Below are 57203 nucleotides of genomic sequence, written 5' to 3'. Positions count from 1 at the left end.
TCGCTATCAGCAGCATTTCCGGGCCAAGACCGGCATGCATGGCATGGGCCGCAATATGACCGGGGGCAAGGGCGACGACGTTATTCTCAAGGTGCCGGTCGGCACGCAGATCTTCGAGGAAGACGACGAAACGCTGATCTGCGACATCACCGAAATCGGCCAGCGCTACCGGCTGGCCAAGGGCGGCAATGGCGGCTTCGGCAATCTCCATTTCACGACCTCGACCAATCGCGCGCCGCGCCGCGCCAATCCCGGACAGGAAGGCATCGAGCGCACCATCTGGCTGCGCCTGAAACTGATCGCCGATGCTGGTCTGGTCGGTCTGCCCAATGCCGGAAAATCCACCTTCCTTGCAAGTGTGACAGCTGCCAAGCCGAAGATTGCCGACTATCCATTCACCACGCTGCATCCCAATCTGGGCGTCGCCCGCGTGGATGGCCGCGAATTCGTCATCGCCGATATTCCGGGCTTGATCGAAGGTGCGAGTGAAGGCGTCGGTCTAGGCGACCGTTTCCTCGGCCATGTCGAGCGCACGCGCGTTCTGCTGCATCTGGTTTCGGCGCAGGAAGAAGATGTCGCCAAGGCCTATCAGGTCATTCGTGGTGAGCTTGAGGCCTATGAACACGGGCTTGCCGACAAGCCGGAAATTGTTGCGCTGTCGCAGATTGATACGCTTGATCCTGAAGCGCGCAAGGCCAAGGTCAAGGCGCTGAAAAAGGCATGTGGGCGCGACCCGCTGCTGCTTTCAGCCGTCAGCCATGAAGGTCTGAACGATGCTCTGCGCCAGCTCGCAAGCGTCATCGACCAGAGCCGCGCCGCAGAGGCCGGTACGGCGGAAGCCGAAGAATAAGCGTCGGATTTTATTTGGGCGCGCATCTTGTCCGAAAACCGTTTCACACTTTTCGGGATGCGCTTTGGATGCGGCGAGGGGAATGAAGGCATGCTGAAGCAACTGAAAAACTATCGCCGCATCGTTGTTAAAATCGGGTCCGCCCTTCTTGTGGATCGAGCAGCCGGTCTCAAGCGGGACTGGCTGGAAAGCCTCGGGCAGGACATTGCCGCTCTGCATCATGCAGGCGTCGAGGTGCTGGTGGTTTCTTCCGGTGCTATTGCACTTGGACGCACCGTTCTGGGGCTGCCGAAGAAGGCGCTGAAACTTGAGGAAAGTCAGGCCGCAGCCGCCGCAGGCCAGATTGCGCTCGCCAAGGCCTATGCCGATGTACTTGGCGGTCATTCCATCCGTTCAGGCCAGATTCTCGTCACGCTGTCCGACACCGAGGAGCGCCGCCGCTATCTCAACGCGCGCGCGACCATCGAGACGCTGTTGAAGCTGAAGGCCGTGCCGGTCATCAACGAGAACGATACGGTGGCAACCACCGAAATTCGTTATGGTGACAATGATCGTCTGGCCGCACGTGTAGCGACCATGATGGGCGCGGACCTGCTTGTCCTGCTGTCGGATATTGACGGGCTTTATACGGCCCCGCCACACAAGAACCCGGACGCCGAGTTTCTGCCGCTGGTCGAAACCATCACCCCGCAGATCGAGGCCATGGCGGGAGCGGCGGCGTCGGAACTGTCGCGCGGCGGCATGAAGACGAAGCTCGACGCGGGCAAGATCGCCAATGCGGCAGGGACCGCGATGATTATTACCTCGGGCACGCGTTTCGGCCCGCTTTCGGCAATTGATCGCGGGGAGCGCGCAACGTTGTTTGAACCGGCGCGTGCGCCGGTCAATGCCTGGAAAACCTGGATTTCCGGCAATCTTGAACCGGCTGGCCGTTTGACGGTGGATGCCGGTGCGGCCAGGGCGCTGAAATCCGGCAAGTCGCTTTTGCCCGCAGGCGTCAGGGAAATCGACGGCCAGTTCGAGCGCGGCGATACGGTTGCGGTGATCAACGAGGACGGACGCGAAATCGCGCGCGGACTGATCGCTTATGATGCCGAGGATGCGCGCAAGATCGCAGGGCATAAAAGCGATGAGATCAGTGAAATTCTTGGCTATGATGCTCGCGCGGCGATGATCCATCGCAACGATCTGGTTGTGCGTGCTGCCAGCAATGCAGAAGTCGCATAGGGGAGATGGGATGCTGACCAAGGCAGAAACGGCAAACGATATTGCTGCAGTCATGGCGGAAGTGGGTCGCAAGGCGCGCGCTGCCGCAGCACCCCTTTCCATCGCCACCACTGAACAGAAGAACAAGGCGTTGATTGCTGCCGCCGATGCGATGCTTGAAGCGCGTGGCGATATTCTTGAAGCCAACAGGCTTGATCTGGCCAATGCAGAAAAGAGCGGCATGGCAGCATCTTTCGTTGACCGGCTGACGCTCGATGACGGCCGGATCAGTGCCATCGCTGACGGTATTCGCGCTATCGCAGCCCTGCCTGATCCGGTGGGCGAAGTGATTGCCGAATGGGACCGTCCGAACGGGCTCCATATCGAGCGCGTGCGCACGCCGCTCGGTGTGATCGGCGTCATTTATGAAAGCCGCCCCAATGTAACCGCCGATGCCGGTGCGCTGTGCCTCAAGGCAGGCAATGCCGTTATCCTGCGTGGCGGTTCGGATTCGGCGCATTCGTCGGCTGCCATTCATAAAGCACTGGTCAGGGGGCTTGAAGCTGCCAACCTGCCAGCCGATGCGATCCAGATCGTGCCAGTGACCGACCGTGCGGCTGTTGGCGAAATGCTGAAAGGTCTGGACGGTGCGATTGATGTGATCGTGCCGCGTGGTGGAAAAAGCCTTGTTGCGCGCGTTCAGTCGGAAGCGCGGGTGCCGGTCTTCGCGCATCTGGAAGGCATTTGCCATCTTTATATCGACAAGTCCGCCGATCTCGACATGGCCCGCAAGATTGCGGTCGATGCCAAGATGCGGCGCACCGGCATTTGCGGTGCGGCGGAAACGCTTCTGGTCGATCGTGCCGCAGCTGCGATGCATCTGGCGCCGATCCTTGAAGATTTGGCTGCCAAGGGTTGTGAAATTCGCGGGAGTGCGGACGTGCTGGCGCTCTATCCGGCAGCAAAAGCTGCAACTGAAGAGGACTGGTCGACCGAATATCTCGACGCGATCATTTCCGTTGCGCTGGTTGACGGTATTTCGGGCGCGATTGAGCACATCAACCGCTATTCCTCGCACCATACGGAAGCTGTCGTGGCTGAGGATGCGGCAGCGGTTGCGCGCTTCTTCAACGAGATCGACTCCGCCATTCTCCTGCACAATGCCTCGACGCAATTTGCCGATGGCGGCGAGTTCGGCATGGGCGCGGAAATCGGCATTGCCACCGGCAAGATGCATGCGCGTGGACCGGTCGGCGTGGAGCAGCTGACCTCGTTCAAATATCGCGTTCGCGGTGACGGTCAGATCCGTGGTTAGGTTCGAATGAAATTCGGCTTCGGGCTTTCCGCATTGAAGGCGCAATATCCTGGTGTCGATGCGCATTATCTGCGCATGCCTTATGTCGAGAAGGGCATGGCGGTCGGGCTGTTCGGCGGCTCGTTCAACCCGCCGCATGGCGGGCACGCGCTGGTGGCGGAAATCGCAATCCGGCGGCTCAAGCTCGACCAGCTCTGGTGGATGGTGACGCCCGGCAATCCGCTGAAGGACAGTCGCGAACTGGCGCCGCTTGCCGATCGATTGAAACTGAGCGAGGAAATTGCATCCGATCCGCGCATCAAGGTGACGGCGCTCGAGGCAGCCTTCAACGTGCGTTATACGGCGGATACACTGGCGCTCATCCGCGATGCCAATCCCGGCGTCCATTTTGTCTGGGTGATGGGGGCGGATAATCTCGCCTCCTTCCATCGCTGGCAGCGCTGGCGCGAGATTGCGCAGAATTTTCCGATTGCGGTTATCGACCGGCCGGGTTCGACGCTGGCCTATCTGTCGTCACGCATGGCGCAGACATTCTCCGACAGTCGCGTCGATGAACAATATGCGCCGATGCTGGCGCGTCGCACACCTCCGGCCTGGACCTTCATCCATGGACCGCGTTCGTCGCTCTCATCCAGCGCGATCCGCAAGTCCCGTACATGATCTTGATGCTTTCATGACGATTTCGACAAGATATATGCAAAACGGGCGAATAAACTGAAAAAGTGAACGGTTTGGAAAAGCCGATAGTCTTGAAACAAAACAGGGACTCTGCCTATTTTAGGGAGTGTGGTGCTTATAACTGCCACACGGCGTTGTTCTGCTGAGAAAGGGAATACACTGAGAACAGCAATTGAGAAGAAGGCTCATCACGCGCCTTCAACGGTCAGGATGGACGAGTCCAATCTCGTGTCCCAGACCTTCGACGCGGCCTTGGCCAGTCTCGAAAACTCCAAGGCAGAATCCATCATCCCCATCGACATTCGCGGAAGATCAACGATCGGCGATTATATGATCGTCGCGTCGGGCCGTTCGCATCGTCATGTGACGGCGGTTGCCGACCATCTCCTGCAGGCCCTGCGTGAAGCAGGCTGCAAGGATATACGGGTCGAAGGTCTCGAGAGTGGCGACTGGGTTCTCATCGACACCGGCGACATCATCGTCCATGTCTTCCGACCGGAAGTCCGTGACTTCTACAATCTCGAGAAGATCTGGCTCGACGAGGGTTTCGACGCGTTCGACACCGAACGTGCGCCGGGATTGGTGCATTAGAGCATTTTCGAGCCAAAACTGCGAAGCGGTTTTGCGTTGGATAATGCGCGAAAAAAGAAGATTAAAGCGTGAAACGCTTTAGTTCGATGAATTGAGAGCGTCATGCGTGTGAGTGTTTTTGCCGTGGGCCGGATGAAAGCCGGCCCCGAACGGGAGCTGGTCGAGCGTTATTTCGACCGATTTTCGAAAGCTGGACCGCCATTGGGGCTTGAATTCGCCGGTGTGAGCGAAATTCCCGAAAGCCGGGGCCAGACGGCAGAGCTGCGCAAGGCCGAAGAAGCTCAGCGCATTCATGAAGCTCTCGATAATGGAGCTGCCTTGATCCTTCTCGACGAGCGCGGCAAGGCGCTCGGATCGGAAGCTTTTGCGGATCGCATCGGGCGGATGCGGGACGACGGCAAGCGCCAGCTCATCGTCGCCATTGGCGGGCCGGACGGCCACGATCCGGCATTGCGAACACGCGCCGACCTCGTTCTGGCGCTGGGCGAATTGACGTGGCCGCACCAGATCGCCCGCATCCTGATTGCCGAGCAGCTTTATCGCGCCGCCACCATTCTGGCCGGGCATCCGTATCACAGGTCCTGATATGGGGGCTGGTTGTAGACTGCGCCCCTCAGCGTGAAACTCTTACCGCTTTCGGGAATGAGAACGGTAAGGCCATCTGCTGCTTGCCGTGTGATCTCCAGACCGGCCTTAGCAAGAGTTTCAACGATGAAGGCGCGGTCGGAACGCTTTGCCGCCACGATATGCTCGCAAATATAGGTATGGACATAGCCGCGCCCTTCGCGCCAATCCTCCGTCATCGTTTTCAGTGCTTTTGCATTCATGACGACCGGTTTATCGTGCGAAGGCCGGTTTAACCAGCGATCCGTTATCGGCGGTATTTATGGTTGATGGTTCGTTAACGGGTTCAGTCTAGTTTCGGCTCTGAATTTGGCCTTGTTTCGTCCTGATAGAACACGCATGAGTCCTGAACGCCTTTTCAAAAGACCACGATTGCTTGCTTTCACGCAGGCTGGCCTCGTTTTGGCTGGCTTGTTCGTCTGCGCGCCGTCGGTTCTTGCGCAGGAAGCCTTGCAGCAGCAGCGTGATCAGGCGGCGAGCGAATATGAAAAGCTCAGCGGCGAACTCACCGTCACCGGCGACAAGCTGAAACAGCTTGAAGACGAGGTGGCCGGGCTCAAGAAGGACCAGACCACCATTACCGCAGCACTGATCCAGTCGGCCAAGACCGACAAGAAGCTGCAGCAGGATATTGCCGATATTGCCGACAAGCTTACCGCGCTGCGCGAGCAGGAAGATGGCATTCGCTCGTCGCTGCGCGCACGGCGCGGCGTTCTGGCGGAGGTGCTGGCCGCATTGCAGCGCATGGGGCTGAACCCGCCGCCTGCCATTCTGGTGCGGCCCGACGATGCTCTGGCTTCAGTGCGCAGCGCCGTGCTTCTTGGTGCTGTCGTGCCTGAAATGCGTGAGCAGGTGGAAGAGCTGACGGGCGACCTGAAGGATATGCAGCGGGTCACTGCCTCCATCCGGCAAGAGCAGGAAAAGCTGAAGGCGACGCGCACGGTTCAGGCCGAAGAGCAGAAACGGCAATCACTTCTTCTTGAGGAGAAGAAGAAATTGCAGTCGCAATCGGAACAGGAAATCGATGCGCAGCGCCAGCGTTCGGAAGAATTGGCGGCCAAGGCAGGCAGCCTGAAAGACCTTATCGACGGGCTCGACAAGCAGATGGCGGGCGTGCGCGATGCAGCCGAATCCGCTCGCAAGGCCGAGGCGGATCGCCTTGCCGCAGCAAGGGAAAAGGCCGGAGAAGCAACGCCGAACGACAATCATCTGCGAGCCCAGATTGATTTTGCTTCGCTACAAGGCAAGCTCGCTTTGCCTGCAGCTGGCAAGACGATGCGTCGCTTCGGCGAGAAGGACGGTGTCGGCGGCAGCATGATGGGGCAGGTCGTTGAAACCTTGCCTTCTGCCACGATTACGTCACCTTCCGATGGCGTGATACTTTACGCAGGCACATTCCGTTCTTACGGGCAGCTCTTGATACTCGACGCGGGCAATGGATATCATGTCGTCATGGCTGGCATGGGTCGAATCGACGTATCGCAAGGCCAGTTTGTACTTGCGGGAGAGCCGGTCGGCGCGATGGGAGAAAAACTTCTGGCAAGTGTTGCACCGATAGAGGTGGGCAATGGTGCGCCATTGCTTTACATTGAATTTCGAAAGGATGGAAAACCCGTCGATCCCGCCCCTTGGTGGACCGAACGGCTTTCTGGAAGGACGTGAAAATGATACGTAAACTATCGCTGCTGTTCGCCGGGGCCCTTCTGGGGGCGTCAGCCATGGTGATGGTCCAGGGCGCGCCGGCTTCCACTGCTTTTGCGGCAGGGAAAGATAGCGATGTCTACAAGGAACTGGCCCTTTTTGGTGATATTTTCGAACGGGTGCGCGCGCAATATGTGACGCCGCCGGACGACAAGAAGCTGACCGAAAGCGCGATCAACGGCATGTTGACCTCGCTCGATCCCCATTCCTCCTATCTCAACCCGGAAGCCGCGCAGGACATGCGCGTGCAGACCAAGGGTGAGTTTGGCGGTCTTGGCATCGAAGTGACGATGGACAACGATCTCGTGAAGGTCATCGCGCCGATTGACGATACGCCCGCTTCCAAGGCCGGTGTGCTGGCAGGCGATCTCATCACCAAGATTGACGGGCAGGAAGTTCGCGGTCTTTCGCTGACCGATGCGGTCGACAAGATGCGCGGTGAAATCGGTTCATCGATCGAGCTGACGATCCAGCGCCAGGGCGTCGACAAGCCGATCACGCTGAAGATCGCACGCGCTGTCATCAAGGTGAAGGCCGTTCGCTATCGCGTCGAGAACGATATCGGCTATCTGCGCGTCATCTCGTTCACCGAACAGACATCCGAAGACCTCAAGAAGGCGATCAAGGATATTCAGGACAAGATTCCGGCCGAAAAGCTCAAGGGCTTTGTGCTGGATCTTCGCCTCAATCCGGGTGGTCTGCTCGATCAGGCCGTCGCCGTCTCTGATGCCTTCCTCGACAAGGGGGAAGTCGTCTCGACCCGTGGCCGCGATCCGCAGGATGTGACCCGCTTCGATGCACGCAAGGGCGACCTGACCGATGGTAAGCCGGTTATCGTTCTGATCAATGGCGGTTCGGCCAGTGCGTCGGAAATCGTTGCCGGTGCATTGCAGGATCATCGCCGCGCCACGGTGCTCGGCACGCAGTCCTTCGGCAAGGGTTCGGTGCAGACCATCATCCCGCTTGGCGAAAACGGTTCTCTGCGTCTGACGACGGCGCTTTATTATACGCCGTCGGGCAAGTCGATCCAGGGCAAGGGCATCACACCCGACATCAAGGTCGACCAGCCTTTGCCGCCGGAACTGAAGGGTGAGGACGTCGTTCGCGGCGAATCCGAACTCAAGGGCCACATCAAGGGCAATGCCGAGGATGACAATGGCTCTGGTTCGTCGGCTTATGTCCCGGCTGATCCGAAGGACGACATCCAGCTCAACGAAGCCTTCAAGCTCCTGCGTGGTGAGGTGGCCAATGCCGCATTCCCGCCGGATCCGAAGAAGGGTGTGTTGAACTGATCGCTCCATGCTGGATCTGAACAGCCCGTTAGGACTGGATAAGAAACCGCAAAAGCGCGGGGGCTCACGCTCCCGCGCTTTTCGTTCGTTCGTGACAGGCCTTGTCATTTTAGGCGGGCTTTGCCTTGCCGGGGGCGCGGTGTTCGCCATCTGGCAGAGCAATCAGGCAGCTTTTCGCAAAACCGAAACTGCCGCCGTGGACACGACGCAAGTCGAAGTGCCAGTCGCCAACAAGACTGAAGCCAAGCCCGTAACCGGCAATACACCGCCGCCCGGCAGTGCGCTGCGCGGGGCAAGTGGTCAGCCGGGGCCTGCCATCATCAAGGTCACACCGGACATGCCGCCCGGTATGCCAGGTGCCGCCACCGGTATGGCGGAGGGTAATGTGGTCGTGGTGCAGAACACGCATCAATCCGGACAGGATAAGCGTGTCGCCCATCTGCCGGAACAGGCGTTGGTCGAGCAAAGCCCCACCGGCCCGCTGCCGGTACGTGGGGCGGATGGTCTGCGCCCCATGGATGCCTATGCAGCCGGATGGTCCGGCGCGCGGGGCGCGCGGATTGCCATCGTCATCGGCGGTCTTGGGCTGTCGCAGACCGGCAGCATGGAGGCGGTCGACAAGCTTCCGCCGGAAGTCACGCTCGGATTTGCGCCGCAGGGCAACAGTTTGCAGCGCTGGATGCAGGCAGCCCGGCAAAACGGTCATGAACTTGTGCTGCAATTGCCGATGGAGCCTTTCGACTATCCGCGCATTAATCCCGGTCGCAATACGCTGACGGTGGATGATGGTGCCAGCAAGAACCAGGCTTTCTTGCTGTGGGCGCTGTCGCGGATGACCAATTATGCCGGTGTGATGAATTATATGGGCGCGCGTTTTACATCCGAGACCGAAGCCTTTTCGCCGGTGCTGGGCGAGATTGGAAAGCGCGGCCTGTATTATCTCGATGACGGCACCTCGGCGCGCAGTCAGGCTGACCGGATTGCAGGAAGCGATGCGGTGCCTTTCGCGGCGGCGGATATTCTGATCGATGCGGCGCAGGAGCGCGGCGCGATCCTTGATCGTCTCGATGAACTGGAGCGGACTGCGCGTGCCAATGGCAGCGCCATCGGCACCGGCTCGGCCTTTGCGGTGACCGTCGATGCAGTTGCCGAATGGGCCAATGAGGTCAAGAAGCGCGGCATTGAAATCGTGCCGGTCTCGGCGCTGGTCCGCGACCCCGAACGGCAGTAGAGTATTTCCGGTTTGAACTGAATCGTTGGAAATACTCTATCTCTTTGTTTTTACGCATTATCCTGCACAAAACCGCTTCGCACTTTTGCTGGAAATGCTATAAGTTTGCATATCATGGAGAATGTCATGTCGAAGCACAAAGGTCCCGTCGATCCCGAAAGCTTGCCTTACCGTCCCTGTGTCGGGCTCATGGTGCTGAACAAGGCCGGTCTGGTCTGGGCTGGCCGTCGTATCGTCATTCCGGGCGATGAGATGGATGGCGCGACCCAGCTCTGGCAGATGCCGCAGGGCGGGATCGACAAGGGCGAGGAGCCGCTCGAGGCAGCTATCCGCGAACTTTACGAGGAAACCGGCATGAAGTCGGTATCGCTGCTCGAAGAAGCGTCGGACTGGATCAATTACGATCTGCCGCCGCATCTGGTCGGCCAGGCGCTCAAGGGCAAGTATCGCGGCCAGACGCAGAAGTGGTTTGCCTATCGTTTTGAAGGCGACGAGAGTGAAATCGCCATCAACCCGCCGCCCGGCGGACACACTGCCGAGTTCGACCGCTGGGAATGGAAGCCGATGGTCAAGCTGCCGGAACTGATCGTTCCCTTCAAGCGCAAGGTTTACGAGGAAGTCGTCGCGGCTTTCAGGCATCTGGTAGCCTGATTTAACAGGGGGAGGAGCTTCCGCCCCCTTGTGCCGCCGCCCAACATATAGTCAACTCGCTTCAGGCGCACCGAACGGTTGCGTTTTGAGAGGGAGAAAAACGCATGGATGTTGGAAGTCTTCTCGTATTTCTTTTCGTAGGTCTGATCGCCGGCTGGCTGGCTGGCAAGGTCGTGCAGGGTGGTGGTTTCGGCCTGATCGGCAATATCATCGTCGGCGTGATCGGCGCATTCTTTGCAGGCTGGTTGCTGCCGCGTCTCGGATTTTCCGTTGGCGGAGGGATTGTCGCCTCAATCATCAACGCCTTTATCGGCGCGGCTATCCTCCTGATTATCCTGCGCATCGTCAAACGCGCCTGACTTGTAAATATTCTTCTGAACAGGCCCGGCTTCCCGCAAGCCGGGTTTCTTCATTCCGAAGTTCAATCCCATGACACCGAATTCCAAACTTTCGCTCGGTCTGGTTCTGACTGCATCGGCTGGTTTCGTCGATGCGATTGCTTTCCTGCAACTGGGCGGCTTCTTCGCATCCTTCATGAGCGGCAACACCACGCAGCTTGGCGTCGCACTCGCGGGACAGCCCGGCGTGCAGGGCACTGTGCTGGTCTGGTTTCCCGCGATCCTGATCGTGCTGTTCTTTTCCGGCGCCTTCTTCGGCACGCTTGCGGTGCGCGCTTACGGGCGATGGGGCAGTCTTTATGTGATGGCCAGCGTGGTGGCGATCCTGCTGCTGGTCGGCGTGCTGCGGCGCGAGGGTGCATTGCTGGTCCAGCCGGTGCTGCTGCTTGCCGCAGCCATGGGTGCGCAGAATGCAGCGGTGCAGCCTATCGGGGCTGCGCGTCTTGGCGTGACCTATGTGACCGGTACGCTTTTCAACGCTGCCGCCGATCTTGCCTGTTCGCTACGCGGTGAAACGCCGAAATGGCGCTGGCTGCAGCATGTGGCGGTCTGGCTGTCCCTGATGCTGGGCGCTGTCGGCGGCGGTCTTGGCCACTATTTCATCGGCCTCGACGCTTTGTTCGTTCCGGCTGCGATGATTGTCGGCGTCATGGTCGCCTATATGCGGCTCAATTGAAGAGCGATTTTTCGCTTTCCACGAGTTCCGAAATCAATGCGGAAACCGCCGTCACCCTTCGCAGGGTACGTGCTGATTCATGATAAGCGAGCCAGTAGGCGCGCCGGATCACCCGATCCGGCAGAATGGGCACGAGATCGGGATCGGCGCGGGCGATGAAGGCGTGCAATATGCCGATGCCTGCACCGGCGCGCACGGCCTCAACCTGTCCAAGCGCGCTCGACACTTCGAAGGCCGGTTTCCAGTCACGGCTGATTTCCGGCGCATAGGCCAGCGACGGGTTGATGACGAGATCCTCCACATAGCCGATGAGCCGGTGCCGGGCGAGATCGTCGGTGTTTTCCGGCGTGCCGTTCGCCTCCAGATAGCTGCGATGCGCATAGAGACCGAGCGTATAATCGACGAGCCTGCGCGCGATCAGCCTGCCTTGTTCCGGACGTTCGACGGTAATGGCGATATCGGCTTCACGGCGCGACAGTGAGAACGAGCGCGGCACCGGCACCAACTGGATGGTCAGGTCCGGATATTTCTGTGTCAGCCGCGCCAACCGGGGCGCCAGAAAGTTGACCCCGAACCCGTCCGGCGCGCCGATGCGCACCGTGCCCGACACGGCAATATCCGCATTGCCGACATGCGAGCGGGCGGAAAGCATTTCGGCTTCCATGCGTTCGGCGGCGAGCAGAAACTCCTCGCCCGCCTGTGTCAGCGTCGAACCGTTGGTGCGGCGGGTCAGGAGCGTGGTGGACAGCGCCGTTTCAAGCGCAGTGAGCCGTCGGGCAACCGTGGTGTGGTTGAGGCCGAGCCTTTTGGCCGCACCCAGAATCTGGCCAGAGCGCGCAACAGCGAGGAATATGCGAATATCGTCCCAGTTCATGATGCTCTCTGCATAAGGATGTATTCTGATTACTATAAAATTTGCACAACGGATACGCTTTTCATCGCCTTGCAATCATGAATTTGCAGAGTCAAGATGATGTCAACGATGGGAGCTTTGCAGGCTCCTCAAAGCGATCATCAGGGAGGTTCTTCGATGCGCAATATCGGACATTTCATCGGCGGCAAGCATGTGGCAGGCAAGAGCGGTCGCACGGCAGACGTCTTCCAGCCGCTCGACGGCTCGGTGCAGGGCAAGGTAGCACTCGCCACCAAGGAAGAAGTGCGCGCGGCTGTCGAAAACGCCAAGGCCGCGCAGCCAGCCTGGGCTGCGACCAACCCGCAGCGTCGCGTTCGCATCCTGCGCAAGTTCGTCGAACTGGTCGAAGCCGAATATGACAGCCTGGCCGAATTGCTGGCCCGCGAACATGGCAAGACCATTGCCGACGCCAAGGGCGACATCCAGCGCGGCCTCGAAGTGGTGGAAGTCTGCCTCGGTGCGGCGCACATGCTCAAGGGCGAGTTCACCGACAATGCCGGTACGGGCATCGACACTTACTCCATGCGCCAGCCGCTCGGCGTTGTTGCTGGCATCACGCCATTCAACTTTCCGGCCATGATCCCGCTCTGGAAGGCCGGTCCGGCGATTGCTTGCGGAAATGCCTTCATCCTGAAACCATCCGAACGTGATCCGGGCGTACCGATGCGCCTTGCCGAACTGTTCATGGAAGCCGGTCTTCCGGCAGGCATTTTCAACGTCGTCAACGGCGACAAGGAATCGGTCGATGCGCTGCTCGACGATCCGGACGTCCAGGCCATCGGCTTTGTCGGCTCCACGCCGATTGCCCAGTACATCTATGGCCGCGGCTGCTCGAACGGCAAGCGCGTGCAGTGCTTCGGCGGTGCGAAGAACCATCTCCTCATCATGCCGGATGCCGACATGGACCAGACCGTCGATGCGCTGATCGGCGCTGGCTACGGTTCGGCTGGCGAACGCTGCATGGCGATCTCGGTTGCCGTTCCGGTCGGTGAAGACACCGCCAACCGTCTGATGGAAAAGCTCATTCCCCGTGTTGAATCGCTGAAGATCGGCACCTCCACCGACAATTCCGCCGATTACGGCCCGCTGGTCACCAAGGCTGCGCTCGACCGCGTGCGCGGTTATGTGGACCTTGGTGTTGAAGAAGGCGCGAAGCTGGTCGTCGATGGCCGTAACTTCAAGATGCAGGGCTATGAAGATGGCTTCTACATGGGTGGTTGCCTGTTCGACAACGTGACCAAGGACATGCGTATCTACAAAGAAGAAATCTTCGGTCCGGTTCTCTCGGTCGTGCGCGCCAAGAACTACGAGGAAGCGCTGGCTCTGCCGAACGATCATGAATATGGCAACGGCGTTGCGATCTTCACCCGTGATGGTGATGCTGCCCGCGATTTCGCCAGCCGCGTGCAGGTCGGCATGGTCGGTATCAATGTGCCGATCCCGGTTCCGATCGCCTATTACACCTTCGGCGGCTGGAAGGCTTCCGGCTTCGGCGATCTCAACCAGCATGGCCCGGATGCATTTCGCTTCTACACCAAGACCAAGACCGTCACCTCGCGTTGGCCGTCTGGTGTGAAAGACGGTGCGGAATTCGTCATCCCGACGATGAAGTAAGCATTGCGCTTGTCATCTCGTCCTTCGATCCTTCGATGAACTCAGGATGAGGCTGCGCTTCGCGCCTCCTCAGGATGAGGTGACAGGCAACCTTACTGTCCCCCAAGCGAAACCCCGCCCTTGTGGCGGGGTTTTTGTTTGCGTTTTGAGCGGAGGGAGGCTCTGTACCATCGGTCGTTTGGCGCGAAAGATGGTGCAAATATCCGTCAATCTGACGATGAGCAGGCGCGACGTCTGGCACCTCATCCTGAGGAGGCGCGAAGCGCCGTCTCGAAGGACGAGGTGATGGCAATTCGCTATTGCCCAACCTTATCCTGAGCTTGTCGAAGGGGCAGGTTTTCAGGGATGCGGCAGCGGAAAGCCGTGCCGCTCTGCAAGGACGGCCAGTATCTTGTGCGGGTCGCCGATCAGCGAACGCCCTTCGTGCCTCCCGGTCTCGAACGGGGACCGGTCGCCATCCTTCAGTATGAGCAAGGGCAGGTTTTGGTTGTCTTCGCCTGCCAGCTCTATGACGGCCTTGCGCGGGCGCTGCCAGTCGACGCGCTCTATATCCAGCCTGTCTCCCAGTGCCGGAAAAGAAGCCAGAACACCCTCAATGAGGGCGCAATGCCAGCAATAGAAAAGCTGGCCGGGATAAGCCGGATCTTCAAACCCCGGTTTCAAGAGAAAAAGCTTGTCCTCATTCATGTCGTTTGTCCTAAGAGCCTGAACCAAAAATCGCCATGCCGGTCTGCAAATGGCAATTTCCTGCGTTCCGGTGCTCATGTAGCTTTCTCTGGTGCATAGTCTTATCCGAAAAGTCTGCAACTTTTCAGGACCATGCTCAAAAGTACATTGCGCTCCGGTACTCGAAAATCACCATTTTCGCCACGGCCTGCCGACTTTTGGTTCAGGCTCTAAGGCGCAAGGCCGCTGCAAAGAGGGTGATGCACAGCGCAAATTCGCTAGCTTTGGAACAGCTTTCCAAGCCAAGCGTTCACAACGGATGTATAGCTTGATTTTGATTGCAAAAGCTCAACTTTTCCGATCATCGCCCTAAACTAATAATATGTAGCTCGAAGCCCGATCATTACTGTCAGGAGTTCCGTTCATGAGCGAAAAGATCAATCGCCGTATCGTGCTGGCATCGCGCCCGGAAGGTCGGCCAACCGCAGAAAACTTCCGGCTGGAGGAAGCGGCGATCCCGAGCCCCGGTGACGGTGAGGTTCTCCTGAGACTGCATTATCTGTCGCTCGATCCTTATATGCGTGGGCGTATGAGCGCGGCCAAATCCTATGCCGCGCCGGTGGCAATTGGCGATGTGATGGAGGGTGGCACGGTAGGCGAAGTCGTTGAAAGCAAGAGCGCAGGCTTTGCTCCGGGTGATTTCGTGCTTTCCCATTCCGGCTGGCAGGATTATGCGGTTGCCGATGCCTCGACCTTGCGCAAGCTCCACCCGAAGGAAGCGCCTGTGACGGCTGCGCTTGGCGTTCTTGGCATGCCGGGCTTTACCGCCTATTCTGGCCTGCTTACCATCGGCCAGCCGAAACCGGGCGAGACCGTCGCGGTTGCGGCCGCAACCGGTCCGGTCGGTTCTGCCGTCGGGCAGATTGCCCGGATGAAGGGCGCACGCGCTGTCGGCATTGCGGGCGGAGCGGATAAATGCAAGGCGTTGATCGATGAATTCGGTTTCGATGTGGCTATCGATCACCACAGCAAGAATTTCGCACAGGAGCTGGCTGAGGCCTGCCCGAAGGGCATCGACGTTTATTTCGAAAATGTCGGCGGCAAGGTCTTCGAGGCGGTGTTTCCGCTGCTGAACCAGTTTGCGCGGGTTCCGGTCTGTGGTCTGATTGCGCAGTACAATCAGAGCGGCCCGTTCGATGGACCTGACCGGCTGCCGCTGGTGATGCGGGATATTCTGTCGAAAAGCCTGACCATTCGCGGTTTTATCCAGCGTGATTTTGCCGATCAGAGGCCAGCCTTTTACCATGACATGGTGAAGTGGATTGCCGACGGTCAGGTGCGTTATCGCGAAGACATTGTCGATGGGCTGGAGAATGCGCCGAAAGCTTTCATTTCCCTGCTGGAAGGAGGTAATTTCGGAAAGCTCATCGTGAAGCTCGCATGAGACTGCAATATTCTGCTTGCAGAACTGCGACTTGAGCGTGATGCTGTGCCTGTTTCTTCTGTTGGAAACTAGTGTGGTTTACGGATTTGAAGTTCCTGGACGATGATGCCATGCAAATGACAGGAACTTCAAATCCACCGCACTAGGTCATTACAAGGGGCAGGCAGAGCATGGGCGAGCGCCAGCAGGCGGGCATAGGGGAAGGCGGCGGGCCAGGACGCGAGCGTCAGGAAGAGGCCCGGCGTATTCTCGACAGACTCGAACGCGAGCAGACCGGTGCCGAAGGCATCGTGCGGCGCGGATTTTCCCGCACTGCGCATCATCTGGCTGCCACTGACGCCCCCGAAAATGATCCTATCGAGCTTTGGGCCACGCGGATCGGGCGCGGGCTCGGCTTCCTCATCACGCTGGCGATTATCGTCTGGCTCATTCTCTATCTCATGCAAAGCTAGGTACTCAATGACGCTTTCTGCGCCTTCGGATGCGACAACCGTTATTGTCATCTCAAGCCATGTCGTGCGCGGTTCAGTTGGCAATAGAGCCGCCGTTTTCGCGTTGGAAACGCTGGGTTTTCCCGTATGGGCCGTGCCGACGGTGGTGCTGCCCTGGCATCCGGGTCATGGGGTTCCAGGCGCTCCGGCTGGACGCATCGTGCCACCGGCGGAAGAGTTTTCGCGCCTGATGCAGGATCTTCAGCGTGCACCGTGGCTTGGCGAGGTGGGCGCTGTTCTGACCGGCTATCTCGGTCATCCCGAGCAGGCGGCAGCCGTTGCCGAACTGGTCAAAGCCGTGAAGGTGAAAAATCCGGGGGCGGTCTATCTGTGCGATCCGGTCATCGGCGATGAAAAGGGGCTTTATGTGCCCGAAGCAACCGCCATGGGCATTCGCGACAAGCTTCTGCCGCTTGCCGATATCGCAACACCCAATCGTTTCGAGCTTTCATGGCTGACCGGCGTTCCGCTGGAAGATAATACTGCCTTGATGGAGGCCGCTTTGGAAGCCGGTCCGGCAACCATGCTGGTCACCTCGGCCTTTCCGTTGATGACGGGCAGCATCGGCAATATTCTGCTCACGCCAACCATGGCGCTGATGGCCGAACATCGCCGTGTCGATGGGCCGACCAACGGTCTCGGCGATCTGACCTCTGCCGTGTTTCTGGCGCGTCGCCTGTCTGGCATGGCGGAGGAAAAGATGTTGCAGAGCACTACTGCGGCAGTGTTCGAAATCATGGCGCGTTCGGCAAAGCGCGGGGCGGACGAGCTGATGCTGGAAGCCGATGCGTCGAGCCTCGCCACGCCGATGGCCATGGTGCAGACGCGGCGGCTGATGCATCCGACCAAGGGGTTCCGCGCTTGACACATGTGGCTCCAGTGCTTGCTGGTGTTGACGGCTGCCCGCGCGGCTGGATCGCCGTGATCGGGGATGGCGGCGGTTTGCGAGCGGAAGTGTTCGGCAGTTTCTCCGCCCTGGTGGCGTCGCTTCCGGACAAAGCGATCATTGCGGTCGATATGCCGATCGGCCTGCCGGAAAAGGGCGGGCGTTCGGCGGAGCGGGCCGCACGAGCACATCTTGCCGGAAGGCAATCGAGTGTTTTTTCCATTCCGCCGCGTGCTGCTGTCTATGCCGAAGATTATCGCGAGAGCTGTTCTTTGTCGCTGGAACGCACCGACCCGCCACGCAAGGTTTCCCGGCAGGCTTTCGGGCTTTTCCCGAAGATCTGCGAGATCGATGAATTGTTGCGCTGCGATCTACGGCTTGCCGAGCGTATCATCGAATCGCATCCCGAACTGGCTTTTGCGGTTTTGAATGGCATGAAGGCCATGTCCCTGCCGAAGAAGATCAAAAGCCGGGTAAATCCTGAAGGAATGGCCGAGCGCCGGGCCTTGTTGCAGCACTGCGGATTGCCGGAGGATTTTTTGAAAGGTCGCGTCCCGCGCGGTGCCAAGGAGGATGACTTTCTTGACGCCTGCGCCATGTATCTCGTGGCTGGTCGTCACGCGCGCGGTCAAGCGCACCCGCATCCCGACCATGAAGAACGCGACGCTTTCGGTCTTCGTATGGCGATATGGGCTTGAGAAGCTTGCATGAAAGCGAAAGGGATCATGCGTCCAATTGGACGCAGTCCGTTCAGTGCATTTCGATTGATCTCGGTTTTCGATAGGGATATTGGAAAAATATGGTTGATCTTCCAGACTCACTTCTCGCCGGTTATCGAACCTTCATGCGCGAGCATTTTGCCCACGAAACTTCGCGATATCGCCATTTGGCCGACAAGGGACAATCACCGGAAACGCTGGTTATCGCTTGCTGTGACTCCCGTGCGGCTCCCGAAACCATCTTCAACACGGCGCCCGGCGAAATCTTCGTCCTGCGCAATGTTGCCAATCTCATTCCGCCTTACGAGCCCGATGGCGAATACCATGCTGCTTCGGCAGCGCTGGAATTTGCGGTTCAGAGCCTAAAGGTGAAGAATATCGTCGTCATGGGCCATGGCCGTTGCGGCGGCATCAAGGCTGCGCTCGACACCGAAAGCGCACCGCTTTCGCCGGGTGACTTCATCGGCAAATGGATGAGCCTGATCGCGCCTGCAGCTGAAGCCATCAGTGGCAATCAGCTCATGACGCAGAGCGAGCGCCAGACCGCGCTGGAACGCATCTCGATCCGCTACTCCATCAACAATCTGCGCACATTCCCTTGCGTCGATATTCTGGAGAAGAAGGGCAAGCTCACTCTGCACGGCGCATGGTTCGATATTTCGACTGGCGAGCTGTGGGTGATGGATCACCAGACGGGTGATTTCAAACGGCCAGACCCGGCCTGATCCAGATTTAAAAAATGCTTCCTGAAACGGCTTCTCTCAGATCGAGAGGGGCCGTTTTGCCATATTTTGGCCAGCCAAAATTGACGTTTTTGTCTTCCAAACGCGAAAATTCGCAACAAAACATACAAAAATAGCCCCAAACTTTGGGGCTATTCTGTGAAACGTGAGGCTTTTCCTCGGCAATTTCAGAGCGAAATTGCGATTTCAGCCTTCAGTTCTTACTTGCCATCGATGGCCTTGCCCATGACGGCGATGGCGCGCTGGTAAACCTGTGCAGCATTCCAGCCCTGGATCGCACCGTAGTTCGGTTCGCCCGGCTGATAGCCTGCACCGCGCTGCCAGCCATGGCCGACAAGGAAGTTCGCGGTCGAATAGAGAGCATCCGCCTTGGAGCGGGCCATGTCGATATGGCCGCTGCCGTCGCCGTCGACGCCGTATTTCAGGACGTTGACCGGCAGGAACTGCGTCTGGCCGATTTCACCATGCATGGCGCCAACCGCATTTGGATTGAGGTCCTGACGGTCGATCAGCTTGAGCGCTGCATAGAGCTGGTCGGTGAAATAATCGCTGCGGCGGCAGTCATAGGCGAGCGTCGCGACGGCCGACAGCGTGTGCTGCTTGCCGAGATAGGCGCCGAAGCCTGTTTCCATGCCCCAGATCGCGAGCAGCGGACCGGCTGGAACGCCATAACGCTTTTCGATCGCAGCGAAGAGAGCAGCGTTCTGCTGCTTCTGCGCGCGACCGCGCTTGATGATGGTATCAGCGCCGCGCTTCTGCATGAACTGTTCGAAGGAGAGCTTGAAGCTCTTCTGGTTGCGGTCGGCATTGATAGTGGCCTGTGCGTATTTGGTATTGCCAAGCGCACCGATCGCGGCCTTGCCAATGCCACGCGAAGCGGCTTCCTTCATCGTCTGCTGGAGCCAGGCATTATAACCGGCGGCATTATTGCCGCACTGGGCTGCCTCGGCAATGCCTGTTCCCGTCATCATGCCCACTGCAAGAACTGCTGCTGCCGTCCAAGACCGGCCCTTGGCAACCAATGCCATTCGTTTCTCCTTTGGAGTTGATTCGACCTCAACGCGAATTTGCCATTCCTTACACCAAATGTCATGCGGCAACGGCAAAGCGGGACGAGGCAGGTGCGAAATGCCGCGTCTCAAGCATTTTTGCACAAAAACAGCAAGCTTTTGTTGGTCCCAAAACCTTGATCGGAATTTTTCGCTTGGAAGCTGTGGCTTTCATACCTATTGCTTATGGTCTTACTGGTAAAACTTCTTTACCAGCGTTTCATAGTTGACTTTCAAAGTTCGTGACATTGACGGGGAGGACGCCACATGTCGAACGGATTTCTTGCATTATTTGCATTTCTGCCAATTCTCGTAGCCGGCGTGATGCTGGTCGGATTTCGTATTCAGGCCCGCATTGCGATGCCGGTGACCTATGTGCTGACTGTCGTGATCGCAATGGCGGTCTGGGGCATGAGCGGCAACCGGGTCATTGCCTCGACCATTCAGGGCCTGATCCAGACTGCAGGTCTGCTCTGGATTATTTTCGGTGCGATTCTGCTTCTCAATACGCTGAAATATTCTGGCGGCATTTCTGCGATCCGCTCCGGCTTTGCCCAGATCAGCCCTGACCGCCGCATTCAGGTGTTCCTGATTGCCTGGCTGTTCGGCTCGTTCATTGAGGGTGCATCCGGTTTCGGCACGCCTGCTGCTGTCGTGGCGCCGCTGATGGTGGCCGTCGGTTTTCCGGCACTTGCCGCCGTTACTTTCGGATTGATCATCCAGTCGACGCCCGTGTCGTTCGGTGCTGTCGGCACGCCGCTTATCGTCGGTGTCCAGTCAGGCCTCAATCGTGAGGCGCTGACGGCGCAATTGCAGGGCGCCGGATCGAGCTGGGAACAGTTCTTCCATATCATCACATCGGAAGTGGCTATACTGCACGCCATCTGCGGCACGTTCATGCCGCTGTTCCTCGTGGTCATCATGACCCGCTTCTTTGGGCGCAACCGCTCCTGGACCGAAGGTCTTGCCATTCTGCCCTTCGCGCTGTTTGCGGCCTTCTCGTTCACCATTCCTTATGTGCTGAGCGCGGTTTTCCTTGGTGCTGAATTCCCGTCCATGATCGGCGGTCTCGTCGGGCTTGCGCTGGCGACGTTTGCCGCACGAGCCGGTTTCCTGATGCCGAAGCAGAGCTGGGATTTCCCCCCCGCTTCGGAATGGCCTGCAGGCTGGGTCGGCACCGTCCAGATCAAGCTCGATGAACTGACCTCGAAGAAAATCCCGCTTGTTCTGGCATGGACCCCTTACATTCTGCTGGCGATCTTTCTGGTGGTCAGCCGTACGTTCCCGTCGGTTGGCAATGCGCTGAAGTCGATCACGTTCGTTGCCAAGGACATCATGGGCGAAACCGGTATAGGTGGTGATTTCACGCCGCTCTTCCTGCCGGGCGGTCTTCTGGTCATCGTCTGTGTGATCACCTTCTTCCTGCATCGGATGAACGGCGGACAGTTCGCCAAGGCTTTCGGTGAAAGCACAAAGACGCTGGTGGGCGCAGGCTTCGTCCTTCTGTTCACCGTGCCGATGGTGCGCGTCATGATCAATTCCGGCGTCAATGGCAAGGAACTCATCAGCATGCCGCTGATGGTTGCCGACTGGGTGGCGGTGGAAGTCGGAAATGTCTATCCGTTCTTCGCGCCGTCCGTGGGTGCGCTGGGTGCGTTCCTCGCCGGGTCCAACACGGTGTCGAACCTCATGCTCAGCCAGTTCCAGTATGGCGTGGCGGAAGGGCTTGGCATTTCCGGTGCGCTGATGGTCGCCGGTCAGTCGGTGGGCGCTGCCGCTGGCAACATGATCGCGATCCATAACGTGGTTGCAGCTTCCGCGACGGTCGGCTTGCTGGGACGTGAAGGCACGACCTTGCGCATGACCATTATTCCCACAATCTATTATGTGGTTCTGGCGGGAACGCTGCTGATGATCGGCCTTTATGTGCTGGGCATCGGCGATCCGCTTGCCGGTGTGGCCGCACAGTAAAACAAAATCGAAACCGGCCCTGTATTGGAGCGCATCCCGAAAAGTGTGAAACGGTTTTCGGAACAAGAAGCGCCCAAAACAAACTGGGCCGGTTTCAGTGAGTTTCAGGCCTTTTGCTTGACATTGCGGGCTGATCACCTTAAAGCCAGCTCCAATCTATCCGCGATCTTCAGAACGCGAGCCACCGACCGGGACCCATTTGGTATAAAGCGATCCCGGAGGTCCACATCCGACAGCGCGATGCGCCCTCGGGTGCTGTATCGCTTTGGTTGCTTCTTGAACTGGCAGATAAGCGGGACGATTTATCCCTGACGAAGCATAAGCCTCTTCTTGGATTAAAAGGAAATTCGATGTTTGAATCACTTCAGGAGCGTCTTGGCTCCATCCTGAACGGCCTTACCGGACGCGGCGCTCTTTCTGAAGCCGACGTGGCCGCGGCGTTGCGCGAAGTGCGTCGCGCGCTGATCGAGGCTGACGTTTCGCTGGAAGTGGTTCGCTCCTTCACCGACCGCGTTCGTGAGAAGGCCGTCGGCGCAGAGATTCTGAAAAGCATCAAGCCCGGCCAGATGGTCGTCAAGATCGTCCATGACGAGCTTATCGAGATGCTTGGCACCGAAGGTGTCGCAATTGACCTGAACGCGCCTGCGCCTGTCGTCATCATGATGGTCGGTCTGCAGGGGTCGGGCAAGACGACCACCACCGGCAAGATCGCCAAGCGTTTGACGGAGCGCCAGCGCAAGAAGGTGCTGATGGCGTCGCTCGATACGCGCCGTCCGGCTGCACAGGAACAGCTTCGCCAGCTCGGTATTCAGACCAGTGTCGACACGCTGCCGATCATCGCCGGCCAGTCGCCGGTCGAAATCGCCAAGCGCGCCGTACAGGCTGCAAAGCTTGGCGCACACGATGTCGTCATTCTCGATACTGCAGGCCGCACGCATATTGACGAGCCGCTGATGGTGGAAATGGCGGATATCCGCAAGGCCGCCAATCCGCACGAAATTCTGCTCGTCGCCGACAGCCTGACCGGTCAGGATGCCGTCAATCTGGCGCGCAATTTCGACGAGCGCGTTGGCATTACGGGTATCGTTCTCACCCGTATGGATGGCGATGGCCGTGGCGGTGCAGCGCTTTCGATGCGTGCCATCACCGGCAAGCCGATCAAGCTGATCGCCACCGGCGAAAAGATGGATGCGCTTGAGGAATTCTATCCGAAGCGTATCGCCGACCGTATTCTCGGCATGGGCGACATTGTTTCGCTCGTGGAAAAAGCTGCTGAAAACATCGACGCGGAAAAAGCCGCGGCGATGGCCAAGAAGATGCAGTCGGGCAAGTTCGATCTCAATGATCTTGCCGATCAGCTGGGCCAGATGAAAAAGCTCGGCGGCATGGGCAGCATCATGGGCATGATGCCCGGCATGGGCGGAATGAAGGACAAGGCAGCAGCAGCCGGTCTCGACGACAAGGTGTTCGACCGCCAGCTCGCCATCATCGGCTCGATGACCAAGGCCGAGCGCGCCAATCCCGACCTTCTCAAGCACAGCCGCAAGCAGCGCATTGCCAAGGGTTCCGGCACGACTGCTGCCGACATCAACAAGCTTCTCAAGATGCACCGCCAGATGGCCGACATGATGAAAGTCATGGGCAAGGGCAAGGGCGGAATGATGAAGCAGATGATGGGCGGCCTTGCCAACAAGATGGGCCTTGGTGGTCTCGGTGGCGGTATGGGCGGCCTTGGTGGCATGCCTGATCTCTCGAAGATGGACCCGAAGCAGCTTGAAGCACTTGCCAAGCAGGCGGAAGCAGCCGGTCTGACGAAAGGCGGCGGTTTGCCGGGCCTTCCGGGCGGCGGTCTCCCCGGTTTGGGAGGGCCCAAGCTTCCCGGTCTTGGTGGCGGTCTTCCCGGCCTGCCGAAGAAGAAGTGAGCATCATGAGCAACGAACAGAACACTGCACCGGCTGAACTTCTGGCACTGCGCGCCTCCATCGACAATATCGATGCTGCGCTGATCCACATGCTGGCCGAACGTTTTCGCTGCACCAAGGCTGTCGGTGTACTCAAGGCCGAACGCGGCCTCGCACCGGCTGATCCGGACCGCGAAAAACGTCAGGTGGAACGTCTGCGCGCTCTGGCAACCGACGCCCATCTCGATCCCGATTTCGCCGAAAAATTCCTGAACTTCATCGTGAAGGAAGTCATTCGGCATCATGAGCATGCCGCCGCAAACCACGGCGGAAAGTAAAGCGCATCCCGAAAAGTGTGAAACGGTTTTCGGGTAAGATGCGCGTCAAAACAACAACCGTAGCTACGGTTTAACCCGTTTTGCCCCGACCATCCCTCGGGCGAAGCAATTGTCTAAAGGAAAGAAAAAATGTCTCTCAAGATTCGTCTGGCCCGCGCTGGCTCCAAGAAGCGTCCTTACTACCACATCGTTGTTGCCGACGTCCGCAGCCCGCGTGATGGCCGCTTCATCGAAACCGTTGGTGCATGGAACCCGATGCTGGCCAAGGACGCTGAACGCGTGAAGCTCGATGCCGACCGCATCCAGCATTGGATTGCACAGGGCGCACAGCCGACCGACCGCGTTCTGCGCTTCCTCGACCAGGCTGGTCTTGCAAAGCGTCCGACCCGCAGCAACCCGACCAAGGGTGAGCCGGGCAAGAAGGCTCAGGAACGTCTGGCCATGGCCAAGCAGGCTGAAGAAGAAGCTGCCGCAAAGGCCGCTGAAGCTGCCGCAGCCGCTGCTGCTCCGGCTGAAGAAGCTGCAAGCGAATAATCTTCGCGCAGCTTGCATTTTGAGAAAGCGGCGGAGCAATCCGCCGCTTTTCTTATGGGCTGGTCTTATGGGCTGGCTAAGATGTTGCCGGTCGAGCCTTACCTCAGGTCCAGCTCCCATGTCTGGCCGGTGAGATCCGCGCCGAAGGAATGGTGCGGTGCTTCATCAATGAGCCGGAATCCGGCGCGTTCGTAAAGACGCCGTGCTGCCGTGAGAACACTGTTCGTCCATAGAGTGATGCGCTCATCGCCGACAGTGCGCGCGCGTTCGATACAGGCGTTCACGAGCTTTGCACCGACACCGGCCCCGCGCGCATCTGGTTCGACATAGAGCAGGCGCAATTTGCCAAGCTTTGGCTGGTCCCCCTTGACCAGAAACACCGATCCAACCACACGACCGTCGAGTTCAGCTACCCATGCCGCGTCGTGGGCGGGATCGAAGGCTTCAGAGAAATCGGCAAGAATGCGGGCAACGAGTACCTCATAGTCGCTGTTCCAGCCATACTCGTCCGTATAGAGCACTGCCTGCCGGTGAATGATCCACCCCAGATCACCCGCCCGCAGATTGCGCAGCTGCAAATCCTTGGGGTGCTCGTCATCAAATATGCGCTTGATCGTACCCGCTGCTGCCAGCAGATTTCTACGCTGATCCGGCTGCAGTCCGTCGAGAAGTTCGCCAACAGCGTCGCAGGTGTTACGTTCCAGTGCGCCGAATGTCTTGCGACCGGCATCGGTCAGTTGGATGGGACGGCTGCGGCCTCCGTCGGGATGCTCTGACGTCTCGATCAACCCACGTTCGGTGAAGCGTTTGAGTGTTCTGCTCAGCTGGCCGCGGTCGAGCCCGAGCGCTCGCATGATGTCTGCCGCCGCAGGTGCTGTGCGATGGGCGATCTCGTAGAGGATACGCGCCTCGGTCAGCGTGAACGGGCTCTTGTCCAGATGGGCGTTCAGCAGGCCGAGACGGCGCGTATAGACACGGTTGAACGCCCGTAATGCACTGATGTCGTCGAGATTGTCTACTTGCGTCATGTCTGCTTACGCCCCGGCGCGGCGTCTCCCTATGTTGACACTATCAATATCTATTGTGTTGACTGAGTCAACATATTCGTAAGGTGAAATCCATTCGGGAAAGACCTCGCTGCGGCGCCGTGCGCGGGCGGTTTTCTTTGACTGTTGTGCATGCGCTGCAATCAGGCTGGACGATGCGCGAAATTGCGTTATCTTGTTGATTTGACGGCTCGCATCTGCGTGAACGCACATATGCGGGTGATGAATTTGTTTCCCCGGCGCTTGGCAAAGCGCTCTTTTCAGGAGAAGTCCATGTCGGCTGCGACGGTTGCCACTTCTTTCTCTTTTCGCCGTATTTTCATCGCTCTTGGTCTGGCTGTTCTGGTTCCGCTGCTATCGGCATGCGGTTTCAACACGATCCCGACCAATGAGGAAAAGGCGAAGGCTGCCTGGGGCGAGGTGCAGAACCAGTACCAGCGCCGCGCCGATCTCGTGCCCAATCTGGTCGAGACCGTGAAAGGCTATGCCGCTCACGAACAGGAAACCCTGCAGGCTGTGATCGAGGCGCGCGCCAAGGCGACGCAGGTGCAGATCACGCCGGAAACGCTCAACAATCCGGAGCTCTTCAAGCAGTTTCAGGATAATCAGGCCAATCTGACAAGCGCATTGTCGCGCCTGATGGTGGTGGTCGAGCGCTATCCGGACCTGAAAGCCAACCAGAACTTCCTTGCATTGCAGTCGCAGCTTGAAGGTACTGAAAACCGCATCGCCGTCGCACGCCGCGACTATATCGAGGCGGTTCGCGTCTACAACACGGCGCTGCGCACCATGCCGACGATGATCTGGACGTGGATATGGTATCGCGATGCACAGCCGATGCAGAGCTTCAGTGCCGATGCAGGTAGTCAGGCCGCGCCTAAAGTCAACTTCAACTGACGGCGCGTCTCATGATGCGTTTCGGGGCGGGTGCAGCACTCTCGCGTGATCGTCGCGGCCTTGGCTGGTTGGGCTGGCCGCGACATCTCCTTGCGCTCGCTTTCCTGCTGTTTTGCGCAGCGCTGACGCTGCACACGGTGGCCCTTGCACAAGACGCGTCGACGCCTGCACAGGCCTTGACCGGTCGTGTGGTGGATGCGGCGGGGATCATCGACCCCGCCGAGCGCCAGCAACTGACCCAGAAGCTTGCCGATTTTGAAGCGAAGTCATCGGATCAGGTGGTCGTGGTGACGGTCCCGAGCCTCAACGGCGAAGACATCGAAACCTATTCCAACCGTCTGTTCCGTGCCTGGGCGCTGGGGCAGAAACAGGAAAACAACGGCATATTGCTGGTGGTTGCGCCCAATGACCGTAAGGTGCGGATCGAGGTCGGCTATGGTCTCGAAGGCGTCATGACCGACGCGCTTTCAAGCGTCATCATCAATGGCACCATCATTCCCGAATTCCGTACCGGCAATTACTCGAACGGCATCGTACAGGGTGTTGACGGCATTCTTTCGGTGCTTTCCGGCGATGCCGCCGAGCTTGAAGCGCGGGCCAAGCGCAATGTGCAGTCGAGTTCGGATGATGTCGACTGGGTCTTTGTTGTCTTCATCGCCTTCTGGTGCCTGATCTTCTTCGGCGGTTTCGGCATGGCGATCCTGACGCCGGTTTTCGGACGCAAGATCGGGCCGGGCAAATATCAGTGGCTCGGCATGGTCGTGGATTACAACAATCGCGGCGGCGGCTCTGGCGGCAGGGGTGGTGGCAGCTGGGGCGGCGGCGGTGGCTGGTCGTCCGGCGGGGGAGGCGGCGGTTTCTCCGGTGGTGGCGGTTCATCCGGTGGCGGTGGCGCCTCGGGTAGCTGGTAGGGAGACGCAACGATGAAGCATCAAACGCTGATTGGCGCCGAGGACCATGCCCGCATTGCCGAGGCCATCCGCAAGGCGGAAGCAGAAACCAGCGGCGAAATCTATGCCGTTCTGGCGCGCTCGAGCGATGACTATTTCTTTGCGGCGGGCTTTGTTGCGACTTGCGGCATCCTGATTGCTTCGGTGATCGCCGCCTTTCTCGCCCATTGGTACTGGTTCGATATCCGCCTGCCCATGTTCGGACTTGCGGTGCTGGCGGCGTTCCTGACTGCGATGCTGGTGCTCTGGTTCTTTCCGGCCATTCGCATGTTGCTGGTGCCGCGCCGCATCCGTTACAAGCGCGCCCATCTCAATGCGCTGCAGCAGTTTCTGGCGCGCAATGTCCATATTACGGAGCATCGCACCGGCATTCTGCTCTTTGTCTCGATGGCCGAACATTATGCCGAGGTGATCGCCGATGCGGGCATTCATGCGCGTGTCGAGCAGGACGAATGGAATGCAATTGTCGCGACGCTCATCCATCACGCTTCCCGCGCGCAAGTGGCCGAAGGTTTTGTATTGGCCATTGGTCAGGCCGGGGTGTTGCTGGAAAAGCATTTTCCGGCAGGACCGGACAATATCAATGAGCTGGACGATCACCTGATCGAGCTCTGAGTGTCTGTTCCAAAAGTCGCCATGCCGGGCTGCAAATGACGTTTTCGCCACGGCCTGACGCTTCTTGATTCAGGCACTGACAGGCCGCTTCATTTATCAGAATCATCTGCAACTTTAGTCGGAAATGTGGCGAAGCAGGGCTGCTGCTTGACCCTTTTGGCAGCACTTTTGAGCTGCGCGGAGAAATCCGCTGGCATATTCCGAAATTTCGCGGGAAGTTTTCGAAGTTTTGTTCCAAATTAAATGGATTAAATGCGGTCTTTCTGACTTTCCGGGAAATTTTTCGTTATTTTCAACGAATTGCCATCGAAACCAATGCCTAATCTGCTAGTTTGGCGCGCATTGCCATCATGACAGGAGTATCCGACGTGACTGCAAAGCAGGATCGGTCGAGCAAGGTTAAAGGTTCCAAGGCAAGCAAGGAGGAGAAGAAGGGAGGAAAGTCGAAGGCGCTTACGGCCTTCTCGCAGCTTCTCTTCGAATGGGCGCCGCCAGAAGATCTGGCCGCTTACGATGCTGCCGCTCTCGACAGTTCAGCCCGTCACGGCTATGCCGCCCTCGAATCCTATCGCAAGGGCAAGAGCATCATCAGCGTCGATAATGGTATCGAGCGCCATGGTCGGCCGGTGAGCGTCATCACCATCGTCAACGACAATATGCCGTTCCTGCTCGACTCCATCATGGGTGAGCTGAATGATCATGTCAGCCAGATTTTCATGGTCGTGCATCCGGTTCTGGACATTGCGCGCGAAAAGGACGAGCTGGTCATTCTGGGCGAAGCATCGCAGCTCGCGCCTGCCAAGGGCGTCGAGCGCGTCAGCCTGGTACAGATTCATCTTCCAGCCCTCGACAAGCAGGTCAAGGCCGATCTGACTGCCGCCATCAAGCGCGCGCTCGGACAGGTTCGTGCCGCTGTCAGCGACTGGAAGCCGATGTTGAAGCGCCTCGATGGCGCTATCGCCGATTACAAGCGCGTTTATGAAATGACGAGCGATCCGGCCATGCCGGAGGCCATCGCGTTTCTGGAATGGCTGCGCGACGATCGTTTCATCTTCCTTGGACTTCGCGAACTCACCTTCAAGGGCAAGGGCGACAAGCGCGAACTGGTTCCGGTCAAGGAAACGCTCGGCATTCTCAACGACAATGAAGTCCGCGTCCTGCGCAAGGATGACGACGACACGGTGACGCCGCGTGAGGTAACGGAATTCCTCGACAGCAACGAGCCGCTGATCGTCACCAAGGCGAATTCGCTTTCGCTGGTGCATCGTCGCTCCTATCTCGATTATGTCGGCGTGAAGATATACGGCGAAAAGGGCGAAGCCATCGGCGAACTGCGCCTGGTCGGTCTCTTCACCTCGGTTGCCTATACGAGTTCGGTTGCAGGCATTCCGTTCATTCGCTCCAAGGCCGATGCCGTCATCAAGCATCTCGGGTTCAACCGCGAGGACCATTCGGGCAAGGCGCTCATCAACGTGCTGGAAGAATATCCGCGCGACGAGCTTTTCCAGATCGATGTGGAAAGCCTGACGGCCAATGCCGAGCTGATCCTTGCGCTCGGCGAACGCCCGCGTGTGCGTGCCGTTCCGCGTCTCGATCGCTTTGGCCGCTTTGCGACCGTGCTGGTCTATATCCCGCGTGACCGTTACGACTCGGTCGTGCGCGAGAAGATCGGACACTATCTCGTTGATATCTATGGCGGCGACAGTTTCGAATTCCACCCGGTCTTCCTGCAGAACGGCCTGACGCGCGTTCAGTTCGTCATCCGCCGTCATGAGCGCTCCACACCGCATGTGGATCGCGAAGCGCTGGAAGCCGAAGTGCGCGCCATTGTCCGCACATGGGACGATGCGGTTCGTGAAAGCTCTGACAGTGCAGACGCAAAGACGATCGCGCTTGCTGCAAGCTTCCCGCCATCCTATCGCGAAATCTTCACGGCACCGGAAGCGCTGGTCGATGCGGAGCGCATCGCTGGCCTCAGCGCAGAGGCTCCGCTTTTCGTGGACTTCTATCGTTATCGCACCGATGGTCCTGATGCGGTTTCGCTGAAGCTTTATCATCACGGTGCGCCGGTTGTGTTGTCGCAGCGTGTGCCGCTTCTGGAAAACATGGGCTTCCGTGTCGTCAGCGAGCAGACCATCGACCTGCCGCATGCTGGCAAGGACGGCGCTGCCGTTTACGTGCACGACATGCAGCTCGTGAACGCCTATGGCGCTCCCGTCGATCTTTCCGACGATGGCGAGATGCTGGAAGATGTGTTCCGCAATGTCTGGGACGGTCTGGCTGACAATGACGGCTATAACGCGCTGGTGCAGACCGCACGCCTGACGGCACGCCAGATCATGATCCTGCGTTCCTATGGCCGTTATCTGCAACAGGCGGGCATTGCCTATTCGCAGGGCTTTATCGCAGCCGCACTGAACCGTTATCCTGAAATCGCCAGCGATCTCTATTCGCTGTTCGATCTGCGCTTCAACCCATCGGCCAAGCGCCGTGATGCGGCTGAAAAGAAGCTGGTCGATGCCATCGAGACCGCATTGCTTGGCGTGCCGAGCATCGACGACGACCAGATTTTGCGCCGTTTCCGCAATCTGATCGAAGCGACGCTGCGCACCAATGCCTACCAGCCGGATGCCGACGGCAAGCTGCGTGTCACCTTTGCCTTCAAGCTCAATCCGCGTCTGGTCGAAGGCCTGCCGGACCCGCGCCCTTATCGCGAAATCTTCGTCTATGGGCCGGAAATGGAAGGCGTGCATCTGCGCTTCGGTGCTGTTGCCCGCGGTGGTCTACGCTGGTCGGACCGCGCACAGGATTATCGCACCGAAGTGCTGGGCCTCGTGAAGGCACAGCAGGTCAAGAATGCGGTGATCGTGCCGGTTGGTGCCAAGGGCGGCTTCTATCCGAAGCGTTTGCCGGTTGGCGGCGATCGCAATGCCGTGTTTGAAGCTGGTCGCGATGCCTACAAGGTGTTCATCTCCACGCTTCTGTCGGTCACCGACAATATCGAGGACAATCATGTCGTGCCGCCGGCGGAAGTCGTGCGCCATGACAATGATGATCCTTATTTCGTCGTTGCTGCCGACAAGGGCACGGCCACTTTCTCCGATACGGCCAATGCCATCAGCCAGGCACATGATTTCTGGCTGGACGATGCCTTCGCATCCGGCGGTTCCGCCGGTTACGACCACAAGGGCATGGGCATTACCGCGCGCGGCGCATGGGAAGCCGTGAAGCGGCATTTCCGCGAATTCGACATGGATATCCAGACTGAGCCTTTCACGGTTGCCGGTGTGGGCGATATGTCGGGCGATGTGTTCGGCAACGGCATGCTGCTTTCCGAACAGATCAAGCTGGTGGCTGCGTTCGACCATCGCGATATTTTCATCGATCCAAATCCGATTCCAGCCGACGGCTTTGCCGAACGCAAGCGGCTGTTCGAACTGCCGCGTTCGAGCTGGCAGGATTATGACCGTTCCAAGCTTTCGGCTGGTGGCGGCATTTACAGCCGCAGCCAGAAGACGATTACCCTGTCGGCAGAAGCTGCTGCAGCCATCGGCCTTGGAAAGACCTCCGGCACGCCGCAGGAAATCATGACCGCGATCCTGAAATCGAAGGTCGATCTCCTCTGGTTCGGCGGTATCGGCACCTATATCCGCTCGTCCGCTGAAACGGATGCGCAGGTTGGCGACCGCGCCAATGATGCGATCCGCATCACCGGCTCGGAAGTCGGTGCACGGGTGATCGGCGAAGGTGCCAATCTCGGCGCGACCCAGCGCGGGCGCATCGAATATGCCCTGGCAGGCGGTCGTGGTAATACCGATGCCATTGACAATTCGGCGGGCGTCAACTGCTCGGACGTCGAGGTCAACATCAAGATCGCTCTGGCTGCTGCCATGCGTTCGGGCAATCTCAAGCGCCCGGCACGCAACAAGCTTCTGGTCAGCATGACCGACGATGTGTCCGAACTGGTTCTGCGCAACAACTATCTGCAGCCGCTGGCGCTTTCGCTCAGCGAAAGGCAGGGTCTGGCAGAGTTGCCCTATCAGGCGCGGTTCATGGCGGAGCTGGAAAACCGCAAGCTTCTCGACCGCAAGGTCGAGTATCTGCCGTCCGATGCGCTGCTGGCCGAACGCCAGAAGGCAGGCCAGCCGCTGACGCGTCCGGAACTGGCGGTTCTGCTTGCTTATGCCAAGCTGTCGCTGTCGGATGATCTGGTGGCAAGCCAGCTTCCGGACGAACCTTACTTCCAGTCGCTGCTGTTCGGCTATTTCCCGAAGCGCATGACCAAGACTTACGCCGAGGAAATCTCCGGTCATCGTCTGCGCCGTGAAATCGTTGCTACTTTGCTGGCAAACGATGTCATCAACCGTGGCGGTATCACCTTCATCAGCCGTCTGGCCGATACGACGGGCAAGTCGCCTGCCGATATCGTGCGTGCCTATGTGGCGGTGCGCGACGGTTTCGAGATCGATGCGATCTATGATGCCATCGATGCGCTCGACAGCAAGGTGCCGGGCGATGTGCAGAACCAGTTCTACCATCTCGTCGGCGAAATGCTGCAGGCGACGACGGCCTGGGTGCTGCGCAACGATACGACACGCGCCAACCTGACGGAATTGGTGGATACGATCACCAGGGCACGTGCCGAACTGGAACCGCGTTTCGACGGTCTGATGCCGGAATATCTGAAGAGCACGCTTCAGGCCGACAAGGCCGCTTTCGTGGAAAAGGGTGCACCGGAAAAGCTGGCTCAGCGTCTTGCCAATCTGCAGCTTGCAGGCATCATGCCGGACATCGCGCTGATCGCGCATCTGGCCGGCGCCGACCGGGTGGTAACCGCCAAGACCTATTTTGGTGTTTCGGAGGCCTTCCGCATCGGTCGCATCGAGGAAGCCGCGCGTTCCATCCCCGTCACGGACTATTATGACGGGCTTGCTCTGTCACGAGCAAGCGATACGATCACGCAGGCCGCGCGCGGTATCACCATTGCGGCGCTCAAGCGTTTTGCCAAGGACAAGGATCCGGCAGCAGCCTGGTTCGCAGCCGATGGTGCGCGTATCGAGCAGGTGAAAAACCGTATGGTGGCGCTGACGGAAGGTGGTGACCTGACAGTCTCGCGACTGGCGGTTGCAGCGGGCCTGATGTCTGATCTGGCGCAATAGAAAACAACGACATAATCTTGCAAAAGGGCGGCTTCGGTCGCCCTTTTTGTTTCTTTTGAAACAGCATTTCGGGTTATATGGTGCCGCTGATAAAAGCGAAGTATCCAACCGACTGGCCGGTCAATGGTTGGACCAACTTCTTGTCCGGGGGAAGGAACAAACAATTGAGCGATCAGGTTCTGCCTGCTCGGGGCTATGCCTCGCGGCGCGGCGTATGGGGCTGGATATTTTTCGACTGGGCGGCACAGCCATTTTTCACGGTTATTGTCACCTTCATTTTCGGTCCATACTTCATCTCCCGCATGGCCGACACGCCTGAAGCCGGGCAGATTGCCTGGGGCTATGGTATCGCTGCCGCAGGTTTTGTGATCGCTGTTCTTTCGCCTGTTCTGGGGTCGATTGCCGACAAGACAGGCTCCCGCAAACCATGGATCGGCTTTTTTGCTGTCCTCAAGATCGTTGGACTCATGACGCTCTGGTTTGCGGTGCCCGGTGCGAACCTGTTCTGGGTGCTTCTGGCTTTCAGTATCGCGATGGTGTCGGCGGAGTTTTCAATCGTTTTCAACGATTCCATGATGCCGCGGCTCGTCCCGCGCAGCGAGATCGGCAGGGTGTCCAATCTGGCCTGGGGGCTCGGCTATCTGGGTGGTGTTCTGGTGCTGATCTTCGTGGTGGTTTTTCTGGCTGCATCACCCGACACAGGCAAGACGCTGATTGGGCTTCCGCCACTCTTTGGCCTCGACCCCGTCAGCGGCGAAGATGCCCGCATCACCGGCCCCATAGCGGCACTCTGGTATCTTGTTTTCATCATGCCGATGTTTCTGTTTACACCCGATCAGGCGCGCGGGCAGCCGCTGCGTCAGGCAATCGGCAGCGGTCTGGCGGAACTCAAATCGACGCTGCGGGAAGTGCGCGAACATCCGGGGATCACGCGCTTTCTGGCCGCCCGCCTTTTCTATCAGGACGGGCTCAATGCCATTGTCGCGCTCGGCGCCGGTTATGCCGCTTCATTGTTTCAATGGAGCATCAACGAGATTGGCCTCTTCGGCATGATCACCAATGTGTCGGCGATCCTGAGCTGCCTTGTCGCGGCACGCCTCGATATCAGGCTCGGCTCCAAGATCATCGTCATCGGATCGCTGGTGCTTTTGCTGCTGGCTTCGCTCGGTATCGTTTCCACCGGAACGCATTATCTGCTGTTCGGTCTGGTGCCTGTCAGCTATCCGGATGCAAAAGGCTTGTTCTCGACAGCTTCGGAACAGGCTTTCCTCATCTACGGGCTGACGATCGGCGTCGCGCTTGGGCCTATACAGGCCTCGTCCCGGTCGTGGTTTGCGCGCAGCATCAAGCCGGAGGAATCGGGTCGATATTTCGGCATCTATGCGCTGGCGGGGCGCGCGACGAGTTTTCTCGGACCGTTTCTGGTTGCGACAATTACCGCGCTCAGCGGCTCGGCTGCACTTGGCATGTCAGTGCTGCTGCTGTTCTTCGCCGTCGGGCTCTATCTGGCGGCCATAACGCCTTACCCCGCCGACAAGCCGCTTACATCCGGCCCGCAGTAACGGGCCGGAATCTGACTTTTATTCGATCCAGCCGAGTGAACGCTGAACCGCTTTTTCCCATGCGTTGAACAAGCGCGTGCGCTCGTCTACGGGCATTCGCGGATGCCAGCGATGGCCCACCTGCCAGTTTTCCACGATGTCGTGCGTGGATTTCCAGTAGCCGACGGCAAGCCCGGCCGCATAGGCAGCACCCAGCGCCGTCGTCTCGATAATTTTCGGGCGCACGACCGGCACGTCCAGAATGTCGGACTGGAACTGCATGAGCAGTTCGTTGATGGTCATGCCGCCATCGGCGCGCAACTCGGTGATTTCGACGCCTGAATCCTTCACCATCGCATCGAGCACTTCGCGCACCTGATAGGCGCTCGCTTCCAGGGCCGCCCGGGCAATGTGCCCCTTGTTGGCGAAGCGGGTGAGGCCAGCAATGATACCGCGCGCTGAATCCTGCCAATGCGGTGCAAAGAGGCCGGAAAAGGCGGGAACGAAATAGACGTCGCCATTGTCCTCGACGGTGCGCGCCAGCGTTTCGATGTCGCTGCTTTTCTTGATGATGCCGAGATTGTCGCGCAGCCATTGCACCAGGGCGCCGGTAATGGCGATGGAGCCTTCCAGCGCATAAACCGGCTTGGCGCCGTCGAGCTTGTAGGCAACCGTGGTCAGCAGGCCGTAATTGGAGGGCACCAGTTTCTCGCCGGTGTTCATCAGCATGAAGCAGCCCGTGCCATAGGTGTTCTTGGCTTCGCCCGGTTCCAGACATGCCTGACCGAAGAGCGCTGCCTGCTGGTCGCCCAGAATGCCCGCAAGTTTTACACCGGAAAGGGAGGGCAGGGTGATCTCGCCATAGACCTCGCTTGAAGAGCGGATTTCCGGCAAGCAGGCTGACGGAATATCGAAAAGACGAAGTATGTCTTCATCCCATTGCAGCGTCGAAAGATCCATCAGCTGGGTGCGGGAAGCATTGGTCACATCGGTGATGTGGATGCCGCCCTCGGTGCCACCGGTCAGGTTCCAGACCAGCCATGTGTCGATTGTGCCGAAAAGCGCGTCTCCGGCTTCGGCCTTTTCGCGCGCACCCGGAACATTGTCGAGTATCCAGCGCAGCTTGAGCCCGGAGAAATAGGTCGAGATCGGCAGGCCCGTCTTGGCACGCAGCTGGTCTGCGCCGCCGTCCTTCGTGTACCGGGAAACAAGTTCGTCGGTGCGCGTATCCATCCAGACGATTGCATTATAGAGCGGCGCACCGGTTTTCCTGTCCCAGAGCAGTGTGGTCTCGCGCTGGTTGGTGATGCCGACGGAAGCGATATCACTTGCCTTCAGTTTTGCTTTTTTGAGTGCTGCGGCAATGACGTGCTGTGTGTTGCGACAGATTTCTATCGGATTGTGTTCGACCCAGCCCGCCTTTGGATAAATCTGCTCATGTTCGCGCTGGTCGCTCGCGACGATATCGCCCTGCCTGTCGAAAATGATGAAACGCGAACTCGTGGTTCCCTGGTCGATGGAACCGATAAACTGCGTCATGGGGCGGGCTCCTCCGTTGATCCGGTCTATGCTGAAAACGAATTTAAACGAAACAATATGAAACTCAATGAAAACGAGGCCCCGGAATGATCGGTTCCGGGGCCTCAATAAATACTTTTTATGAGGGGTTAGAGCATTTCCAGCAAAAGTGCGGAGCGGTTTTGCGCAGGATAATGCGTAAAAGCTCTAATGGCGGAAGTGACGCATCCCCGTCATGACCATGGCGATGCCATGTTCGTCGGCAGCGGCGATCACTTCATCGTCCCGCATGGAACCTCCCGGCTGGATGACTGCGGTTGCACCGGCCTGAACGGCGGAAAGCAGACCGTCGGCAAACGGGAAGAACGCGTCGGAAGCGACCACGCAGCCCTTGGTGAGCGGTTCTGCAAGACCGGCGGCTTCTGCCGCGTCTTCAGCCTTGCGGGCTGCGATGCGGGCTGAATCCACGCGGCTCATCTGGCCTGCGCCGATGCCGACCGTTGCGCCGTCCTTCACATAGACGATGGCGTTCGACTTCACATGCTTGCCGACGCGGAAGGCGAATTTCATATCGTTGAGTTCGGCTTCGGTCGGCGCACGCTTGGTGACGACCTTGAGATCGAGATCGTCGACCACACCATTGTCGCGCGACTGGACCAGCAAACCACCGGCGACTGTCTTGGCGGCGATGCCCTTGGCGCGCGGGTCCGGCAGGCCGCCGGTGACGAGCAGACGGAGGTTCTTCTTGGCAGCAACGATGGCCTGTGCACCTTCGGTGGCATCCGGAGCGATAATGACTTCGGTGAAGATCTTTACGATCTCTTCAGCGGCTTCCTCATCGAGCGTTTTATTGAGCGCAACAATACCGCCGAACGCCGAAACCGGATCGCAGGCGAGTGCCTTCAAATAAGCTTCCTTGATGGTGGCTGCTTCTGCAACGCCGCAAGGATTGGCGTGCTTGATGATGGCGACGGCTGCGGTGCGGGCAGGATCGAATTCTGCGACGAGTTCGAAAGCCGCATCGGTGTCGTTGATGTTGTTGTAGGAGAGCTGCTTGCCCTGAAGCTGGGTCGCGGTGGCAACGCCGGGGCGCTTCTCGCCAGTGAGATAAAAGCCAGCCGTCTGGTGCGGGTTTTCTCCGTAGCGCATGACGGAATGCAGCTTGCCTGCGACCGAGCGATAGACCGGAGTTTCTTCGTTGATCGCTTCGGCAAACCAGTTGGAAATGGCTGCGTCATAGGCTGCCGTGCGCGAGAAGGCCTTGGCGGCAAGCTTCTTGCGGAAGGCAAGCGGCAGGGAGCCCGCATGCTTTTCCAGTTCAGCGACGACGTTGGCATAATCGTCAGGATCGACGACCGTTGCGACATAGGCATGGTTCTTGGCGGAAGCGCGGATCATAGCCGGGCCACCAATGTCGATGTTTTCGACGGTCGTGTCGTAGTCGCCGCCCTTGAAGCGGACTTCCTCGAACGGATAGAGATTGATGACGGCAAGATCGATGCCGCCGATGCCGTGTTCTTCCATGGCCGCGACGTGTTCCGGATCGTTGCGCACGGCGAGCAGGCCGCCATGGACTGCCGGATGCAGCGTCTTGACGCGTCCGTCCATGATTTCCGGGAAGCCGGTTACTTCGGATACATCCTTCACCGGAATGCCTTCAGCGGCAATCGACTTGGCGGTGCCGCCGGTCGAAAGGATTTCGACACCTTGCGCGTGAAGCGCTTTGGCGAAATCGATCAGGCCGGTTTTGTCGGAAACGGAAAGGAGGGCGCGGCGCACCCGATGAAGATCGGGAGCGGGAATATGCTTGGAGCTGACAGCCATAGGGAGTTGGTCTCTTCGTTGCTGAAACGGATGCGTTCAGGAAAGTGGACGGCTCGCCCTAACACAGGCGCGCCGAGAATCCTACCGCAAAAGGCCGGAAAAGAACGGTGAAGAGGTATTTCTTGCCCCGCATTCGGTCCCATTGACCCTCGACCCTTCGAGACGACGCCCTTCGACAAGCTCAGGACGCCTCCTCAGGGGGAGGGGTGGAGAGCGAATTATACGTAACTGCCAAGTGCGACGCGGCTGAACTGCCAGTTCACTTCCGGTAATTCGGAAGCCGGGAAGGAGAGCACGATCTGCTTCGATGTCACGGGGCCGCGGAAGCCCGCAAAGAAGATCGAATCTTCCAGTTGCGGCGCAACTTCAAAACAGGAGAAGACCCAGGTATCGTCGCGATCCGCCGACAGAACGATCAATCCGTTCTCATCGAAGGAAATATCGACCGATGGATGCAGATGGAAACGCACCGCGATATTGTCGCGTCCGTTCGCCTTCAACGGACGGCCATCGCCGCGATAGAAGCGGTCGGCGCCCTGAATGACGCTGCCATTGTGCGACAGCACAAGGCGACGTTCATGATAGATGCCGAACAGGCGCGCATAGCCGTCATGGCTGGCAACAAAGCCCTGTCGTCCCATTTCCTCGATCCGGTCACGCTGCACGCGGGTTGGTCCTGCAATGATCGGCGTGCCGATCATGTTGGAGAGACCCGCATTGAGGCTGAAGCGGCACGATGAGGTGTCGTTGATGGTGGCCGTGGAGTGCGCAGCCGTGGAACGGCCTAATGGACGAAATTCCGGCGGACCGAAACGGTCAATACCGGAATTGACGATATAGCGCTGGCGCCCCGAGGACATTTCGAAGGCGAGGCAGCCGGCATGGGCATCCCGCGAAGCTGTGACCGGCGGCGGCAGTCCGGTATCGGCGATGATGGTGGTCGAACCCATCGAAAGCCGTTCATAGCCGGAATAGGGCGCATGGGTCAGCGGCGATCCAGCGGTCTCGTCATGCCTGAGAACCGATATGATGCGTTCCGGCATGGTCGGGCCAACGCCGTTGAAAAGCGCAAGGCTGCCATCCTGATGACGGAAGAAACGCAGGGCTGGCAACATGCGCTCGACGGCTTCGATCAGCGCCTTGGGCGGTGCTTCCGTGCCGTTGGCATAGGTCTGGCGGAGCGGCAAAAGATCGGCCAGCAGTTCCAGAACCGTAACGGGGTTGCGCGAGATATGTCCGCCATCGGGCAGGATCTGGCGTTTCAGCTCATATTCGAGATTGCGCCGGGCGGCGCGTGCCGTCGGTGGCGAAACAGGCAGAGCCAGAGCAGCGAATGCCAATGCGATGCGGGCGCGCAACCGTTCCTCGCCATCATCCATGGCGGCGGCAACGGTGCGCAGATAACGCACCTGCATGGCCAGCGAGCGCATGAAGCGGCGATAGGCGGGGAGTTCGGCGCCCGACAGAATGAGGTTTGAATGCTGAAGCCAGGCGATGATGCGCTGGGCGGTGACCTCCGGCGACCAGGCGATGCCGCCGATGCGTTTGCCGAACATGCGCATCCAGTCATCGACGAGCGCACGCGCATTAGCGGTTGCCAGTTCGCTATTGGCGCTTTTCAAATGACGCAGCCAGCCGAAACTCTGAAGCGCTGCTTCCCATTCCGGCGTCGGCGGTTCGACGGCGAAAGGCGACAATCCGCCGGTTTCGACCAGACGACCGGCCAGCGCAAAACGGCCATGATAGAATTCCTGTGCCAATTGCGGGTCTGCTACGCGCAGATCAGGCGGTGCGATCAGGATACGGTCGGGGGTGAAGCCGGTGAAGCGCCAGCGATAAAGCGGCCCCATGCGCAGACGGCGGCTGAACTTGCGCCAAGCCTGTGCAACGGCCAGTCCCCAAAGATGTGGGGTTTCGCTGAGGGCGACTGCCACCCGGTCTTTCTCCGTATCGTTTGTCATTATTGTTTGGCCAGATCGAGCAGCCAGTTCCTTTGATACAATTGTACAGAAATGGTGAATCGAGCGTTAACCATAACGGGTATCGCGACCCGTTATGGCAAATTATACGATTTGTTTGCTTATATCCGGTCTCAGGCCCGGCGCTTGAAGCGGGCCGCGAAGAAGCCGTCCATGCCAGCCATGAGCGGATTGCCTTCAAAACGATCCGGCGGCAAGTCTGCCGGGGTGGATCGCAGAAAGCCTTCTGCTGTGACCAGCCCATCCAGAAGCCCGTTCAGACTGGGGCAATCCTGCTCCGTGATCGGGAAAGGTTCCAGCAACGGATTTTCCGCTGCCTTGCGTGCCATTTCCTCGCCTTCGAGCGGGTGCAGCGAACAATTGGAAAAGACGATTACGCCGCCGGGTTTGACCAGAGTGGCCGCGTGCGCCAAAAGTTTGCCCTGAAGTTCGGCAAGCTTTGCTATGTCCTGCGGCGTCTTGGTCCAAGGCACATCCGGATGACGGCGCACAGTGCCGGTGGAAGAGCAGGGCGCATCCAGAAGCACAGCATCGAACAGTTCGTCCGGCTGGAAATCCATCAGATTGGTGGCAACGGTCTTCGCCTCGAAGCCGAGACGTTCCAGATTGCCGCGCAGGCGCTTCAGCCGATTTTCGGAAAGGTCGAGCGCGGTCACATTGGCGCCCTGAAGTACGAGCTGCGCCGTCTTGCCGCCGGGGGCGGCGCACAGATCGGCAACCCGTTTGCCCTTGATATCACCCATCAGGCGCGCAGGCAGGCTCGCGGCCACATCCTGCACCCACCAGTCGCCTTCGGCAAAGCCGGGCAGGTCGGTGAGATTGCCTTCGACCGTTTGCAGGCGCACCGAACCGTTGGGCAGTGCGACGCCACCGAGCTTTTCGGCCCATGCCTTTGCGTCACCCTTGACCGTGAAATCGATCGGCGGCTCATAGGCATGCATGGCAAGAATGGCTGCTGCTTTTTCCGCGCCATAGGCGTCGGTGATGCTTTTGGCAAACCACTCCGGCACATTGGTTTCGGGCTCAAGCGTGTGGGCGAGAGCACGTTCCTTGTTGCGCGAAAGGCGACGCAGCAGCGCATTGACGAGACCGGCATATTTGCGATTGCGCGGATCATTGTTCGCCGCTTCCACCGCAAGATCGACCGCCGAATGATCGGGCAGGTTCAGATAGAAAATCTGGGCGATGGCCACATGCAGAAGATGTTTCAACGCCACGGCATTTTCCGGCAATGGTCGGTCCAGACGCTTGTTGATGGCGCGTTCGATGCTGCCGCGATTGCGGAGCGCAGAGCCGAGAATGGCGCGAACCAGCGCGCGGTCGCGCGGCTCCAGCGCCAGATATTGCGGATGACCGTGCGTATTGTCGGTCAGACCGTCAAGCGAGGTGTTCTTTTCGATCACCGCACCGAGAAGGCGCGCCGCACACAAACGCGCCGCCAGACCGGGGCGCAGGTCTGCGGCATTGGTGTTCATTTGCGGCTTTTTATTTCCACGCTTCGGCGCGGGCTTTTTATCGTTCACACTGTTCTACTTTATTTAGGACCACGGCCCCCGATAACCGGAACCGCCATTGCTGTTACCGCCTGCATTACCCCATGGACCGCTGCTTTGGGAAGGGGCAGCGGCACGCGGGGCCATTCCAGCCGAGCGGATGCCCATTTCGGCAGCCATCTGTTCAAGTGCTGCAATGCGGTTATCGGTGTCCGGATGGGTCGAAAAAAGATTATCCGCGCCGCGTCCGCTCAAGGGATTGATGATGAACATATGCGCGGTTGCCGGGTTGTGTTCGGCTTCCTCGTTCGGGATGGCCTTGGCGCCACGCGCGATCTTGCCCAGCGCCGAGGACAGCCACAGCGGATTGCCGCAGATTTCCGCGCCGCGCTTGTCGGCGGCATATTCGCGGGTGCGGCTGACAGCCATCTGCACGATCATCGCGGCAAAGGGCGCGACGATCATGGCAAGAATGGTGCCGACCACGCCCATGATGCCGTTGCCGTTCTCGCGATTGCCGCCCAGGAAGAAGGCGAAATTGCCGAGCATGGAGATGGCACCGGCAAGCGTTGCGACGATGGTCATGGTCAGTGTGTCGCGGTTCTGGACGTGCGCCAGCTCGTGTGCCATCACGCCTGCGACTTCTTCCGGCGTCAGGCGGTTGAGGAGGCCAGTCGTGGCTGCAACGGCAGCATTTTCGGGATTGCGGCCCGTGGCAAAAGCGTTCGGCTGGTCTTCATGGATAATGTAGACCTTCGGCATCGGAAGGCCCGCATTGGTGGCGAGCCCGCTCACCATGCGGTAATAATCCGGCGCGCTGCGCTCATCCACTTCCTGCGCATTATACATGCGCAGCACCATCTTGTCGGAGTTCCAGTAGCCGAACAGGTTCATGGCGACTGCAATCACAAGCGCAATCATCATGCCGCCGCCGCCGCCCAGCAAATAGCCGATGCTCATGAACATGACCGTCATGAGGGCGATCAGCATGGCAGTTTTTGTCATATTCATCTGCGGCGGTCTCCAAATCCTAGGCTGCATGACCCGCAAGGGTTTTGCACGGCAAGCCTTTCTGCCTATATGATGGGTATGAACAGGCTTTGCTTCAATGTTCGAAGCAAAAACCGAGAACGGGATTGTGACCGATGAGCGAAAAAACCGAAAGCCCGCAAAACGTCGACAAGCGCACGTTCGAAGACCTGCCGCCTGCTGCCCAGCGCGCATTGAAGGAAGCTGAAGCGCGCCGCGCTGCCGAAAAGGCAAACGAAGCGCCCCGCGAAATCGGTGGTCGCGGCGGCAAGGACCCCGCCCGTTTCGGCGATTGGGAGATCAAGGGTCGGTCGATCGATTTCTAATAAGTTTGGGATATTGTCGCCCTGCTGGCCTGCAAATCGCGCTCTTCTGCGCTTCCGGTGCTCATGTACTTTTAAGTACACTCCGCTCCGGTTCTCAAAGATCACGATTTTCGTCTCAGCAGGACGACAATCTCATCAAACTTGGGCGCCTTCTCAGACCGCGTTGTTAAAAAAGCCCCGGTTTCCCGGGGCTTTTTATTATTTCTTGTTCTGGCGATTTTCGATCAGGTCGTCCACGACGCCCGGATCGGCCAGCGTCGAGGTATCGCCCAGTGCACCAAACTCGTCTTCGGCGATCTTGCGCAGGATGCGGCGCATGATCTTGCCCGAGCGGGTTTTCGGCAGGCCCGGCGAGAACTGGATCTTGTCCGGCGTGGCAATAGGACCGATTTCCTTGCGCACGTGCTGGGTCAGCTCCTTGCGCAGGGCGTCTTCGTCCTGAACTGCTTCGCCGGTCATCAGCGTGACGTAGCAATAGATGCCCTGTCCCTTGATCGGATGCGGATAGCCCACGACAGCGGCTTCTGAAACCGAGTGATGCGAGACGAGTGCCGATTCGATTTCTGCCGTGCCGAGGCGATGGCCGGAAATGTTGAGCACGTCATCGACGCGGCCTGTGATCCAGTAGTAACCGTCTTCGTCGCGACGGCAGCCGTCGCCGGTGAAGTACTTGCCCTTATAGGTCGAGAAGTAGGCTTCGATGAAGCGCTTGTGATCGCCGTAAAGCGTGCGCATCTGGCCCGGCCAGCTGTCGATGATGCAGAGATTACCGTCCACCGCACCTTCAATGACAGCGCCTTCATTATCGACCAGTTCCGGCTTGATGCCGAAGAACGGTCGTGTTGCCGAACCTGGCTTGAGGTCGGTTGCGCCGGGCAGCGGGGTGATGAGAATGCCGCCGGTTTCCGTCTGCCACCATGTATCGACAATCGGCGACCGCTGGTCACCAACGACATTGTAATACCATTCCCAGGCTTCCGGGTTGATCGGCTCGCCAACCGAACCGAGCAGGCGCAGCGTCGAACGCGACGAGCGGGTGACGAATTCATCACCGGCGCCCATCAGGGCGCGGATGGCCGTAGGCGCAGTGTAGAAGATGTTGACGTGATGCTTGTCGACGACTTCCCAGAAACGTCCCTGATCGGGGAAGTTGGGCACGCCTTCGAACATCAATGTCGTCGCACCGTTGGCGAGCGGGCCGTAGACGATATAGGAGTGACCTGTCACCCAGCCCACATCCGCCGTGCACCAGTAGATATCGCCATCATGATAGTCGAAGACATATTGATGTGTCATCGATGCATAGACGAGATAGCCGCCGGTTGTGTGCAGTACGCCCTTCGGCTTGCCGGTCGAGCCGGAGGTGTAGAGGATGAAGAGCGGGTCTTCCGCATTCATCGGTTCCGGGTCGCAGGTCGGTTCGACGCTTGCGACTTCCTGATGGTACCAGAGATCGCGGCCCGGCCCCCAGCTCACCTTGCCGCCGGTACGGCGCACGGTGAGAACCTTGTTGACCATGACATATTGCTTGGCTGCAATGTCGATGGCGGTATCGGTGTTTTCCTTCAGCGGAACCGGCTTGCCGCCGCGCACGCCTTCATCGGCCGTGATGACGAAAGTGGATTCGCAGTCGACGATACGACCGGCAAGTGCTTCCGGCGAGAAGCCGGCAAAGACGACCGAGTGCACAGCGCCGATGCGCGCGCAGGCCAGCATCGCATAGGCCGCTTCCGGGATCATCGGCAGATAGATCGTGACGCGGTCGCCCTTCTTCACGCCGTGCTTCTTCAGCACATTGGCGAGACGGCAGACATTTTCATGCAGTTCGCGATAGGTGATCTTCTTGTCGATATAGGGATTGTCGCCTTCCCAGATGATGGCGACCTGATCGCCACGGCTCTTCAGGTGGCGGTCGATACAGTTATAGGAAACGTTGGTAACGCCGTCCTCATACCATTTGATGGATACGTCGCCGTTGAAATCGGTGTTCTTGACCTTGGTGAAAGGCTTGAACCAGTCGATGCGTCGTCCGTGCTTTGCCCAGAAGCTGTCCGGGTCGCTCACGCTTTCCTGATACCAGTCGAGATAGGTTGCGTTGTCGATGAGCGTGTTTCTCTTTGCCTCGGCAAGGACCGGGTAAAGCTTTTCCGACATGATTTCCTCCTTCAGCATTCCGCGAGCCGGACAATATCCCGCTCGTATAAATGCACCCAAAAACTGACCGGCACCTCCCGCCGGATGAGACGGCCTGCCGTGAAAGGTGAGACCATCGGGTGCCCTGTCTACCTTCCATTGCAGGCAAGGTAAATTAGACAATCGGCGCGTCTATGATCCACAATGACGCATCGTCAGAAATAGCAACTGGCAGCACTCGCTGTCGAATGGTGCTAATATATTGTTTTTACAGTTTAAAAACCATTTTGAGTGATTATCTCCTATTCAGGAGCCTGACAATAAGGCTCTTCACAAAAAGGGGAAATCGCCATGACGACGTCCGCTTTGAACGCAAAGTCAGCCTTTGAACTCCAGCTCGCCGGTTATGGTCTGACGACGGCGAAAGTTTTCTACCACTTACCTGATCACCCGCATCTGCTGCAGCTTTTCGTCTGGCAGGATTATGACCTCGCGCCCGATTTTCCGGTGCTCAATCATTTCATCGAATTCTGGAATCGGGAAATCGACGGGCCGTTGCATTCGGTCAGCTACACGCATTTCCGGCTGCTTGGCCCCTCGGACTGGAGGAATGTGCAGGGCGAGATCGTCCTGCATTAGGAGCATTTCCAGCAAAAGTGTGAAGCGGTTTTGCGGAGGATAATGCGACAAAAACAAACAGTAGGGGTGACAATTCACGCGGGGTCGGCATAGCTCCGTCCGCCGAAGATGGCCGAGCCGACACGCACCGATGTCGCGCCGAAACCGATGGCGGTTTCATAATCGCCCGACATGCCCATGGAGAGCTTTTCGACCTGTGCCTCGCGGGCGAGCTTTTCCAGAAGCGCGAAATGCGGCCCCGGATTTTCATCCGCAGGCGGGATGCACATCAGCCCCTCGATGGCGAGGCCATGTTCCTTGCGGCAGCGCTCGACAAAGGCGACGGCTTCCTTCGGCGCAATGCCGGCTTTCTGTTCTTCAAGTCCGGTATTCACCTGCACGTAGAGCTTTGGGGCCTTGTTCTGCTTTTTGATCTCGACGGCCAAGGCGGCTGCGATCTTTTCACGGTCGACGGTTTCGATGACATCGAAGAGGGCGACGGCATCGGCGGCCTTGTTGGATTGCAGCGGGCCGATGAGATGCAGTTCGATGCCGGAATAATCGTCGCGCAGTCCCGGCCATTTGGCTTGTGCTTCCTGCACGCGGTTTTCACCGAAGACGCGCTGGCCTGCGTCGAGGACCGGGCGAATTTCTTCGGCATCGAAGGTTTTCGATACGGCGACGAGCGTCACGGAAGCCTTGTCGCGCTGTGCTTCCTCTTCGGCATTGGCGATTGCGGCCTTGACCGTGTTCAGGTTCGCTACGATATCTGACATGAAACTCTCGCTTTCAGGCTTTTCATCCGCAAAAGGTTGACGCTTTCGCCAATACGTGGTGAAGGTCGCCATTAAACATCGACTCTCCTTATTGCATCACCTTCGTACGAGTAAATACGGTCATGGCAGCCGAACGTTATAATCCGCGCGTGGCGGAAGCTCATTGGCAGAAAGTCTGGGAAGAAGACCGGACCTTCGAAACCGACAATAGCGACAGCCGCGAGAAATATTATGTGCTCGAGATGTTCCCCTATCCATCGGGGCGCATCCATATGGGCCATGTGCGCAACTATGCGATGGGTGACGTTGTCGCCCGTTACAAGCGCGCCAAGGGTTTCAACGTGCTTCATCCGATGGGATGGGACGCGTTCGGCATGCCTGCGGAAAATGCAGCGATGCAGAACAAGGTTCATCCGAAAGAATGGACCTACCAGAACATCGCCACGATGCGCAGCCAGCTCAAATCGATGGGTCTTTCGCTCGACTGGGCGCGTGAATTCGCGACCTGCGACGTGGAATATTATCATCGCCAGCAGATGCTGTTCATCGACCTTTTTGAAAAGGGGCTGGTGACGCGCAAGACCTCCAAGGTCAACTGGGATCCGGTCGACAACACCGTGCTTGCCAACGAGCAGGTGGTGGATGGTCGCGGCTGGCGTTCGGGTGCGCTGGTCGAACAGCGTGAACTGACACAGTGGTTCTTCAAGATCACCGATTTCAGCGAGGAATTGCTGGCCGGTCTTGATACGCTCGACCAGTGGCCGGAAAAGGTTCGCCTGATGCAGCGCAACTGGATCGGCAAGTCGGAAGGCCTGCAGGTCCGCTTCGCGCTGGACGCTAAGACTGCCCCTGCCGGCTTCTCGGAAGTTGAAGTTTACACGACCCGTCCGGACACGCTGTTTGGCGCATCGTTCCTGGCAATCGCTGCCGATCATCCGTTGGCCAGAACGCTGGCTGAGGGCAATCAGGCCCTGACCGATTTTATCACCGAATGCCATCAGGCAGGCACGTCGCTGGCAGCACTCGAAACGGCCGAGAAGAAGGGCTACGACACGGGCGTTAAGGTTCGGCATCCGTTCGATGAGAACTGGGAATTGCCTGTCTATGTCGCCAATTTCGTTTTGATGGAATATGGCACCGGGGCGATCTTCGGCTGCCCGTCTGGCGATCAGCGCGATCTTGACTTCGCAAACAAATACGGCTTGCCGGTTGTGCCTGTTGTGATGCCGAAAGGCGAAGATGCTGCGACTTTCGCGATCACCGATACGGCGTATGGCGACGATGGTGTGATGATTAATTCACGCTTCCTCGACGGCATGACACCGGAAGCCGCCTTCAATGAGGTGGCGAATCGTCTGGAACAGACCAGTCTCGGCAACAGCCCGCAGGCAAGCCGCAAGGTGCAGTTCCGTCTGCGTGACTGGGGCATCTCGCGCCAGCGCTATTGGGGTTGCCCGATCCCGATGATCCATTGCGAAAGCTGTGGCGTCAATCCGGTGCCGCGCGCCGATCTGCCGGTCAAGCTGCCGGACGATGTCGAGTTCGACCGTCCGGGCAATCCGCTCGACCGTCATGCAACATGGCGCCATGTAAAATGTCCGAAATGCGGTGCCGATGCGCGTCGTGAAACCGATACGATGGATACGTTCGTCGATTCGTCCTGGTACTATGCGCGCTTTACGGCGCCTTGGGAAAACGAGCCGACCGACCGAAAGGTTGCCGATCACTGGCTGCCGGTCGATCAGTATATCGGCGGTATCGAACACGCGATCCTGCATTTGCTCTATTCGCGTTTCTTCACCCGCGCGATGAAGGTGGTCGGTCACGTCGGCATCGACGAGCCGTTCAAGGGCCTGTTTACGCAGGGCATGGTGGTGCACGAAACCTACAAGGCCAACGGCCAGTGGGTGGCACCTGCCGACATTCGCATCGAGGAAACCGACGGCAAGCGCAGCGCGACCTTGCTCTCGTCCGGCGAGCCGGTGGAAATCGGTTCCATCGAGAAGATGTCGAAGTCGAAGAAGAATGTTGTCGATCCGGATGACATTATCGCTTCCTACGGTGCTGATACGGCGCGCTGGTTCATGCTGTCTGATTCGCCACCCGAGCGTGACGTGATCTGGACGGAAGCCGGTGCCGAAGGCGCCCATCGTTTTGTGCAGCGCGTCTGGCGTCTGGTGGCGGAAGCTGCCGAACATCTGAAGGACGTTGCGCCCAAGACCGGGACGCAGGGTGAAGCCCTTGTCGTTTCCAAGGCTGCGCACAAGGCGGTCAAGGCTGTCGGTGACGATATCGAGAAGCTCGCCTTCAACCGTGGCGTTGCCCGTCTTTATGAGCTGGTCAACACGGCTGCTGCATCCCTGCAGCAGGTGGCTTCGGGCAATGCGGATGACGAGTTGAAGAGTGCCGTCCGTGACGTCACCGAAAAGCTCATCCTGATGCTGGCGCCGATGATGCCGCATCTGGCTGAACAGTGCCTGGCCGTACTTGGCGGGAAGATTGCCGGTCGTGAAACGCTGGTTGCCCGCAGTGCCTGGCCGGAATTCGATCCGGCATTGGTGGTGGAAAACGAGATCGTTATGCCGGTGCAGATCAACGGCAAGAAGCGTGGGGATTTGACAATCGCCCGCGACGCTGATCAAGCTAGCATCCAGCAGGCGGTGCTCGAACTTGACTTCGTCAAGGCTGCGCTCAACGGGAGCTCGCCGAAGAAGGTTATCGTGGTGCCGCAAAGGATCGTCAATGTCGTTGCCTGACCGCTTTTTCTCCGCAATCAAAGCCTTCCGGGTTGCGTTTTTCGCACTCGGGGCCGCGGTTCTGATGGCTGGATGCACCGTGCAGCCGCTTTACTCCTCCGGCGCTGGTGCCGGTGGAACCATAGGCGGCAGCGTGACGCCGGACATGCGCACCAAGCTTGCTTCGGTGGCCATCGATCCGGCCGGCGATGTGTTTCAGCAGCAGGTCCGCAATCGCCTGATCTTCCTGCTTGGCGGTGGTGCCGGTGAACCGGCCAACCCGACCTATCGGCTTGGTCTCGGTCTGAGCAGCAATACGATCTCCGCGGTGAGTGTGGATATTGGCGATCAGACCGACCGTACAGGTCGTCCATCGGCTGGTATCGTCAAGGCGACGTCGAACTTCGTGCTGCGTGACAAGGACGGCAAGCCGCTTGCCGCAGGCACCCGCACGGTTGGCGCTTCCTTCGACCGTCCGCGTCAGGAATTCGCAAACCTTCGCGCTGAACGCGATGCGCGCAAGCGCGCTGCCGAAGAACTTGCCGAACAGGTGTTCCTCGCTCTGGCGCAGAAATTGTCGAAGCTCTGATTGGGCTTCGACCTGACATCGAAAGGCGGTGCCGCAAGGTGCCGCTTTTTTTGTTTTAGATACTAGAAAAATTGCAGTAAATTCAGAAGGGTAACATTGCTGTGCCTTGCCAACATTTATGTGTCTTCTTGTTTTTCATGAAGTGATTGGCAACCTGAATGCTTCTGCGGGCGCATGATGCGTCCGCTGGTTCAAACCAGTTTTTACAGGAGTAGTTGGATGAAGCGGTTTTCCATGACGATGGGCAGTCTCGCGATTTTGGCCGGGCTGGCGGTTGCCGGTCCTGCGATGGCACAGGAAAAGACAGCGCCGTTGCAATGGCAATATTTCCAGGCGGATGAGAATGGCTTCAATCGTACGCCTGTCCTTCTGACCGGAGACAAGGAAGCCATCCTGCTCGATGGCGGCTTCACGCTTTCGGACGGCAAGGCGGTTGCCGAGAAGATCAAGGAAACGGGTAAGAAGCTGACCACGATCTATGTGAGCCAGAGCGATCCGGACTATTATTTCAGCCTTGGCCCGATCAAGGCCGTCTTTCCTGATGCGCGCATCATCGCAGCCCCTGAAACGGTCGATGCGATCAAGGGTAATATCGAGGCGAAACTGAAGGTCTGGGGTCCGCAACTCAAGGACAATGGCCCGCAGAAACTGTCGGATGTCGTTATTCCCGAAGCTTCCGATGTGAAGGCGCTGGAGCTTGAGGGCAATGAGATTGAAATCGTTCCCGCCGAAGGCATGACGAACAGGCGTTATCTCTGGGTGCCTTCATTGAAGGCGGTGTTTGGCGGTGTTCTGATAACGGCAGGCGAGCATGTCTGGCTTGCCGATACGCCCGATCTTGCCCAGCGTGAGGCATGGATCAGAAATCTCGATACGATTGCTGCACGCAATCCTGAAGTGGTTGTTCCGGCGCATATGAAGCCCGGTTCGGCGACGGATGTTTCGGCAATCAAGTTCACCCGCGATTATATCGCGGCCTTCGACGAGGAAGCGGCGAAAGCCAAGGATAGCGGCGAACTGATCGCAGCAATGAAGAAGCGTTATCCTGATCTTGGCGGTGAAAGCAGCCTGGAACTCGGTGCAAAGGTCATCAAGGGCGAGATGAAGTGGGAATAAGCTGGAGCATTTCCAGCAAAAGTGCGAAGCGGTTTTGCGTAGGATAATGCGTAAAAACAAAAAGATAGAGTATTTTCAACGATTAAATTTAAACTGGAAATGCTCTAGTCTCAAATTGACAGGCGGCTATAAAGGCGGTGTGGATTTCACGCCGCCTTTTCATTTGCAGGGGCCCGATCAAACCATGCGTCTCGTTTCGTTTTCTGCCAAAGGCTATCGCTCGCTGCGTTCCGTCCGGTTTGATCTCGGACAGGTGACGGTTTTCGTTGGCGAGAATGGTGCCGGAAAATCCAATCTCTATCGGGCGTTGCAACTGGTGAAGGCGGCGGCGGAGGGCAATCTCTCTACTGAAGTGGTGCGCGAAGGCGGGATGCAATCGGCCATGTGGAGCGGCAATCGCCGCAAGCACGAATCGGCGCGCATCATTCTGGAAGCGGACTTTGAAGACGAGCGGCTCGCCTCGCGTCTTTCCTATCGTGTCGAGGCAGGTCTGCCGCCGCCGGTTTCCGGTGCCTTTCCCTTCGAGCCGCAGATCAAGGAAGAACAGCTCAATCTCGATACCGGTCGTCGCCCCGTGGATCTGATGGATCGGCGCGGACCTGCGGTTTTCGCGCGGGACGGGGAAGGGCGGCGCATGGAGCACCCGGCGCGCCTGCTGACTTCGGAAAGCGGGTTGGCAGTGCTTGGGCAATCCGGCCATTATCCGGAGATAGGCGATCTTTCCGCGCAGATACGTGGCTGGCGCTTTTACCACGGTTTTCGAAGCGACCGTGATGCGCCGGTGCGTCAGCCGTCCATAGCCGCAACTGCTGCGATGCTGGACGAGGACGGTGGCAATCTTGCCTCCGTCTTTGCCACGCTTGCCCATATCCGGCAGGATACGGTCGACCTTGATCGTCTGGTTGCCGACGCGCTGGAGGGTGCCAAGCTGGTCGTTCCCTATCCGGAAGAAACGGCGACTTTCGGCCTGAATTTCCCGGCTTTCCCGCCGCGAACATTTCGCCCCGGAGAATTGTCCGATGGACAGATTCGCCTGCTGGCTCTGGCGGGTGCACTGCTTTCCTATCGCCTGCCGCCACTGATCGCGCTCAACGAGCCGGAGGCAAGCCTGCATCCCGATATGATCCCGTCACTTGCCCGCATGATCGCGCAGGCATCCGAACGCAGCCAGATATGGGTGGTGACTCATTCAGCCGCCCTTGCCAGTGCCATTGCGGAGCAATGCGGCGCAAGACCGATCCGGGTGAGCAAGCAGGACGGGGAAACGGTGCTGGAATAAAAAAGGCGAGCCGATGGCCCGCCTTTTCATGTCTCTGAAAATCGTCGATCAGGCGATCTTCTGACCGGTCTTCGCCCAATCGGCGAGGAAGGTTTCGAGGCCCTTGTCGGTCAACGGATGCTTGACCAGTGCCTTGAGCGTTGCCGGAGGCGCGGTCACGACATCGGCGCCGATGAGGGCTGCTTCCTTGACATGATTGACGGTGCGAACCGAAGCGGCAAGAATTTCGGTGCGGTAATCGTAATTGTCGTAAATCGTGCGGATTTCGGCAATCAGCTCCATGCCGTTGATGCCGGTATCGTCGAGACGGCCAATGAACGGCGAAATGAAGGTCGCGCCGGCCTTGGCTGCCAGAAGCGCCTGATTGGCCGAGAAGCAGAGCGTCATGTTGACCTTGTGACCATCAGAAGACAGAGCCTTACAGGCTTTCAGTCCGTCGAGGGTTACAGGCAGCTTGATGCAGATATTGTCAGCGATCTTGGCGATGACGGCCGCTTCCTTCATCATCTGCTCATATTCGGTCGCGGCAACCTCGGCTGAAACCGGGCCCTTGACGATGTTGCAGATTTCCTTGGTCACTTCGATAATGTCACGACCCGACTTCAGGATGAGGGACGGGTTGGTGGTCACGCCATCGACCAGCCCAAGGTCGTTGAGCTCGCGGATTTCCTTGACGTCCGCAGTGTCCACGAAAAACTTCATAACAGCGTTCCTCCATAATGAGCGCGGGTGGATTTGAGGAATTTAAAACCATTTAATTCCCGGAAGGTGGCTTTTCTTTAGCGCAAAGCCGCGCCAAGGTCACGCGATCATGTCGAAAGATTCGCACGATATTGCAAACCCCATTTCTGGTCTGTTTCCGGAGCTCGCACCACGGGTCGTTCCCGTACTCGTGCCCATGCCCGCGGAGCGGCCTTATTCATATATGGTTCCGGAAGGGATGAACGTCCAGCCCGGATCGATCGTGCGCGTGCCGCTCGGACCTCGTGAGGTGGCGGGGATCGTCTGTGAGGGGGAAACCGACGCCGTTGACGCCAGAAAGTTGCGGGCGATTTCCGAAGTTTTCGACTGCCCGCCGGTGGGAGCCGACATGCTGCGCTTCATGCGCTGGGCAGCTGACTACACGCTTTCGCCGCCAGGCATGGTGGCGCGCATGGTCCTGCGTGTGCCAGCTGCATTTGATCCCGAACCATCGGTGCCGGGTCTTCGCTATTCCGGCGGTGAACCGGAGCGTATGACCGAAGCGAGGTCGCGGGTGATGGAGCTTGCCCGCGACGGGCTTGCATGGACCAGATCCGGCCTTGCCCATGCGGCGGGTGTCTCCATGACGGTCGTGGACGGGTTGAAGACGCAAGGTATTTTCGAGGAAGTCATGCTGCCGCCGCCAGCCGTGGTGGCAAAGCCCGATATCGACTATGCACGGGCCACGCTTTCGGAAGACCAGCAGGCGGCGGCTGAAATGCTGTCGGAAGCTGTCGAAGCCGATTGTTTTTCGGTTTCACTGCTCGATGGCGTGACCGGATCGGGCAAGACCGAGGTTTATTTCGAAGCCGTTGCCAAGGCGATCGAGCAAGGCAAGCAGGTGCTGATTCTCCTGCCTGAGATCGCGCTGACACAACAATTTCTCGACCGGTTCCACGATCGTTTTGGGGCAAAGCCTGCCGAGTGGCATTCCGACCTTGCCCCCCGTACCCGCGAACGCGTCTGGCGGCAGATTGCCGAGGGTACGGTGCGGGTGGTGGCAGGGGCGCGGTCGGCGCTCTTTCTGCCCTTCAAGGAACTGGGGCTGATCGTTGTCGATGAAGAACATGATCCGGCTTACAAACAAGAAGACCGGGTCTTCTACAATGCGCGCGACATGGCGGTGGTGCGCGGCCATATCAGCGGCTTTCCGGTGGTGCTGGCATCGGCCACGCCATCCATCGAGAGTCAGGTCAATGCGGAGCAGGGGCGTTACAAGCGAATCAAGCTTTATGGTCGCTATGCGGAAGCCGCACTGCCCGATCTGAAGACCATCGACATGCGGCGTTCTCCGCCACCGCCGGGCCGGTTTTTGTCGCCCGCACTGACCGAAGCTGTCGGCAGGACGGTGGAACGCGGAGAGCAGGCGCTTTTGTTCCTCAACCGGCGCGGTTACGCGCCTTTGACCTTGTGCCGGGTCTGCGGCCACCGCTTTCAATGTCCGCAATGTTCAAGCTGGCTCGTGGAACATCGTTTTCGCGGGCAGCTGATGTGTCATCAGTGCGGCTATCATGAGCCGGTGCCGGAGGCTTGTCCCGAATGCGGCACCCTGGATCATCTGGTCGCCTGCGGTCCGGGTGTGGAGCGCATCGCGGAAGAAGTCGCGGCAACGTTCAGCGAAGCGCGAATCATAGTTCTTTCGTCTGATATGGCAGGCGGCGTGAAGCGGCTGCGGCTGGAACTCGATGCTATCGCAAAAGGCGAGGCGGATATCGTGATCGGTACGCAGCTTGTTGCCAAGGGGCATAACTTTCCCAACATGACATTGGTGGGTGTCGTGGATGCCGATCTGGGGCTTGCCAATGGCGATCCCCGCGCGGCTGAGCGTACCTTCCAGCTTCTCAATCAGGTGACTGGACGTGCCGGTCGAACCGGTCGCAAGAGCCTCGGACTGATCCAGACCTACCAGCCGGATCATCCGGTGATGCGGGCAATCGTCAGCAGCGATGCAGGCGCATTCTATGCCCGTGAAATTGAGGAGCGCGAACGCAGTACTTTGCCGCCTTTCGGGCGGCTCGCCGCGTTGATTATTTCCGCGGACAACCGGCCCGAAGCCGAAAATCATGCGCGTGCGCTTCGCCGTGCGGCACCCTCATCCCCGGAGATTTCCGTGCTCGGGCCCGCCGAGGCACCGCTTGCGCTCGTGCGGGGAAGACACCGTTTCCGCATTCTGGTGCACGGGACCAAACGCGCCGACATTCAAGGATTTATCCGCGTCTTGCTCGCCGCCGGGCCGAAGGAAAAAGGCTCGATAAGGGTGCAGGTGGATATCGATCCGCAAAGCTTCCTTTGACATGCCTTTGAGATGCAAAGGCGTGGAAGATAGCCGAAAATTCCGCTACAGATTTCCAGTTTGGTTTGATTGTGGGGAATATTCTATCTGATTATCTCTCCGCATGTCTTGATCCCAAAACCGGTTCCCACTTTTGGGAGACATGCTTATACGGCAAGAAACGACGAGGGTAATTGCGATGGAATTCTATCTTCCTGCCACGACCGGAGAATGGCTTGCCTGGGGCTCTGCCGCCATCACGGCGCTTGCTGGTCTTGTCATGCTTTTTGCGCCCGGCATAACGATGAAGCTGTTGCGGCTGCAGCCGATCAATGGCCGTCCCGAAGGTTACGGTTCCATCCGTGCGACGCTCGCCGGACCCTATCTCGGCGTGGGGATCGGATGCCTCGTTTTCGCGCAGCCATTCCTCTGGGTCGTGCTGGGTTCCGTCTGGGGATTTGCGCTGTTCGGACGCTTCATTTCGATGATGTCGGATGCGGGTGGGCGCAAGGGCGGACCGAGCGGCGGACGCTTCTATGGCGGTCTCGCAACGCTGGTGGAGTTCGTGCTTGCCGCAGGTCCGCTGCTCTACGCTTTCGGCTTCATTTCCTGATCGGAAAGAGCTCTGTTCTGCACTTCTGACGTGCAGGCTGCGCAGGGGAAGATAGCATCGCTACGGTGGATGCGACTTTTTTGACCGCGAAAGGCGGCAAGTCTTACACAAAAGTGCCGGATTCGCGTGTTGCGAGTCCTGTTCGTCTATGCTAGACGGCAATCACATTTCGGTGTTGACGTGCTCGCGCGTCAGTAGTTTTCCGGAAACATTCAATAAAATCATCGGTTTGGCGTCCTGAACGAGATTGGGCCCCAAAAGGATGGTTTCAACGTAGAGAGCAGGTTGTTCGTGGCTGAAACGTCTTCGCTCATTTCAGGTGTCGCACAGCGTTACGCCGGATCTCTTTTCGAGCTTGCGCTTGATGCGAAATCCGTTGCGGCTGTGGAAAAAGATCTTGACCGTTTCGAGGCGCTTCTGAGCGGAAGCGAAGACCTCAAGCGACTGATCTCCAGTCCGGTATTTTCCTCGGAAGATCAGCTTCACGCCATCGGCGCTCTGGCCGACAAGGCGGGCATCAAGGGTCTGGTCGGAAATTTCCTGCGCGTTGTCGCGCGGAACCGTCGTCTCTTCGCCCTGCCGGGCATCATCGCCGCTTTCCGCAAGATTGCTGCCGAACATCGCGGTGAAGTCTCCGCCGATGTCATCTCCGCGCACGAACTGAGTGCTGCGCAGCAGAACGAATTGAAGGCAACGCTGAAGGGCGTGGCCGGCAAGGACGTGACGATCAATGTCACCGTCGATCCGTCGATCCTCGGCGGTCTTATCGTCAAGATGGGTTCGCGTCAGATCGACACGTCCCTTCGCACTAAACTTTCTTCTCTCAAGCTTGCACTGAAAGAGGTCGGCTGATGGACATCCGCGCCGCGGAAATTTCCGCTATCCTGAAAGAGCAAATCAAGAACTTCGGCAAGGAGGCTGAGGTCTCCGAAGTCGGTCAGGTTCTTTCCGTTGGCGACGGTATCGCCCGCGTCTATGGTCTGGACAATGTTCAGGCCGGTGAAATGGTCGAATTCCCTGGTGGCATTCGCGGCATGGCGCTGAACCTTGAAAGCGACAATGTCGGCGTCGTTATCTTCGGTGCCGATCGTGACATCAAGGAAGGCGACATCGTCAAGCGTACCGGCGCAATCGTTGACGTTCCGGTTGGTCCCGGCCTGCTGGGTCGCGTCGTCGACGCTCTCGGCAACCCGATCGACGGCAAGGGCCCAATCGTTGCTACCGAGCGTCGCCGCGTCGACGTGAAGGCACCGGGCATCATTCCGCGCAAGTCGGTTCATGAGCCAATGTCGACCGGCCTCAAGGCTGTTGACGCTCTGATCCCGGTTGGCCGCGGCCAGCGCGAGCTGGTCATCGGTGACCGTCAGACCGGCAAGACCGCTATCATTCTCGACACCTTCCTGAACCAGAAGCCGATCCACGACAACGGCCCGGACAGCGAAAAGCTTTATTGCGTTTACGTTGCTATCGGC

General features: G+C 58.6%; 51 protein-coding genes (2 of these 51 only partly in view). 38 read left to right on the top strand and 13 right to left on the bottom strand.

Annotation, left to right across the window (positions count from 1 at the left end; genetic code table 11):
• The 6 genes from obgE to rlmH form a co-directional block, all read left to right on the top strand.
• A protein-coding gene (gene obgE, locus OHI65_RS21080) for a GTPase ObgE (protein WP_012091222.1) crosses the window boundary here: on the top strand, positions 1 to 850 show its 3' portion. It extends 176 nt beyond the left edge of the window; only the last 850 of its 1026 coding nucleotides appear in the window; its start codon lies beyond the left edge, outside the window; it ends in the stop codon at positions 848 to 850.
• A gap of 90 nt (positions 851 to 940) precedes the next feature.
• Positions 941 to 2077 (top strand): glutamate 5-kinase, encoded by a 1137-nt coding sequence (gene proB / locus OHI65_RS21075; protein ID WP_010661516.1) that lies wholly within the window; start codon positions 941 to 943, stop codon positions 2075 to 2077.
• A gap of 10 nt (positions 2078 to 2087) precedes the next feature.
• Positions 2088 to 3371, top strand: a complete 1284-nt coding sequence (locus tag OHI65_RS21070; protein WP_264358785.1) for a glutamate-5-semialdehyde dehydrogenase — start codon at positions 2088 to 2090, stop codon at positions 3369 to 3371.
• A 6-nt stretch (positions 3372 to 3377) separates the two neighbouring features.
• The gene (locus OHI65_RS21065) at positions 3378 to 4031 is read left to right on the top strand and encodes a nicotinate-nucleotide adenylyltransferase (RefSeq protein ID WP_012091225.1); all 654 of its coding nucleotides are present in this window, start codon (positions 3378 to 3380) and stop codon (positions 4029 to 4031) included.
• 228 nt (positions 4032 to 4259) lie between these two features.
• The gene (gene rsfS, locus OHI65_RS21060; protein ID WP_010661513.1) at positions 4260 to 4640 is read left to right on the top strand and encodes a ribosome silencing factor; all 381 of its coding nucleotides are present in this window, start codon (positions 4260 to 4262) and stop codon (positions 4638 to 4640) included.
• A gap of 102 nt (positions 4641 to 4742) precedes the next feature.
• Positions 4743 to 5225, top strand: a complete 483-nt coding sequence (gene rlmH / locus OHI65_RS21055) for a 23S rRNA (pseudouridine(1915)-N(3))-methyltransferase RlmH (protein ID WP_012091227.1) — start codon at positions 4743 to 4745, stop codon at positions 5223 to 5225.
• Here rlmH and OHI65_RS21050 read toward each other — a convergent pair.
• Positions 5213 to 5467 (bottom strand): hypothetical protein, encoded by a 255-nt coding sequence (locus OHI65_RS21050; RefSeq protein WP_010661511.1) that lies wholly within the window; start codon positions 5465 to 5467, stop codon positions 5213 to 5215. The genes rlmH and OHI65_RS21050 overlap by 13 nt on opposite strands.
• Positions 5468 to 5603: 136 nt before the next feature.
• Here OHI65_RS21050 and OHI65_RS21045 point away from each other — a divergent pair, with 136 nt between their 5' ends.
• The 6 genes from OHI65_RS21045 (at position 5604) to OHI65_RS21020 (ending at position 11213) form a co-directional block, all read left to right on the top strand.
• The gene (locus OHI65_RS21045) at positions 5604 to 6926 is read left to right on the top strand and encodes a murein hydrolase activator EnvC family protein (protein WP_012091229.1); all 1323 of its coding nucleotides are present in this window, start codon (positions 5604 to 5606) and stop codon (positions 6924 to 6926) included.
• Positions 6927 to 6928: 2 nt separating this feature from the next.
• Entirely contained in the window at positions 6929 to 8257 is a 1329-nt protein-coding gene (locus OHI65_RS21040; RefSeq protein WP_010661509.1) for a S41 family peptidase, read from the top strand.
• Positions 8258 to 8264: 7 nt separating this feature from the next.
• Positions 8265 to 9488 carry a divergent polysaccharide deacetylase family protein gene (locus OHI65_RS21035; protein WP_125300867.1) on the top strand — a complete coding sequence of 408 codons (1224 nt, stop codon included), beginning with the start codon at positions 8265 to 8267 and terminating at the stop codon, positions 9486 to 9488.
• 126 nt (positions 9489 to 9614) lie between these two features.
• Positions 9615 to 10139, top strand: a complete 525-nt coding sequence (locus OHI65_RS21030; protein ID WP_012091231.1) for an RNA pyrophosphohydrolase — start codon at positions 9615 to 9617, stop codon at positions 10137 to 10139.
• A 104-nt stretch (positions 10140 to 10243) separates the two neighbouring features.
• Positions 10244 to 10498, top strand: a complete 255-nt coding sequence (locus OHI65_RS21025) for a GlsB/YeaQ/YmgE family stress response membrane protein (RefSeq protein WP_010661506.1) — start codon at positions 10244 to 10246, stop codon at positions 10496 to 10498.
• A gap of 70 nt (positions 10499 to 10568) precedes the next feature.
• Positions 10569 to 11213 (top strand): YoaK family protein, encoded by a 645-nt coding sequence (locus OHI65_RS21020; protein ID WP_061347939.1) that lies wholly within the window; start codon positions 10569 to 10571, stop codon positions 11211 to 11213.
• Here OHI65_RS21020 and OHI65_RS21015 read toward each other — a convergent pair.
• Complete coding sequence (locus OHI65_RS21015; protein WP_125300868.1) at positions 11206 to 12087, bottom strand: LysR family transcriptional regulator; 882 nt, start codon at positions 12085 to 12087, stop codon at positions 11206 to 11208. The genes OHI65_RS21020 and OHI65_RS21015 overlap by 8 nt on opposite strands.
• 156 nt (positions 12088 to 12243) lie before the next feature.
• Here OHI65_RS21015 and OHI65_RS21010 point away from each other — a divergent pair, with 156 nt between their 5' ends.
• Positions 12244 to 13740: a CoA-acylating methylmalonate-semialdehyde dehydrogenase gene (locus tag OHI65_RS21010; RefSeq protein WP_010661503.1), complete on the top strand. Its 1497-nt coding sequence runs from the start codon at positions 12244 to 12246 to the stop codon at positions 13738 to 13740.
• Positions 13741 to 14079: 339 nt separating this feature from the next.
• On the opposite strand, the gene OHI65_RS21005 is transcribed toward OHI65_RS21010, so the two are convergent.
• Complete coding sequence (locus OHI65_RS21005; protein WP_125300869.1) at positions 14080 to 14427, bottom strand: DUF3088 domain-containing protein; 348 nt, start codon at positions 14425 to 14427, stop codon at positions 14080 to 14082.
• Between the two features lie 403 nt (positions 14428 to 14830).
• On the opposite strand from OHI65_RS21005, the gene OHI65_RS21000 reads away from it, so the two are divergent.
• From OHI65_RS21000 to OHI65_RS20980, 5 genes are all read left to right on the top strand, one after another.
• A complete protein-coding gene (locus OHI65_RS21000) occupies positions 14831 to 15850 on the top strand; it encodes an NADP-dependent oxidoreductase (protein WP_264358784.1) in 1020 nt (339 codons plus the stop codon).
• A 170-nt stretch (positions 15851 to 16020) separates the two neighbouring features.
• Positions 16021 to 16302: a hypothetical protein gene (locus OHI65_RS20995; protein ID WP_010661500.1), complete on the top strand. Its 282-nt coding sequence runs from the start codon at positions 16021 to 16023 to the stop codon at positions 16300 to 16302.
• Between the two features lie 7 nt (positions 16303 to 16309).
• The gene (pdxY, locus tag OHI65_RS20990) at positions 16310 to 17206 is read left to right on the top strand and encodes a pyridoxal kinase PdxY (RefSeq protein WP_125300871.1); all 897 of its coding nucleotides are present in this window, start codon (positions 16310 to 16312) and stop codon (positions 17204 to 17206) included.
• A complete protein-coding gene (locus OHI65_RS20985) occupies positions 17203 to 17925 on the top strand; it encodes a DUF429 domain-containing protein (protein ID WP_235784256.1) in 723 nt (240 codons plus the stop codon). The genes pdxY and OHI65_RS20985 overlap by 4 nt, the downstream gene beginning before the upstream one ends.
• Positions 17926 to 18026: 101 nt before the next feature.
• Positions 18027 to 18671 (top strand): carbonic anhydrase, encoded by a 645-nt coding sequence (locus OHI65_RS20980; protein ID WP_012091238.1) that lies wholly within the window; start codon positions 18027 to 18029, stop codon positions 18669 to 18671.
• A 218-nt stretch (positions 18672 to 18889) separates the two neighbouring features.
• On the opposite strand, the gene OHI65_RS20975 is transcribed toward OHI65_RS20980, so the two are convergent.
• Positions 18890 to 19717 (bottom strand): lytic murein transglycosylase, encoded by an 828-nt coding sequence (locus OHI65_RS20975; RefSeq protein WP_010661496.1) that lies wholly within the window; start codon positions 19715 to 19717, stop codon positions 18890 to 18892.
• Between OHI65_RS20975 and OHI65_RS20970 the strand changes: the two genes are divergently transcribed.
• The 5 genes from OHI65_RS20970 (at position 19711) to rpsP (ending at position 24482) form a co-directional block, all read left to right on the top strand.
• The gene (locus OHI65_RS20970; protein ID WP_155243315.1) at positions 19711 to 19968 is read left to right on the top strand and encodes a hypothetical protein; all 258 of its coding nucleotides are present in this window, start codon (positions 19711 to 19713) and stop codon (positions 19966 to 19968) included. The two genes, OHI65_RS20975 and OHI65_RS20970, sit on opposite strands and share 7 nt — an antisense overlap.
• A 37-nt stretch (positions 19969 to 20005) precedes the next feature.
• Positions 20006 to 21709, top strand: a complete 1704-nt coding sequence (locus OHI65_RS20965; RefSeq protein ID WP_010661495.1) for an L-lactate permease — start codon at positions 20006 to 20008, stop codon at positions 21707 to 21709.
• Positions 21710 to 22059: 350 nt separating this feature from the next.
• On the top strand, positions 22060 to 23631 hold the full coding sequence (gene ffh, locus OHI65_RS20960) for a signal recognition particle protein (RefSeq protein WP_012091239.1): 1572 nt from the start codon (positions 22060 to 22062) through the stop codon (positions 23629 to 23631).
• Between the two features lie 5 nt (positions 23632 to 23636).
• On the top strand, positions 23637 to 23948 hold the full coding sequence (locus tag OHI65_RS20955; protein WP_125300872.1) for a chorismate mutase: 312 nt from the start codon (positions 23637 to 23639) through the stop codon (positions 23946 to 23948).
• Between the two features lie 129 nt (positions 23949 to 24077).
• Positions 24078 to 24482 (top strand): 30S ribosomal protein S16, encoded by a 405-nt coding sequence (gene rpsP, locus OHI65_RS20950; RefSeq protein WP_010661492.1) that lies wholly within the window; start codon positions 24078 to 24080, stop codon positions 24480 to 24482.
• Between the two features lie 98 nt (positions 24483 to 24580).
• On the opposite strand, the gene OHI65_RS20945 is transcribed toward rpsP, so the two are convergent.
• The gene (locus OHI65_RS20945; RefSeq protein ID WP_125300873.1) at positions 24581 to 25510 is read right to left on the bottom strand and encodes a helix-turn-helix domain-containing GNAT family N-acetyltransferase; all 930 of its coding nucleotides are present in this window, start codon (positions 25508 to 25510) and stop codon (positions 24581 to 24583) included.
• Positions 25511 to 25801: 291 nt separating this feature from the next.
• Between OHI65_RS20945 and OHI65_RS20940 the strand changes: the two genes are divergently transcribed.
• The 5 genes from OHI65_RS20940 to OHI65_RS20920 all read left to right on the top strand — a co-directional run bounded on the left by OHI65_RS20940 (position 25802) and on the right by OHI65_RS20920 (position 34711).
• Positions 25802 to 26425, top strand: coding sequence for a LemA family protein (locus OHI65_RS20940; protein WP_010661490.1), 624 nt, complete (start codon positions 25802 to 25804; stop codon positions 26423 to 26425).
• 11 nt (positions 26426 to 26436) lie between these two features.
• On the top strand, positions 26437 to 27336 hold the full coding sequence (locus tag OHI65_RS20935; RefSeq protein ID WP_125300874.1) for a TPM domain-containing protein: 900 nt from the start codon (positions 26437 to 26439) through the stop codon (positions 27334 to 27336).
• A gap of 12 nt (positions 27337 to 27348) precedes the next feature.
• The gene (locus OHI65_RS20930; protein ID WP_125300875.1) at positions 27349 to 27990 is read left to right on the top strand and encodes a TPM domain-containing protein; all 642 of its coding nucleotides are present in this window, start codon (positions 27349 to 27351) and stop codon (positions 27988 to 27990) included.
• 368 nt (positions 27991 to 28358) lie between these two features.
• A complete protein-coding gene (locus OHI65_RS20925; RefSeq protein ID WP_264359176.1) occupies positions 28359 to 33149 on the top strand; it encodes an NAD-glutamate dehydrogenase in 4791 nt (1596 codons plus the stop codon).
• Positions 33150 to 33313: 164 nt separating this feature from the next.
• On the top strand, positions 33314 to 34711 hold the full coding sequence (locus OHI65_RS20920; RefSeq protein WP_346016087.1) for an MFS transporter: 1398 nt from the start codon (positions 33314 to 33316) through the stop codon (positions 34709 to 34711).
• Positions 34712 to 34729: 18 nt separating this feature from the next.
• Here the strand turns inward: OHI65_RS20920 and glpK are convergent, their stop codons facing one another.
• The 5 genes from glpK to htpX form a co-directional block, all read right to left on the bottom strand.
• Positions 34730 to 36229, bottom strand: coding sequence for a glycerol kinase GlpK (gene glpK / locus OHI65_RS20915; RefSeq protein ID WP_125300876.1), 1500 nt, complete (start codon positions 36227 to 36229; stop codon positions 34730 to 34732).
• 186 nt (positions 36230 to 36415) lie between these two features.
• Complete coding sequence (gene purH, locus OHI65_RS20910; RefSeq protein WP_061347959.1) at positions 36416 to 38032, bottom strand: bifunctional phosphoribosylaminoimidazolecarboxamide formyltransferase/IMP cyclohydrolase; 1617 nt, start codon at positions 38030 to 38032, stop codon at positions 36416 to 36418.
• Between the two features lie 218 nt (positions 38033 to 38250).
• Positions 38251 to 39993 carry a heparinase II/III family protein gene (locus OHI65_RS20905; protein WP_010661483.1) on the bottom strand — a complete coding sequence of 581 codons (1743 nt, stop codon included), beginning with the start codon at positions 39991 to 39993 and terminating at the stop codon, positions 38251 to 38253.
• A 131-nt stretch (positions 39994 to 40124) separates the two neighbouring features.
• Positions 40125 to 41534 (bottom strand): RsmB/NOP family class I SAM-dependent RNA methyltransferase, encoded by a 1410-nt coding sequence (locus OHI65_RS20900; protein ID WP_125300877.1) that lies wholly within the window; start codon positions 41532 to 41534, stop codon positions 40125 to 40127.
• Positions 41535 to 41549: 15 nt separating this feature from the next.
• Positions 41550 to 42515 carry a zinc metalloprotease HtpX gene (gene htpX / locus OHI65_RS20895; RefSeq protein ID WP_125300878.1) on the bottom strand — a complete coding sequence of 322 codons (966 nt, stop codon included), beginning with the start codon at positions 42513 to 42515 and terminating at the stop codon, positions 41550 to 41552.
• A 134-nt stretch (positions 42516 to 42649) separates the two neighbouring features.
• On the opposite strand from htpX, the gene OHI65_RS20890 reads away from it, so the two are divergent.
• Entirely contained in the window at positions 42650 to 42859 is a 210-nt protein-coding gene (locus tag OHI65_RS20890; RefSeq protein WP_012091251.1) for a DUF1674 domain-containing protein, read from the top strand.
• Positions 42860 to 43057: 198 nt separating this feature from the next.
• Here the strand turns inward: OHI65_RS20890 and acs are convergent, their stop codons facing one another.
• On the bottom strand, positions 43058 to 45013 hold the full coding sequence (acs, locus tag OHI65_RS20885; RefSeq protein ID WP_125300879.1) for an acetate--CoA ligase: 1956 nt from the start codon (positions 45011 to 45013) through the stop codon (positions 43058 to 43060).
• 330 nt (positions 45014 to 45343) lie between these two features.
• Between acs and OHI65_RS20880 the strand changes: the two genes are divergently transcribed.
• Positions 45344 to 45631 carry an usg protein gene (locus OHI65_RS20880; RefSeq protein ID WP_006471250.1) on the top strand — a complete coding sequence of 96 codons (288 nt, stop codon included), beginning with the start codon at positions 45344 to 45346 and terminating at the stop codon, positions 45629 to 45631.
• A 74-nt stretch (positions 45632 to 45705) separates the two neighbouring features.
• Here the strand turns inward: OHI65_RS20880 and OHI65_RS20875 are convergent, their stop codons facing one another.
• Entirely contained in the window at positions 45706 to 46386 is a 681-nt protein-coding gene (locus OHI65_RS20875; protein ID WP_094514259.1) for a YggS family pyridoxal phosphate-dependent enzyme, read from the bottom strand.
• 122 nt (positions 46387 to 46508) lie between these two features.
• On the opposite strand from OHI65_RS20875, the gene leuS reads away from it, so the two are divergent.
• The 4 genes from leuS (at position 46509) to OHI65_RS20855 (ending at position 52105) form a co-directional block, all read left to right on the top strand.
• Positions 46509 to 49142: a leucine--tRNA ligase gene (gene leuS, locus OHI65_RS20870; RefSeq protein ID WP_125300880.1), complete on the top strand. Its 2634-nt coding sequence runs from the start codon at positions 46509 to 46511 to the stop codon at positions 49140 to 49142.
• Complete coding sequence (gene lptE / locus OHI65_RS20865) at positions 49129 to 49710, top strand: LPS assembly lipoprotein LptE (RefSeq protein ID WP_010661475.1); 582 nt, start codon at positions 49129 to 49131, stop codon at positions 49708 to 49710. Before leuS ends, lptE begins: the two co-directional genes overlap by 14 nt.
• A 219-nt stretch (positions 49711 to 49929) precedes the next feature.
• The gene (locus tag OHI65_RS20860) at positions 49930 to 50826 is read left to right on the top strand and encodes an MBL fold metallo-hydrolase (protein WP_012091254.1); all 897 of its coding nucleotides are present in this window, start codon (positions 49930 to 49932) and stop codon (positions 50824 to 50826) included.
• A gap of 184 nt (positions 50827 to 51010) precedes the next feature.
• Positions 51011 to 52105: an AAA family ATPase gene (locus tag OHI65_RS20855; protein ID WP_040130055.1), complete on the top strand. Its 1095-nt coding sequence runs from the start codon at positions 51011 to 51013 to the stop codon at positions 52103 to 52105.
• Between the two features lie 48 nt (positions 52106 to 52153).
• Here OHI65_RS20855 and fsa read toward each other — a convergent pair whose 3' ends face one another.
• On the bottom strand, positions 52154 to 52807 hold the full coding sequence (gene fsa, locus OHI65_RS20850) for a fructose-6-phosphate aldolase (RefSeq protein ID WP_010661472.1): 654 nt from the start codon (positions 52805 to 52807) through the stop codon (positions 52154 to 52156).
• A gap of 109 nt (positions 52808 to 52916) precedes the next feature.
• Between fsa and OHI65_RS20845 the strand changes: the two genes are divergently transcribed.
• From OHI65_RS20845 to atpA, 4 genes are all read left to right on the top strand, one after another.
• Positions 52917 to 55139 carry a primosomal protein N' gene (locus OHI65_RS20845; RefSeq protein WP_125300881.1) on the top strand — a complete coding sequence of 741 codons (2223 nt, stop codon included), beginning with the start codon at positions 52917 to 52919 and terminating at the stop codon, positions 55137 to 55139.
• Positions 55140 to 55317: 178 nt separating this feature from the next.
• On the top strand, positions 55318 to 55731 hold the full coding sequence (locus OHI65_RS20840; RefSeq protein ID WP_125300882.1) for a DUF4345 domain-containing protein: 414 nt from the start codon (positions 55318 to 55320) through the stop codon (positions 55729 to 55731).
• A 291-nt stretch (positions 55732 to 56022) separates the two neighbouring features.
• Positions 56023 to 56583, top strand: coding sequence for a F0F1 ATP synthase subunit delta (locus OHI65_RS20835; protein WP_012091258.1), 561 nt, complete (start codon positions 56023 to 56025; stop codon positions 56581 to 56583).
• Positions 56583 to 57203, top strand: the start of a protein-coding gene (gene atpA / locus OHI65_RS20830) for a F0F1 ATP synthase subunit alpha (protein WP_012091259.1). 909 nt of this gene lie beyond the right edge of the window; the window shows 621 of its 1530 coding nt (coding positions 1–621); it begins with the start codon at positions 56583 to 56585; its stop codon lies off the right edge, out of view. Before OHI65_RS20835 ends, atpA begins: the two co-directional genes overlap by 1 nt.

The sequence above is a fragment of the Brucella sp. MAB-22 genome (genome assembly GCF_025908475.1).
GTDB classification, from domain to species: Bacteria; Pseudomonadota; Alphaproteobacteria; order Rhizobiales; family Rhizobiaceae; genus Brucella; species Brucella anthropi.
Note: the sequence above shows the minus strand (reverse complement) of the source record. Positions and strands in the feature narration are given on the sequence as shown.

Excerpts from the sequence above, each read along its gene's own strand:
- proB (WP_010661516.1), top strand. The coding sequence starts at position 941 with ATGCTGAAGCAACTGAAAAACTATCGCCGCATCGTTGTTAAAATCGGG.
- OHI65_RS21070 (WP_264358785.1), top strand. The coding sequence starts at position 2,088 with ATGCTGACCAAGGCAGAAACGGCAAACGATATTGCTGCAGTCATGGCG.
- OHI65_RS21065 (WP_012091225.1), top strand. The coding sequence starts at position 3,378 with ATGAAATTCGGCTTCGGGCTTTCCGCATTGAAGGCGCAATATCCTGGT.
- rsfS (WP_010661513.1), top strand. The coding sequence starts at position 4,260 with ATGGACGAGTCCAATCTCGTGTCCCAGACCTTCGACGCGGCCTTGGCC.
- rlmH (WP_012091227.1), top strand. The coding sequence starts at position 4,743 with ATGCGTGTGAGTGTTTTTGCCGTGGGCCGGATGAAAGCCGGCCCCGAA.
- OHI65_RS21050 (WP_010661511.1), bottom strand. The coding sequence starts at position 5,467 with ATGAATGCAAAAGCACTGAAAACGATGACGGAGGATTGGCGCGAAGGG.
- OHI65_RS21045 (WP_012091229.1), top strand. The coding sequence starts at position 5,604 with ATGAGTCCTGAACGCCTTTTCAAAAGACCACGATTGCTTGCTTTCACG.
- OHI65_RS21040 (WP_010661509.1), top strand. The coding sequence starts at position 6,929 with ATGATACGTAAACTATCGCTGCTGTTCGCCGGGGCCCTTCTGGGGGCG.
- OHI65_RS21035 (WP_125300867.1), top strand. The coding sequence starts at position 8,265 with ATGCTGGATCTGAACAGCCCGTTAGGACTGGATAAGAAACCGCAAAAG.
- OHI65_RS21030 (WP_012091231.1), top strand. The coding sequence starts at position 9,615 with ATGTCGAAGCACAAAGGTCCCGTCGATCCCGAAAGCTTGCCTTACCGT.
- OHI65_RS21025 (WP_010661506.1), top strand. The coding sequence starts at position 10,244 with ATGGATGTTGGAAGTCTTCTCGTATTTCTTTTCGTAGGTCTGATCGCC.
- OHI65_RS21020 (WP_061347939.1), top strand. The coding sequence starts at position 10,569 with ATGACACCGAATTCCAAACTTTCGCTCGGTCTGGTTCTGACTGCATCG.
- OHI65_RS21015 (WP_125300868.1), bottom strand. The coding sequence starts at position 12,087 with ATGAACTGGGACGATATTCGCATATTCCTCGCTGTTGCGCGCTCTGGC.
- OHI65_RS21010 (WP_010661503.1), top strand. The coding sequence starts at position 12,244 with ATGCGCAATATCGGACATTTCATCGGCGGCAAGCATGTGGCAGGCAAG.
- OHI65_RS21005 (WP_125300869.1), bottom strand. The coding sequence starts at position 14,427 with ATGAATGAGGACAAGCTTTTTCTCTTGAAACCGGGGTTTGAAGATCCG.
- OHI65_RS21000 (WP_264358784.1), top strand. The coding sequence starts at position 14,831 with ATGAGCGAAAAGATCAATCGCCGTATCGTGCTGGCATCGCGCCCGGAA.
- OHI65_RS20995 (WP_010661500.1), top strand. The coding sequence starts at position 16,021 with ATGGGCGAGCGCCAGCAGGCGGGCATAGGGGAAGGCGGCGGGCCAGGA.
- pdxY (WP_125300871.1), top strand. The coding sequence starts at position 16,310 with ATGACGCTTTCTGCGCCTTCGGATGCGACAACCGTTATTGTCATCTCA.
- OHI65_RS20980 (WP_012091238.1), top strand. The coding sequence starts at position 18,027 with ATGGTTGATCTTCCAGACTCACTTCTCGCCGGTTATCGAACCTTCATG.
- OHI65_RS20970 (WP_155243315.1), top strand. The coding sequence starts at position 19,711 with ATGCCATTCGTTTCTCCTTTGGAGTTGATTCGACCTCAACGCGAATTT.
- OHI65_RS20975 (WP_010661496.1), bottom strand. The coding sequence starts at position 19,717 with ATGGCATTGGTTGCCAAGGGCCGGTCTTGGACGGCAGCAGCAGTTCTT.
- OHI65_RS20965 (WP_010661495.1), top strand. The coding sequence starts at position 20,006 with ATGTCGAACGGATTTCTTGCATTATTTGCATTTCTGCCAATTCTCGTA.
- ffh (WP_012091239.1), top strand. The coding sequence starts at position 22,060 with ATGTTTGAATCACTTCAGGAGCGTCTTGGCTCCATCCTGAACGGCCTT.
- OHI65_RS20955 (WP_125300872.1), top strand. The coding sequence starts at position 23,637 with ATGAGCAACGAACAGAACACTGCACCGGCTGAACTTCTGGCACTGCGC.
- rpsP (WP_010661492.1), top strand. The coding sequence starts at position 24,078 with ATGTCTCTCAAGATTCGTCTGGCCCGCGCTGGCTCCAAGAAGCGTCCT.
- OHI65_RS20945 (WP_125300873.1), bottom strand. The coding sequence starts at position 25,510 with ATGACGCAAGTAGACAATCTCGACGACATCAGTGCATTACGGGCGTTC.
- OHI65_RS20940 (WP_010661490.1), top strand. The coding sequence starts at position 25,802 with ATGTCGGCTGCGACGGTTGCCACTTCTTTCTCTTTTCGCCGTATTTTC.
- OHI65_RS20935 (WP_125300874.1), top strand. The coding sequence starts at position 26,437 with ATGATGCGTTTCGGGGCGGGTGCAGCACTCTCGCGTGATCGTCGCGGC.
- OHI65_RS20930 (WP_125300875.1), top strand. The coding sequence starts at position 27,349 with ATGAAGCATCAAACGCTGATTGGCGCCGAGGACCATGCCCGCATTGCC.
- glpK (WP_125300876.1), bottom strand. The coding sequence starts at position 36,229 with ATGACGCAGTTTATCGGTTCCATCGACCAGGGAACCACGAGTTCGCGT.
- purH (WP_061347959.1), bottom strand. The coding sequence starts at position 38,032 with ATGGCTGTCAGCTCCAAGCATATTCCCGCTCCCGATCTTCATCGGGTG.
- OHI65_RS20905 (WP_010661483.1), bottom strand. The coding sequence starts at position 39,993 with ATGACAAACGATACGGAGAAAGACCGGGTGGCAGTCGCCCTCAGCGAA.
- htpX (WP_125300878.1), bottom strand. The coding sequence starts at position 42,515 with ATGAATATGACAAAAACTGCCATGCTGATCGCCCTCATGACGGTCATG.
- OHI65_RS20890 (WP_012091251.1), top strand. The coding sequence starts at position 42,650 with ATGAGCGAAAAAACCGAAAGCCCGCAAAACGTCGACAAGCGCACGTTC.
- acs (WP_125300879.1), bottom strand. The coding sequence starts at position 45,013 with ATGTCGGAAAAGCTTTACCCGGTCCTTGCCGAGGCAAAGAGAAACACG.
- OHI65_RS20880 (WP_006471250.1), top strand. The coding sequence starts at position 45,344 with ATGACGACGTCCGCTTTGAACGCAAAGTCAGCCTTTGAACTCCAGCTC.
- OHI65_RS20875 (WP_094514259.1), bottom strand. The coding sequence starts at position 46,386 with ATGTCAGATATCGTAGCGAACCTGAACACGGTCAAGGCCGCAATCGCC.
- leuS (WP_125300880.1), top strand. The coding sequence starts at position 46,509 with ATGGCAGCCGAACGTTATAATCCGCGCGTGGCGGAAGCTCATTGGCAG.
- lptE (WP_010661475.1), top strand. The coding sequence starts at position 49,129 with ATGTCGTTGCCTGACCGCTTTTTCTCCGCAATCAAAGCCTTCCGGGTT.
- OHI65_RS20860 (WP_012091254.1), top strand. The coding sequence starts at position 49,930 with ATGAAGCGGTTTTCCATGACGATGGGCAGTCTCGCGATTTTGGCCGGG.
- OHI65_RS20855 (WP_040130055.1), top strand. The coding sequence starts at position 51,011 with ATGCGTCTCGTTTCGTTTTCTGCCAAAGGCTATCGCTCGCTGCGTTCC.
- fsa (WP_010661472.1), bottom strand. The coding sequence starts at position 52,807 with ATGAAGTTTTTCGTGGACACTGCGGACGTCAAGGAAATCCGCGAGCTC.
- OHI65_RS20845 (WP_125300881.1), top strand. The coding sequence starts at position 52,917 with ATGTCGAAAGATTCGCACGATATTGCAAACCCCATTTCTGGTCTGTTT.
- OHI65_RS20840 (WP_125300882.1), top strand. The coding sequence starts at position 55,318 with ATGGAATTCTATCTTCCTGCCACGACCGGAGAATGGCTTGCCTGGGGC.